The sequence below is a fragment of the Streptomyces sp. NPDC059398 genome (genome assembly GCF_042751845.1).
Lineage (GTDB): Bacteria > Actinomycetota > Actinomycetes > Streptomycetales > Streptomycetaceae > Streptomyces.
Window position 1 is genome coordinate 2,425 of sequence record NZ_JBHYWP010000023.1, and the last position, 53,534, is coordinate 55,958.

The window sequence follows — 53,534 nt, forward strand, 5'->3', positions numbered from 1 at the left end:
CGCCACCGCGGGCCCACAGCGACCGCTCCGGGCGCGCACAGCCGGACGGCGGGTCAGGCGGCCGGTGGTTCGGAGCCCACCAGCCACATGGAGAAGAACTGGGAGCCGCCGCCGTAGGCGTGCCCGAGCGCCTTGCGGGCGCCGTCCACCTGGTGCTCCCCTGCCGCGCCGCGCACCTGGAGCGCGGCCTCCGCGAACCGGATCATGCCGGATGCGCCGATGGGGTTGGTGGAGAGCACCCCGCCCGACGGGTTCACCGGCAGGTCGCCGTCCAGCTCGGTGACGCCGGACTCGGTGAGCTTCCAGCCCTCGCCCTCGGCCGCGAAGCCCAGGTTCTCCAGCCACATCGGCTCGTACCAGGAGAACGGGACGTACATCTCGACGGCGTCGATCTCCCGGCGCGGGTCGGTGATCCCCGCCTGCCGGTAGACGTCGGCGGCGCAGTCCTTGCCGGCCTGCGGGGAGACGAAGTCCTTGCCGGCGAAGAGGGTGGGCTCGCTGCGCATCGCCCCGCCGTGCATCCAGGCGGGCGGCCGGGGCGAACGGGCCGCCCCCGCACGGTCGGTGAGGATCATCGCGCACGCCCCGTCCGACGAGGGACAGGTCTCGGAGTAGCGGACGGGGTCCCACAGCATGGGGGACGACTGCACCTTCTCCAGGGTGATGTCCTTCTCGTGGAGATGGGCGTAGGGGTTCTTCAGCGCGTTGCGGCGGTCCTTGTACGCGACGAGCGAGCCGACCGTGTCGGGCGCCCCGGACCTGCGCATATAGGCACGCACATGCGGGGCGAAGAACCCGCCGGCCCCGGCGAGCAGGGGCTGCTGGAACGGCACGGGCAGGGAGAGGCCCCACATCGCGTTGGACTCGGACTGTTTCTCGAAGGCGAGTGTGAGGACCGTCCTGTGCACCCGGGAAGCGACCAGGTTGGATGCCACCAGCGCGGTCGATCCGCCGACCGAGCCCGCGGTGTGCACGCGCATCATGGGTTTGCCCACGGCTCCCAGCGCGTCGGCCAGGTAGAGCTCGGGCATCATCACGCCCTCGAAGAAGTCCGGGGCCTTGCCGATGACGACGGCGTCGATGTCCGCCCAGGTCAGTTCGGCGTCGCTCAGGGCGCGACCGGCCGCCTCGCGGACGAGTCCGGCGATGGAGAGGTCGTGCCGGGCGGCGACATGGTGGGTCTGGCCGATCCCGACGACGGCCACCGGTTCCTTGTGGGTCGCGCGCCGGGTGTTCGCTGGCTGGTTACTCACTGGGCCTCTCCTTCGAGGACGGCGACCAGATTCTGTTGCAGGCACGGGCCGGAGGTCGCATGGGCGAGCGCGCGGTCGGACTCGCCGCGCTGGATCCGGGCGGCGGCCTCGCCGAGCCTGATGAGCCCGGCCGCCATGACGGGGTTGGCGGCGAGCGCACCGCCGGACGGGTTGACCCGTACGCCGTCGCCGAGCCGCAGGGCCTTGCGCAGGACGACCTCCTGGGAGGTGAAGGGCGCGTGCAGTTCGGCGGTGTCGACGGGGCGCTCGAAGGCCCCGGCCCGTTCGGCGGCGAGCCGGGCGGACGGCGAGTCGGTGAGGTCGCGGACGCCCAGGCTGTGGGCCTCGATGCGGTGGTCCATGCCCCGGATCCAGGCGGGGCGCTCGCACAGCTCACGCGCCCGGTCGCCCGCGGCGAGCACGACGGCCGCCGCGCCGTCCCCGATGGGCGGGCAGTCGCCGGTGCGCAGGGGCCGCACCAGATAGCCGCCCTGCGGCCTGGCACCGGGCAGTTGGGCGTGCGGGTTGTCTGCCGCGTCCCCGCGGCTGCGGGCGGCGACTCCGGCGAGGGCGGGCTCGTCGGTCTCGCCCGCGTCGATCAGGGCCTGCGCCTGGAGCGCGGCGAGTGCGACGGAGTCGGGCCAGAGCGGGGCCACGTAGTAGGGGTCGAGCTGCCGGGTCAGCACGTCCCGTACGGAACCGGGCGAGGACTTGCCGTAGGAGTAGACGAGCGCGGTGTCCGCCTCGCCGGTCAGCAGCTTCACCCATGCCTCGTACAGGGCCCAGGCCCCGTCCATCTCCACATGGGACTCGGAGATCGGGGGCCAGGCCCCGACCCCGTCGAGGGTCATGGTGAAGGAGAAGGCCCGGCCGGCGAGGTAGTCGCTCGACCCGGAGCAGGTGAAGCCGATGTCGCTGGTCTTCAGCCCGGTCTGTTCGAGCACCCGGTGCAGGACCGGCATCACCATCTCGACCTCGGAGCGCTCGTCGGTGCGCCGCCGGTGGTCGCTCTGCGCGAAGGCAACGATCGCGACGTCCCGCATCAGATCAGCTCCTTGTAGGTGTCGTAGTCGGCGTCGGGCTCACCGGTGGGCCGGTAGTGGTCGGGGAAGCGGGCGCCCTCGGTCCAGACCGGTTCGACGCGCAGTCCCATCCGCACCTGGTCGTACGGGATGCCGCCGATCCGGCCGTGCAGAGCGAGGCCCGCGCCGTCCAGAGCGATATGTCCGTAGACGTAGGGCACTTCGATGTCCAGGCCGCGGGCCTTGATGTTGACGATGCAGTACGTGGTGAGGGTGCCGGCCGGGCCCACCTCGACCCGGTCGGTCGTCGCGACGCCGCAGGTGGGGCAGGCGCCGCGCGGCGGTACGTAGACCTTGGCGCAGGAGGGGCAGCGCTCGCCGACGGTCTTCCGGTCGGCGAGCGCGTTGATGTAGTCGCTCTGCGCGCGGCCGGGGCTGTAGGTGTAGTCGAGGCGTGCGGGGGCGGTGATGCCGGTGACCTGGTCGTCGAACAGTCCGCTGTGCGCGGCCGGCGCGGCACCGGTGGTTCCGTCCCCGTTCTCGTACGGTTCGAAGCAGGCGATGTCCGTGATGGCCCCGGTGCGTTCGGCGGCCCAGCGGATGCGTACGCGCTGTCCGGAGTGGACGGCGTCGGGTCCCGGGGCGTCGAGGGCGTGCAGCAGGGCGGTGTCGGCGCCGTCGAGTTTCACCAGTACCCAGGCGAACGGGGTGGTGAGCGGCTGGCCGCGGCGCGGGGACTCGTTCCAGGCCCAGGTGGTGACCGTTCCGGTGGGGGCGACCTCGACCAGGTCGCGTATCTCGTCGGCGGTGACGGGGTCGTACTCGACCGGGGGGACGAGGACCTTGCCGTCGCCGGTCCGCACCCCCAGTACGGTGCGCTCGCGCAGCCCGGTGAGGAAGGCGCTCTGTACGGGCCCGAGGGAGCGGGTGAAGGGGAACTCGACGACGAGGGGGGCGCGGAGCACCTCCGGTGAGGGAGCGGCTGTCATGGGTGGGCTCCAAATTCTCCGCTGCGCGCGGGGCTCGGGGTGCTCGTCCGGCGGGTGCCGGAGCGACGGAAGGGGAACCGGTGGAGGAGGGCGCGGGGTGCGGGGCGCGGTCAGGCCCTGCGGTAGACCGGCGGGCGCTTCTCCGCGAAGGCGCGTGAGCCCTCCTTGGCGTCCGCGGTGTCGAAGACGGGCCAGCCGCGGGCCAGTTCGGCCTTCAGCCCCTCGGTCTCGGTCAGTTCGGCCGTCTCGTAGACCGATGCCTTGACGGCTTCGACGGCGAGCGGTCCGCACTCGTTGATCCGCCCGGCGATCTCCAGGGCTTTCTCCAGCGCGGTCCCGTCGGGCACGACGTGGCCGACAAGCCCGATGGACGCTGCTTCGGCCGCGGTGTACGGGCGGCCGGTGAGCAGCATCTCCAGGGCGTGGGTGCGGGGGATCTGGCGCTGCAGGCGCACGGTGGAGCCGCCGATCGGGAACAGGCCGCGCCTGACTTCGAAGAGGCCGAAGGTGGCGCTCTCGGCGGCGACCCGGATGTCGGTGCCCTGGAGGATCTCGGTGCCTCCTGCGACGCAGTACCCCTCGACGGCCGCGATCACCGGTTTGCGGGGCCGGTGGTGGCGCAGCATCGCCTTCCAGTGCAGATCGGGGTCGGCCTTGAGCCGGTCGCGGTACTGCTCGCCCTCCATCCCCGCGCCCGCCAGGGCTTTCAGATCCATGCCCGCGCAGAACGCGCCGCCGGCTCCGGTGAGTACCACCGAGCGGATCCCGTCGTCCTCGTCGGCCGCCAGCCAGCCGTCGTGGAGCCCGACCAGCATCGGCAGCGAGAGCGCGTTCTTCGCCTCCGGCCTGTTCAGAGTGAGTACCAGTGTGGCGCCCTCACGCCGCACGGTGAGGTGTTCCGTACCACCCATGACCGTCCTCCCGTCTCAAGCGTCCCAAGACCTGGGCGCGGCTCCGCGGATCTGTGCCGGACCGGTGAGCGGCGCGTAGACAGGTTGCAGGAGGCGGGGTCGCAGTTCAATAGTTTTCTGACACTCAGTCAGATTTTCTCGCGGGGGGCCTTCCCACTTTCCGCGCGCGGCGCTGTAATGACGCCGGGTCACTGGACGCCGGCGTCAGGAGATGTGGTGGAGTACAACCTTGCCGACCTGTTCGAGTCCGTCGTCGACGCGGTCCCGGACCGCGAGGCGCTCGTGTTCATCGACCATCCCGGTACGGGCGCGGAGCGCAGGCTCACCTATGCGGCACTGGACGCCGCGGCCAACCGCATCGCGCACCATCTGACCGACAGCGGCATCCGCCCCGGCGAGCATCTGGGGCTGCACCTCTACAACGGGGTGGAGTATCTGCAGACCGTACTGGCCTGCCTCAAGGCCCGCGTCGTGCCGGTCAATGTCAACTACCGTTATGTGGAAGAGGAGTTGGTCTATCTCTACCGGGACGCCGATCTGGCAGCGCTGGTCTTCGACGGTGAGTTCACGGAGCGGGTCGCGGCTGCGCTGCCGAAGACGGAGAAGCTGCGCCATCTGATACGGGTCGGCGAGCCGCCCGAGGGCGCGCCGGAGCCCGGTGTGCGGCCGGTCCGCTACGCCGACGCGGAGGCGGCGGGTTCACCGGAGCGCGGCTTCGGACCCCGGTCGGCCGATGACCAGTTCATCATCTACACCGGGGGCACCACCGGCATGCCCAAGGGTGTGATGTGGCGTGCGGAGGACCTGTTCTTCTCGGGTCTCGGCGGCGGTGCGCCGACCGGCGACCCGGTCGGCGCACCCGAGGAGCTGGCCGAGCGGGTGGCCGCGGGAGGCGACGGGATCACCTTCTTCCCCACTCCCCCGCTGATGCACGGCACGTCCACGCTGACCGCCTTCATCGCCTTCAACTTCGGCCAGCGGGTGGTGATCCACCGGAAGTTCGTCCCCGATGAGGTACTGCGCACCATCGAGAAGGAGAAGGTCACCAGTGTCTCGCTGGTCGGCGACGCCATGCTGCGTCCGCTGATCGACGCGCTCGGCGGTCCGCTCAGCGGCACCGACTGCTCCTCGCTGTTCAGCGTCTCCAGCTCGGGGGCCATCATGTCGGAGACGGTGCGCGCGCAGTTCCAGGAGCTGGTGCCGACGGCGATGCTGCTGAACAACTTCGGCTCGTCGGAGTCCGGGTTCAACGGCACGGCGACCCCCGACTCGGGCCCCGACAAGGGCTTCAGGCTGCGGATGAACTCCCGTACCGCCGTGGTCGATCCGGCCACCCACCGGCCGGTGGCCGTCGGCGAGGTGGGCCGGATCGCGCAGCGCGGGCATGTCCCGCTCGGCTACTACAACGACCCGGAGAAGACGGCCGAGACCTTCTTCCTGGCCGGGGGCGAGCGGTGGGTGCTGCTCGGTGACATGGCGACCGTCGACGAGGAGGGCATCGTCACCGTACTGGGACGCGGCTCGCAGTGCATCAACACCGGGGGCGAGAAGGTGTATCCGGAGGAGGTCGAGCAGGCGCTCAAGTCCCACCCCGATGTGTACGACGCTCTCGTCGCCGGGGTGCCTGACGCCCGCTGGGGCAACCATGTGGCGGCGGTGGTGCAGGTCCGCGCGGGTGCGGACGAGCCCAGCCTCGACGACATCCAGGCGCACTGCCGCAGCAGGATCGCCGGTTACAAGGTGCCCAGGCAACTGGTGATAGCACCGCGGATACAGCGCTCGCCGAGCGGCAAGGCGGACTACCGCTGGGCGCGCGGGGTGGCGGCCGCCGCCGACTGAACCGCGGGGTCCGGCCGGCCGGGCCCCCGGGGGCCCCCCGGGGGGGCGGGGCCGCCCCGCGCCCCGAGTGCCGGCGCGCGACGGGCGCCCAGCGGGGGGGGGGGGGGGGGGCGCCCCCCCGCCGCCTGCCCCGGGGGGGCCGGCGGGCGGGCCCCGGGGGCCCGGCGGGGGGGGGGGGCCCGGCGGGCCCCGCGGAACGTCGCACGGTAGGCGCTCGGCGAGACTCCGAGCGCCTCGTGCAGATGGTTGCGGAAGGAGGCCGCGGTCCCGAACCCGGCGTCCGCCGCCACCCGGTCGACCGGCAGGTCGGTCTCCTCCAGGAGCTGTCTGGCCAGGTCGACCCGGCGCTGGATGAGCCACTGCACGGGGGTGAGTCCTGCCTCTTCGCAGAAGCGGCGGGAGAAGGTGCGGGTGCTCATCGCCGCGCGGGCCGCCAGCTCCTCCAGGGTGATGCGCTCCCCCAGATGTTCCAGCGCCCAGGCGCGCGCCGCCCCGGTCGAGAGCGGTGCGGGGGCCGGGACCGGGCTGGGGACGAACTGCGCCTGGCCGCCCTCGCGGTGCGGCGGGACCACCGTGGCGCGGGCCACCGCGTTGGCGACGGCGGCGCCGTGGTCGCTGCGGATCATGTGCAGGCAGAGGTCGATCCCCGAGGCCACTCCGGCCGAGGTGAGGACGCCCCGGTCGTCGGTGTAGAGCACACCGGGGTCGACGTCCACCGCCGGATGGAGCCGCTTGAGGTCGGCGGCCGACCGCCAGTGCGTGGTGGCGCGTCTGCCGTCCAGGAATCCGGCCGCCGCCAGCACGAAGGAGCCGGTGCAGATCGAGGCGAGACGGGTCCCCGGGCGGATCCGCGCGAAGGCGTCGGCGAGCGCGGGCGGCAGACACGGGGCCGCACGCGGTACGTAGTCCTCGTCCGACGCGGGGACGACCACGGTGTCCGCCTCGGTGAGCAGTTCGGGGCCGAGGGTGACGTTGACGGTCACATCGGCCTCGGTCCGGATTTCGCCCGGCTCGACCGTGCAGGTCAGGACGGTGTACAGCGGCTCGCCCGACGCCGACCTGGCGTCCCTGAACAGCCGGTGGACGATGCCGAGTTCCATGGGCAGCAGCCCGTGGCGCACCAGGACGGCCACCCGGTGGCGCCCGCCGGGGCCTGCTCCGTCGCCGAAGAGAGTCATGGCGAGATCCTTGCACATCATGTCCGTCTCGCCACTCGTCCGGTTCCTGGCAGGGGCGCAGGCTCGGTGCATGGCTGACGACACAACGACGTACACGGGCGGCCCGACGAGGCGCAGGCGGGTCCATCCCTCCTGGCCGGTCGCGGCCGTCGCGGCGCTGGCGATCATCGCCGCTGGCGCGTTCACGACCATGGCGGGCCTGTTCACGGAGCCGCTGCACCGGGAGTTCGGCTGGTCGCACGGGTCGATCGGACTCACGGCCTCGGTCAACATGGTGGTGTACGGGGTCGTCGCGCCGTTCTCGGCCGCCCTGATGGACCGGTTCGGGATGCGCCGGGTGGTGGGTGGGGCGCTGGCCGCCGTCGCTGTGGGCGCCCTGCTCAGTACGGCGATGAGCGCGCCCTGGCAGTACGTGACGACCTGGGGCGTGCTGATCGGGCTCGGTTCCGGCGCGATGGCGCTGACCTTCGCGGCGACCGTCACCCAGCGCTGGTTCCTCCGGCGGCGCGGGCTGGCCAGCGGGGTGCTCACGGCCGCCGGGGTCTTCGGGCAGTTCGCCTTCCTGCCGGTCCTCTCGTGGATCGTCGCGCGGCACGGGTGGCGGTCGGCCGCGGTGCTGCTGGCGCTGGTCGCGTGCGCCGCGCTGCCCCTGGCGCTGGTGCTGCTGCGCGACCACCCCGCCGACATGGGCGTACGGGCCTACGGGGCACGGCGGTTCGCCCCGAAGCCGGCGCCCCCGCCGGACGCGGCCGTCCGGACCGTGCGGGTCCTGGGATCGGTGGCGCGGGGCGGCGCGTTCTGGCTGCTCGCGGCCACCTTCGCGATCTGCGGGGCCTCCACGAACGGCGTGATGTGGACGCACTTCACCCCGGCCGCCCACGACCACGGGATGCCGGCGACCACCGCCTCCTCGCTGCTGGCGCTCGTCGGGGTCTTCAATGTCGGGGGCACGGTCCTCTCCGGCTGGCTGACGGACCGTCTGGACCCGCGCAGACTCCTCGCGGTGTACTACGCGCTGCGCGGGGTGTCGCTGCTCTGCCTGCCGGTGCTGATGTCCGCCACCGTACGGCCGCCGATGGTCGCCTTCGTGGTGGTCTTCGGACTGCTCGACGTGGCCACCGTGCCGCCGACTCTGGCGCTCTGCCGTGAGTTGTACGGAGCGGACAGCGCGATCGTGTTCGGCTGGGTGGCCGCCGCACACCAACTGGGCGCCGGGCTGGCCGCGTTCCTCGGCGGGGTGGCGCGCGACACCTTCGGCTCGTACGACCCGCTGTGGATGGCGATCGGCGCGGTCTGCGCCGTCGGCGCGCTCCTGGCGCTGGTCATCGCTCCCCCGGCCGGCCGGTGCGGGAGCGTGACGGGCCGGGAGCACGGGTGAAGGGAGAAGTCGGCCCGGCACCCCGCCGAGGCGAGGCCGGCCTCGCGTCTGCCGCCGGGGGCGATGTGCCACCCCCGGCAGCGGATATCAGACGGCCCCGGCGCCCTGTGCGACCAGCGCCTCCGCCCATGGTGTACGGGCCGCGACCAGGGGCCGCAGGGCTCGCAGCGGACGGACCATGTTCACACCGACCGCACCGCAGACCTGTCCGCCGCGGGCAAGCAGCGCGGTGAACTTCCGTTCGGCGAGGCTGCCTTCGACGATGTGCACCAGATCCGCGCTCCGGGTCCTGCCGTACATCTGGATCTTGAGACCGTACTGGTCGGACCAGACATACGGCACGGTGGTGAAGGCGGTGGCCGCCTCCCCGGCGAGGATGTTGCGGGCGACAGCGAGGCCCTGTTCGGAGGCGTTGGTGCGGTGCTCGATCCGCAGCCGCTCACCGGTCACCAGGTCGGGCCAGGACGCCACGTCCCCGGCCGCCCAGATGTGGTCGGCGGCGCGCAGGGTGGCGTCGCACTCGACACCGTTGCCGAGCCGCAGCCCGCTTCCGGCGAGCCATTCGGTGTTGGGCCGCGCACCTATGCCGACGAGTACGGCGTCCGCCGCGAGGGTGCGGCCGTCGGAGAGGCGTACGCCCGTCGCCCGGCCGCCCTCGGTGACGACGCTCTCGACGAGGGCGCCTGTCACGGTCCGCACGCCGTTCTCCTGGTGCAGTTCGGTCAGCATGCTCCCGATGGCGTGGCCGACCGCGTCGGCGAGCGGCACCGCCCCATCGGTCACCAGCGTGACCTCGCAACCGGCCTCCCGCGCGACGGCGGCGGCCTCGGCGCCGATGAAACCACCACCGACGATCACCAGATGCGGACGGCCGGAGAGCGACTCACGCAGCGCGGTCGCGTCGTCCAGTGTGCGCAGCACATGGACGCCCGCGACGCCTTCCGTGCCCGGCAGCACCCGGGGCCGCACTCCGGTCGCGATGACGAGCGCGTCATAGCCGATGGTCCCGCCGTCGGTGCCTATCTCACGGGCGGCCGGGTCGAGGGCCAGCGCCCGGGTGCCGGAGCGCAGCCCGATGTCCAGCTCGGCCAGCGCCTCCTCGGTGCGGAGCCGCACCCGCTCGGCACCCCACTCACCGGCGAGCAACTGCTTGGAGAGCGGCGGCCTGTCGTACGGAAGGTGCCCCTCCTCGCCCACGAGGACGAGCCCGCCCTCGTATCCGGAGCGGCGCAGCCCCTCCGCCGCGGCGAGACCCGCCGCGGACGCGCCGACGACCACGACCCGGCGCGGAACGCTCATACGAGGGCCCCGTGCCGTACGGCGCCGAGGCGCCCGCCCTCTTCTTCGGTGGTGACACGCATGGCCGCTCCGATGGTCACGGTGGGCGGCGCAGCGCCGCACACCACGGTGAAGTGAACTTCCGGAAATTTACACCTGTTTACCTACCCGGCCAATCCCACCCCGCACACCAGCAGGGAAGTTGCCACTCGGGCGACCGCCTACGTGCCCAGGGTTGGCGCTCCGGCAACCACCTACGTGCCCCGGGCCGGCGCTCGGGCGACCGCTTACGTGCCCTGGGCCGGCGCTCCGGCGACCACTGACATGGCCTGTGTCAGGCTTGGCAGATGCCCAGACACTCCGAGCCGCGGCCGGTGGCCGCGCCACCGAGTCCCGTACAGCGGCCGCGCAACGCACGCGGCGAGGGCGAGAGGCTGCGCACGGAGATCATCGAGGCGATGCTGCGGCTCATCGCCGACGAGCAGCGGATGCGTCCGGTTCCGCTGTCGCTGCGGGAGGTGGCGCGCGAGGCGGGTATCACCGCGCCCGCGATCTACCGGCACTTCACGGGCAAGGACGAACTCGTCCGTGCCGCACTCGGCCGGCTCTTCGGCGAGCTGCGGGCGGAGCTGGACCGGGCGGACGGAGCGGCTGCCGCACACTCCCCGGCCGCGCGGCTGGCGGCCCTGGCGCACGCGTACGCCCGGTTCGCCGAGGAGAACCCGATGAGCTTCCGGGTGATGTTCAACGGTTCCGGCCCCGAGGACGAAGGGCCGGCCGGCATCGCGTCCCGCTGGCGCACGGCGGTCGGCCGGCTGGCGGACGCCGGGGTGCGGCTCGCCCAGACCCCGGAGGCGGCTGCCGTATCGATCTGGTCGTCGGTGCACGGCAGGCTGCTCCTGGACCGTCCGGCGGGCGGCCTCTGGCAGCTGGGCGACGTCCACGCCTTCATCGACGATCTCACCAGGTCACTGGCTGCGTCGGCATCGACGGCGGAGCATACAGACCGGTGACAGCGGATCGGTGGCATGCCCGACACGCCCCGGATCGGTACGCGACACGTCACCGCCACCGGGTTCCTCCGCCGCGTCGCAGCCCTCCCGGCTCACGGGTCTTGACGGTCCGGCCCGCTCCTGAATTACTGATCAGACACAGGTCGACCGAATGATCGGTCGGCAGGTTGCCGGTCGGGACGGGAGTGACCACATGACAGCCCTGCTGGACGCCGCGGAACGCCTCAGCCGTGACGAGCTCGTAGCCCTGCAGACCGATCGGCTGCGCGCGACGCTCCGGCACGCGTACGAGAACGTGCCGTTCTACCGCAAGTCCTTCGACAAAGCCGGGCTGCGCCCCGAGAACTGCCGCACCCTCGCCGACCTGGCCCGATTCCCGTTCACGGTCAAGGCCGATCTCCGCGACCAGTACCCGTTCGGGATGTTCGCGGTCCCGCAGTCCGACGTACGGCGCATCCACGCGTCCAGCGGTACGACGGGACGCCCGACCGTCGTCGGCTACACCGAGCGCGACCTCTCCACCTGGGCGGACGTGGTGGCCAGATCCATCCGCGCCGCGGGCGGCAGGCCCGGCGACAAGGTCCATGTCGCTTACGGATACGGCCTGTTCACCGGCGGCCTCGGAGCCCACTACGGCGCCGAACGCCTCGGCTGCACAGTGATCCCCGCGTCCGGCGGGATGACGGCCAGGCAGGTCCAGCTGATCCAGGACTTCCACCCCGAGATCATCATGGTGACACCGACCTACATGCTCACGCTGCTGGACGAGTTCGAACGCCAGGGCATCGACCCCCGGACCACATCCCTGCGGGCCGGCATCTTCGGAGCCGAACCGTGGACCGAGGAGATGCGGCACGAGATCGAGGAGCGGTTCGCGATCGACGCCGTCGACATCTACGGGCTCTCCGAGGTCATGGGGCCCGGGGTGGCCCAGGAGTGCGTGGAGACCAAGGACGGCCTCACGGTATGGGAGGACCACTTCTACCCAGAAGTGGTCGATCCGCTCGCCGGGGAGGTTCTGCCGGACGGTGAGGAAGGGGAGTTGGTCTTCACCTCGCTCACCAAGGAGGCCATGCCGGTGATCCGCTACCGGACCAGGGATCTGACCCGGCTGCTGCCCGGCACCGCCAGGGTGTTCCGGCGGATGGAGCGGATCACCGGGCGCAGCGACGACCTGGTCATCGTGCGCGGCGTGAACCTCTTCCCCACCCAGGTGGAGGAGATCGTCCTGCGCACCCCCGGCCTCGCCCCGCACTTCCAGCTGCACCTCACCCGGGAGGGCCGGATGGACGCCCTGACCGTACGGGTCGAGGCCAGGCCGGACTGCGCGCCCGGGGTGCGGGAGGCGGCGGCCCGCTCGGTCGCCGCGGGCATCAAGGACTCCATCGGAGTGTCGGCCGGGGTAGAGGTGGTCGATCCGGAGACGCTGGAACGCTCGGTCGGCAAGTTCAGGCGAATCGTGGACCTGCGAAACAATCCCGCTGGTCGCGCGAACCTCTCAGACACCAGCCGCCCGGTGCCGTGACGCCACGCAGTTCCTCGGCTGCGCGGCGGCGAGCCCCAACATGGAACTGACAGTTCAGCAGGGCGCAGGCCGCCTCCCCGGGGGAGTCGTCACGCAGGATGTGAAGGTCAGAGGGTGGCGCGCCAGGCTCCTCGGGCGAGCCGTGTCCGCCCGTCTGGCGTGATCAGCACATGGGCCCCGCGTACGGGCAGTTCGCCGTGCTGGAGCCAGTACGAGCGGATCTCGTCCAGGACGTCCCACAGGTGGCGCGGACCACTCTGGTGAACGACCGGATAGCTCCCCTCCTCGCTGGTGGCACGGGCCCATGACCCGTCCGGGTGGGCGAGCCACGTTGTGCACTGCCGCCCGGTCTCCTCGTATCCGTAGACGATGCCGGGCACCTCGATGCCGAGCATGGACGACAGGTCCCATGCCTGCTCCACGTCGACCACTGGATACCTACCGGCTGTGACGAACTCCCCTTCCCCGGTGCGGGCAGCTTCTACCGGACCATTGGGCAGAGGCGGGTAGTCGGCACTGCGGCGGGCGTGCATGAACCCGGCCCGGTCCCATTCGACTCGCCCCAGGGCGGTGCCGTCCGGTTGTTTGTCCGCGGTGACGATGAGTGTGGTCCCGGCGATGGTGGTCACCAGCCGCCCGCCGGGCCTGAGTGCCGTCAGCCAGCTGGCGGGGACGGGCCGGATCCCGACCGTGGCCACGATGCGGTCGTAGCGCCCTGGCAGTTCACCGCTCGCGTCGAGGGTGTGGAGCTGGGGGCCCAGTCCGACCTGGGTGAGCCGCTGGGCGGCTGCTTCGGTCAGGTAGGGGTCCACGTCGATGCTGGTGACCCGGTGCTCCCCCAGACGCACGCAGGCCAGCGCGGTGCCGTACCCCGACCCGGTGCCGACATCCAGCAGGGTGTGTCCGTCGCCGAGCCGGGTGTGCTGGAACATCCGCACCAGCAGACTCGGCAGCGTCGCTGACGACGTCGGTCTGCCTGCCGGCCGGTCCCTGCGCTTCGCGTGGTCCGCGTGCGCGCTGCCCACTCGGGTGACGAGTGAGTTGTCGGCGTACGCGGCGGCCAGCCAGGCTTCTTCATCGTCCGCCCCGGTGCGCAGCGACCAGCCGTCCCCGCCTGCCCACCAGCGGGGGACGAACAGGTGGCGCGGGAGCAGCGCAACCGGAGCGCGCCACCGTGACCCTGTGGGGGTGGAGCCGGCCGCGAGGGCTTCGGCGTGGGGCTGCCAGTTCACCGGCGTCTCCTAGTACTTGGGGTTGCAGGCCGGGGTGCTGGCGGGGCTGCAATCCCCGCCGTCGTTGGGCGGGCACGCATTCGTCGTCACGTACGGGACAGCTGACCGGGCCTCGGCCCAGCGCGGGCCGGACAGGATCTCAGCGAGGCGGGTGGTGCGTACGCTTCCGGTGTGCAGGTGCCGGGACAGGATGCAGCCGTACACGTCACCGTCCGGAGAGACGGCGACGCGTTCGTGGAAGCACCGCCCGCACAGTTCGCTCACGTTGGGCATGGTGGCGGAGTCTGATGCCGCGCGTCCAACGGCGCGGACCTGGTCCACCCTGATGTTCTGGACTCCGAGCGACCGCAGTTGGGCTTCGGCTTCGGTGACGCGCTGCCCGTCGCCGAGGTCGACCAGGCCGACGCGTAGCGGGATGCCACGGCGCAGTACCTCGGTGATGTTGGCCAGGGTGCGGGCGTGGCTGCCCCGGCCGCCGGTGATCGCGTCGTGCTGCCCGGGGTCGTCGCTGTAGTAGCTGGTCGCGACGCGCACGCCATCCTGGTCCAGCGCAGCCCAGAGGGCGGGGCGTACGTGTGTGAGGTCCGAGTACACCTCCACGGCCAGGTCCTGGCCGAGCGCATGGGTGATCAGCGGAACCAGGGCCGGGGACAGGGTGGATTCACCGCCGATGAACTGCACAGGAGGGATGCCCACCGCGGCGATGTCTTCTACAACGTTCTCCCAGTCGGCGCGGGTCATCGTGCCGTGGGAGACCTTCGGTCCGGACAGAGTGCAGCAGTGCGAGCACTCCAGCTGGCAGCGGCCCGTCAGCTCGCACTCGACGGACTGGATACCGTCCACAGCAGATGACAGGGGCTTGGCGTGGCGGATGGCGGTTGTCACGACGAGGTCTCCTTCTCGGTCACTTTGATGCGGTCATGTGCGGTTGGAAGTTGGAGGACTGTGACCAGGCGCGTGTCGGTCTCCAGCGGGTTACTTTTTGTCTTTTTTGAGGTCGTCCATGGCCTTCTCGGCGACGTCGCGCGCGAGCGCCCGTAGCTCGGGGGCAAGGGACTGGTCCCGCGCGGCCTTCGATGCCTCCCCGAGGTTCCTGATCTGCTCAAAAAGCCTGTCGTCGCTCTTCGCCATGTCTGGGTATCTCTCTCGTGGGAGACCCGCCCCGGCCAGGTCTTCCGGACTCCGGTCGGGGCGGGCGTTCTGGGGTGCGACCCTGACCCGAATCGGTCGCCATGGGTGGTGTGCGGGTGAGGTCAGATCGCGTCGGCGACCTTGTGCAACAGAGCCGCGCTGGCCGGGATGTCGTGGCTGAGCCGGACCGCGCGGTGTGGCAGTTCGGCGAGCCGGGAAGCCACCTCGGCGCGGGCGCTCTCCCGGCCGCCGCCGTCGATGCCCTGGGCCAGGCCGAAGATGTCCGGGTACCGGTCCTCGGTCGCCCCGGACATGAAGTCGGCCGCTCCCAGGCTGCGGGTGCCATCGATGACGTCGGGCGCTGCGTCGGCGTCGACCTGGGGGAAGAGCAGCCCGGCGGCATGCCCGCGGGTGGCCAGGGGGACGTTGAACAGGTCCGGGAACTGGTCCGGGAACACCTGCACCTTCCGCTCCCGATTCTTGGCGTCCCAGAGCGGGGTGTGGTTCCCAGCGAGCAGCGCATCGGTCACGGACTGGTGCTGGGTCGGGTGGAAGGTGCCCCCGCTGCGCAGGTGCTCCCGCGCGGCGGCCTCCCAGCCGAGCGCGTGCAGCAGGCCCAGGCCGAGGGCGGCAGCGGACGGCCACGGCAGGACGACCACGTCCCGCTCCCCCGTGGGCCGGACCATGACCCGGTCGTTGGCGAGGAGTTGCCAGCCGTGCGAGGCGAGCAGCAGGGCCGTGGTGGTCTTCCCGGCTCCCTTGTCGCCGAAGGTGAGCAGTGTTTCGCCGTCGTCCGGCCGTACAACGGCGGAGGCGTGCAGGACGGCCCATCCGTCCCGCAGGAGCTGGCCGCGGATCGACTCGCGGCGAGGCGCGCGGCGGCCAGGGCGAGCGGCTGCGCGTCGGTCCCGGCCAGGACGAGACGGCCTGAGTCCGGTGTGCTGCGGTACGCGATCCTCTCCCCAGGTGACGTGGCGATGATGTCCTCGCCGTCGCGCGCCACCAGCAGGGCATGCTTCGCGTACTCCACGGCCTCCGTGGGCCGGCCGTCGTGGACCAGACGGGTGATCTCCTCGTGGGCGGCCAGATTGACGTCGGCGAGCACGACAGAGTCGGCGCATACCTCGGTGACGTCCGTCGAAGTGGCGTTCCACCAGGGGCCGAAGTAGCGCAGGGCCCAGTCGGTGACTTCGGTTCGGTTGCTCAGTACGGTGACGGCGGCCGTGGCGGCGCCGAGCCGGGTGGCACTGATCATGGGGCGGTCCTCTCGGTAGGGGGAAGGGCAGGGAGGGAGGTGTAGGCGTCGCGGAGGCTGCTGGCCGCGGAGTCCAGGCGTCGGCGCTCGGTGCCGGTGAGCGGGGGCAGGCACGGTATGGCCTGGCCGCCGGTGAAGTGCACGGGGATTCCGAGCCAGACGTCCCCGTACGGCACGGACAGCTCCTCGATGCCGTCGACCAGGCCGAGGGCCATGCGGAGTCGTAAGGGTCACCGACGCCTCCTCGTGGGATTGCGTTGTCTGATGGTGTTGATCGGTGAATCAGGGCGCGCCGAGCTGCCTCATATGGCGAGGTCGTGCCAGGCGCAGATCAGGAGCCAGAGGCTGACGAACAGGAGGAACCCGAAGCAGGAGGGCGACGCCAGCGTCGCCGAGCACCCCCGCCCCTCACCGAGAGCCCTCTCCGCCGGGGTCGGCCCCTGCTCGTGGCCGGTCGGTGCGCTCGACCACGAGCGGGACGTCATACCGGGTACCGGCGCACATACACGCGTCGGACCGGGCACTGGACATGGAAGGTCACCGCGGCGACCGCCCCCGTGCCACTGTGGATCTCGTACTCCTGCCATGGCTCACCGGGCAGGATCGGGCGGTCGCAGCTCGCACAGATCACGGGCGCGGCCCGTAGGCGTAAGCGATCTCCGCTTCGAGCGCGGTGTGCAGCAGATCAGTGTCGGTGAGGTAGCACAGCGGCGTCAGCGCGACGCCCCAGTGCAGGCCGGACCCGCTGGTGCGTCCCACCGGAGGCACTGCCACGTACGCGCTGGAGCCGAGGACACCGACCATGTGCGACGGCAGGGTCCACGCATCGGCGGAGCCCGGCTTGATGAGCCAGTAGAGGACCTGCCCGTATCCGTCCGCGATCACGGCACCGCACTGGTCACCGAGGCGATCGATGACAGCCCGGCCGAACCGGGTCGAAACGCGTACCGCGTCCCAGCAGGTGCCCGTAGCGACCAGGTCGACGGTGTTGCCCTGCGGGGGCGACCAAGGAGCGATGGCCTCACGCATGAGCCACCACCCCCAGGTTGGCCAGGTGAGCGCACAGGGCCAGCACAGACCGGGAGAGCCGCTGAGCCTCAGCGAGCAGCACGGGCACCGTGTGCCCGGTGGTGTGGGCCAGACGACGCCGCGCCTCGCCAAGCCCGCCCTGCGCGCCAGCCCGCCGTACGTCGTCCACCGGCCGCACGGCGGCCAGCTCACCGACCGCCGGGATGAGCAGCTGGAGGAACCCTCGCAGCATCATGATCTCGGTGAGGAGGTCGTCCGCCGTACGCGTCGATTCCTGTGCGAGCAGCCGGTCCGCGATGGTCTTCATCGTCTCGACATCGACGGGCCGGGGGTCGTCTACCGGTGGTCGGCGGGTGCCAGTAGCGTGGTTCATGTCAGCCTGTCTCCTTCAGGATGGCCGTGCCCCGGGGCCGTGGCTGCGGTGGCCGGGGTCTGCGTATGCCGCGCAGCAGTCATGGGAGGTGCGTGCATCCCGCAACTGACGATCGGCCACACGCGATCCCCGCCAGGCAGGGTGATGTGCCCAGCCGCACGGAGTGCGGGGGCGACGGCTCCGCAGTAGAAGCAGGCCATCCCATGCAGCCGCGCAATGCTGACTGGTCGCTCGATGAGCGTCGGCTGGCCCGGTGAGTGTTCCGCCATCACGGCATCTCTCATCTGTCCGATCGCGTGTGGTCAGACAGATGATGAGCGTCAGCAAGGGATACAGGGGCTACAACTTGTAGCCCCTGTATCCCGGCATGGAGGAGCCGTCAGATGGCGCCGATCCATTCGGCGAAGTTAGTGAGGCTGTCTGCGTCGGCACGCTTGAGGCGCCGCAGTGTGGCGGCATCTTCCTTGGCCCAGGGATGCTCGCGTGTGTGCTGCGGTGCCACAGACCGGGCCACTTTCAGAGACTCGAACGCGTCGTCGGCGAGACCAGACCACAGTTGGGCGCGCGCAAGTTCGATATAGAAGCCGGAGCGGCGCTCGGCAGGGATTGCTAGGGATGGCTTCCATTCACGGGCGACGTCGAGCGCCCGTGAAACGAACTCACCACCCAAGCTGACCGCGACGGAAACCTCGTGGATGCGTACCGAATCCGGCCCGAACGCCGTGCCCTGGTAGATGTCCTCCCGAACCTCATCACCGAGAGCACGGGCATGAGACAGATGCGTGTCCGCCGCAGATGCTTCTCCAGCCCGGCCGGCGATGACCGCGGCCCGCATGTGCAGCGCACCGCGGGCTGCGCCGCTGCGCGCGCAAACGGGCGGCGGGGCTATGTCGACGGCGGCCTCCAGGACGCGCAGCCCGGCCCGGTGAGCTCGGGCGACGAAAAACGTCTCGGTGCGTACGTAGGCGACGGACACACCGAGGAGGGCATCGTCGGACTGTGCAACGGCCCATCGCATCAAGTCGACGAGCCGTGCCGACAGGTCGTGGGCCCCGTATTTGTAGGCGACAGCATCGGCGGTGCGCGCGGCGGCCACCACGAGGCGCGCTGCATCCGGTGTTGGGCTGCTGTGCAGATGGCACAGGCTGTCCCGGAGCAGAGGGGCAATGTGTTGGGCGACGCGGGCGTACTGGGCCGCAAGGCGCCAGCTCACCGCTTCGGCGACTGCGGCCCGCAGTTCCTCAGCTGACCGGCTTGGCGGATCCAACGGGACATCGTAGGCGGCCAGTATCGCTGAGAGTTCAGGCAGCACAGCGTGGACGCGGCGCTCCGTTCCGGTGTACCCGGTGGCGAGCTGTGTCGGGTCAACGGTGAGAGCTGCTGCGATTGAGTCAAGGGTGGCATCGCTCGGGGCGCGGGCTCCGCGCTCGATCGCCTTGACCGTGGCCAGTGAGACGAATGCCGCGCGGGCCAGGTCAGCCTGTGTCATGCGTCTGGAGTGGCGGGTGGCCGCGATACGCCGGCCTACCTGAAGAGGGGTGTCGGAGGGCATACTTGCTCCGTTCAGGGCGTCACTCTGAACGGTACCGCCACCGTGAGGTGCCGGATACAGAAACGGCTCTGCCTGGCACGTCGCAAGTAGAGCCGTTTCACTCCCTACCCGCCGAACCCGCCCACCAGCGCAGCGAGTTCGGAAAGGCTGCTGATACTCCAATCCGCGGTTTCCATCACCCCGGGGTCGTCGGCCCACAGATGACCCCATGGGCCACGCCGCAGATGCGCAACTCGCAGACCTGCCCGCTTCGCCGGGAAGACATCGTTCACGGGGTGATCTCCCACGTACAGGATCCGCTCTGGTGCCGTCTGCGCCGCGTCGACCACGTGGGCGAAGAATTCCGGAGCCGGCTTGGCCACATTCCACTCCCCAGACGTCGCCACCACATCCGCCGGCAGATCCAGAGCACGAAGCAACAGCCCGGCCTTCACCGTCTGATTTCCAGCCACGATGACGCGGACACCGAGTTCACGTAGCGCCGACAACGCGGACCGTACGTCTTCGTACAGGTCCTCCTCGCTCAGCTGCTCACCAAGGCCAGCAGCCTCACGGGCCGCGTACTCCTGAGCGATGTCGATGCCGGGCCGCAGGAGACGCAGCGCATCGGCGTTGTCGCGGCCCTGGACAGTTACGGCTCCAACGAGCGCACTGACGGTGTGACGCGGCACGCCAAGCCAATCCGCCCATGACCCCCAGTACCGGTCATCACGGGTCAGCGTCTCGCCGATGTCAAAGGCAATGGTCTCAATCACGTAAGCAGCCTAGGCATCAGAGCCTCGCCCCAGAACGCAGCTCCGCCCCGCTCCTGCATCACGGGAGCGGGGCGGCCAAGCAACCCCCGACTGTGTGAGTTGGGATTGTCCGGCCACCGTAGCTCCGGGCACTGACAGCCGATGCCCGCTCGGGCTGCTTGCCGGGGTACGGCGCGGCGCTGCCACTGGCTGATCTTCGGACGGGCCGTGGCCGTGGACGGGCGCCGCCTCAGGTGGTGGAGCCGGTCGCTGCGGCGCCGCACCGGAAGGGCGTGCTGCGAAAGACGGTGTCAGGCACGGAGGGTGCGGAAGAAGGCGCGGATGTCGTCGACGAACAGATCGGGGACTTCGAATGCGGGGAAGTGCCCGCCTTCGGTGTGCTCCCGGAAGAAGACGGGACTGCCGTCTCCGGGGCCGAGGACCTTGCGGACCAGCGGGTCACTGAAGAACAGCGAGGACGCCATGGGGACACCGTTGGTACTGCCCCAGCCGGGGTTGTCGGCGTGCGCGAGTTCCCAGTAGAAGTCGCCGGCCGCTGGCCCGGTTCGCGTGAACCACTACAGGCTGGCGGTGATCAGGACGTTCTCGCGGCTGATCGGCGTGGCGGGATTCGCCCACTGCACGAACTTCTCCGCGATCCACGCCAGCTGGAAGACCGGCGAGTCCGCGAGACCTGCCGAGAGGGCGTTGGGTGCGGTGGAGTGCAGCACCTTGTAGCCCTTCATCTGCGACCAGCGGTGCTGCGCCGCTTCGAGCCCGGCCTGTTCTTCCGGGGTCAGGCCGTCGGGGACCGGGAGGTCCTCGCCCGCCATGCCGAGCTGGAGACGGTCGCCGTGGGTGTGCGCGCCGAGCACCCGGTCGGGCATGAGCGTCGCCACCCGACCGGTCACTCCGGCCCCGAGGTCGCCGCCTTCCACGCCGAAGCGCTCGTAGCCGAGGCGGGTCATCAGCTCCCCGAAGGCCAGGGCCGTCCGTTCCAGGTTCCATCCGCGCGCCGAGAGGGGGCTGGAGAAGACGAAGCCGGGGAGGGAGGGAATGACGATGTGGAAGGCGTCGGCCGGGTCCCCGCCGTGCGCGCGCGGGTCGGTCAGCGGGCCGCTGGCTTCGAGGAACTCTACGAACGAGGTCGGGTAGCTGTGGTTCAGCAGCAGTGGAGTGGCGCCCGGCTCCGGGGAGCGCAGGTGCAGGAAGTGGATGGTCTGCCCGTCGATCTCGCTGATGAACTGCGGGAAAGCGTTCAGCCGAGCCTCGTGCGCACGCCAGTCGAACCCGTCCGCCCAGTAGCCGGCCAGCTCCTGCAGGTAGTGCGGCGGGATGCCATGATCCCACTCCGGGCCGGCACCGGGCACCGGGAACGGCGACCGGGTGCGGGCCAGTCGGTCGTGCAGGTCGTCGAGATCGGCCTGCGGGATCTCGATCCGGAACGGGCTGATGTCAGCACACATGGCAGGCAATATATGGCCGTTCCAGTTGGAATGGCGCGAAAGATCTGCGCGGGCGTGCCGAGTCGATCAGGCATGCCGACACGGTGGACGCCGTGGTCGTGGGCTACACGGGCACTCCGTTGCGGCCCACGCATCTCGCCGTACGCCTGCCGGACGGCCAGGTCACGCTGACCCGGCGGCTCACGACGGCGCTGCGCGTACAGGTCTCTCCGGCCCTGCGCGACTCGGGCCCCGGCAGGGCCGCGCGCACGCCGGATGGCGAGCAGTACACGACCTGCGAGCACCTGACCGTGGAGGTCGAGGCGGGCACCACCAGGCACGGCGCCGTCACCGCGACACGCGTACGGGAGTGAGCACGGCAGTGCAAGAAAATTCGAACTTGTGCTCTACTCGGTGAATGAGGTGCCACTTCCCCCACGATCTCCTGCGGGCCCAGGCCGACTGGTACGCCACCTACCGGCAGCTCGCGGACCGCAGCACCCAGCAGGCGGGGACGGCCGCGCACCGGCGGCGACTCCAGCAGCTGTCCGCGCACATCGCCGCCCACCCGTACTGGCGGACGGCACCCGGGGGCGCCCCGGCCGCGCGGATGGCGCTCCGGGAAGCCGCCCGGGACCTGACCGGGGCACGGCCGTGAAGGACATCACCGACCGGCAGGCGCGCATCCTGCGCCGCCTACGCAACTCGGTCGCTGAGCACGGGCGCTACCCGACGATGCGCGAGATCGGCGACACCGTGGACCTGTCCAGCACGTCGTCCGTCCACTACCAGCTCCAGCGCCTGGCAGTCCCTCGGGTTCGTCTCGCGTACTACCCAGGGCCGGCAGCCGCGCTGAACCGCTCCGGACACTCGAAAGCGCGCCCCCGCCGCCGGAGCGGAAGGGGCACAGTCATGTCAGACGGTGCGGGTTCCGATCTTCCTGTACTTCGCGGTCATCGCGAGAGTGCCCACACGCCGCGAATGCTTTGACTGTCCGGTGACCTGGGTCCATAGGCGAGCATTCGGCGGCGGACGAGCGCGTCCGGGGTGTCGATCGGCGGTGCGGAAGTTTCGCGAAGTCATTACCCGGGCGGGGAAAACGTCGTACCGGAGAAACGGGGGCGGAACTCCCCTCAACCTGTTGAGATCAGAGGAGAGCGAGATGCCCCAAGAGGGCGACCACGAATGCGCGGAAAACTCATCTTTATTCAGCACAAAACAAATAACCCCAGCTCACGGCACTGCATCCGCCACCCGCCCACTAGCACACCAACAAACACCCCTTCCAGCATCACGAACCGATACCTTGCTCACAGAAAGTGCCTTCCACTTGGAGCGATAGAATCCTTAGATAAGGTTCATCATTCCAGAGTAGAAGACACTTTCGCGCTCGCGGCCAGAAATCGGTCTCACGCCAACAGAAACGACATGTGGGCAGACCTGTCTGGGCCGAGCTAGCCGTCTTGTCGAGCCGCGTCTACACCGGGGTCAGAAGGATCGTGATCGACCCGTTCAGACTTGTCAGTCCCGACGGGGACAGACACTCCAGTTCGTTTGGCGCGCTGTAGATGTGGTCGACGGTGGCGGTGTCGCCCGTGAACTCGCCCGAGGTGATTGTCCCGACAGCAGCCTCAACGAATTCACCGGCGACGACGTTGTTGGTGACAGTGAAGTAGCCGGTGCTGGATTTCCCGTTGTTCCACGGGATCGTGAAGTAACCAGCGTTGTCGGACAGTGGGTCCAAACAGGAGGCGGTGTACGAACCTGACGTGGGGGTGGTGTAGCTGCCACCAGTGATCGTCGGGTCGCCGAGCGAAAGACAGCTGTAGGAAGCACCCCCATGGGATTGGGTTGGCGCGTCGAACAAGTGTAGCCCGGGGCTGAAAGTGACCGTGTCGGAAGTGCCAAGCGGACCGCAGGCAACATCAACGACGCTCGCTTGGGCACTGGCCGGTGCCGCAAATACCAGCCCCCCAACCAGGGCAGCCCCTGCGATCAAGGTTAAAACACGACGATTGATCACTGCATTGATCACAACCTATGCTCCGATCGGACGAATTGGGCCCATGTGGGTTCGGTTCAAATTAGGCGCGCCCAGATCGGGAAAGTCAATAGAGTGGCTCCGGAAATCACCGGACCATGACAGAGCAGATAAATGGCGAATTTTTGTTCGAGGTCTTTTAGGCTCCTCTTCACGACAAAGCTCGGCGACAGAAGCAAAGAGTCTTTTCCTGAGACACTGACACCCTGACTCGACCTGCCCGCCCGCGCGGGAGCCCCGCTGTGACAGCTGGAGCAGGTCTACCGTCTGGGCCCGGCGGCCCTGCGAGCCCAGACGGGCCCACCACTCCCTTACCCAGCTCACCGCGGCTGCCGGGCGGCCCAGCCAGCGGCGTACCGCCCAGATGCTCTACCTGCGCCGAGAGCTGGTCACGCGCCCGGTTGGCTTGCCGGAGGTCCGAGGACAGACCGATCACCTGGACGGCCATCATGGCGATGCCCGCGAGGATCAGCAGCCGGGTTGCGGCGATCACCAGCTCGACACGGGGAAGCCGAAGTCGGCGCAGCTGGGCGCGCGGCGGTGGCGGGGCCTTGTGTTCGCTCCCTGTACGACCACCGCCCAGATAGCGACCGCCGACGACACGACTGCGATGAGGACAGGGGTGCTGAGGCACTCGCCCCCGGCGGGACGCGGGAGATAGTCTCGCCGTCCGTGTAGTCGCCCGGACGATTTGTAGCGTACGGCGATATGCCGTTTCCCGATGAGCGCGGCCCAGTTCCCGTGGTGGAGTACCGTCCGCAGTGGCCGTTGGCGTTCGAACCTCTTGCTGAGGCGCTGCGAGATGCGCTGGGTGATCTCGCACTCGGGGCCGACCACGTCGGATCCGCTTCGGTGCGCAGTTGCCGGCCAAGGACTGCATTGATGTGCGGGTACGGATGAGCTCGATCGACGAGGCCCGGGATGGACCGCTGCTTGCGGTGTTCGGCTATCAGTGCCGCCCGGAACCGTGGAACCGCATCGACGAATCCGGCGGGCCCGGCCCCAGCATCGTTCCACGGATGGCTTCGGGCTGGTCACACGACGGTGATGTTGGCGGCCTGGGGGACCTTGGTCCCTGGGTGGTCTCGAAACTCACCTTGGAGCTCTCATTCAGAGCTCTCAACCTGTCGGAGTCGATGGCCGAACAGTGGGCGAAGACGTCCGCGCTGCCGTCATCGGGGGTGATGAAGCCGAAGCCCTTCTCGGCACAGGTGGTCCATGACCGGTCCGATTCGGGGTAGTCCGGGATCTCCGCAAGCTTGATGAGAAACGGGGTGTGCACTGATGTCGCCCACTGAACACCAGGCTTTCCTAAGCGACTTGGGGTCCGCTCTTGCGCTAGGCCACCAGGGCGGTGAACACGCGCTCCCAGGTGCCGTCGACGGCCCACATCCACAGTAGGTCGGCAGACGCCCCGTCAGTTGCCGTACTGCTCCGACAGGTGAACCCACTGCGTGCCGGTGGTGTGGAAGACAAGGAGTTGGGCAGGACGCTGATTCTGCTCTTGATCACAGTCGGAGCAGCGGGGGCCGGTAGCCACTACCGCCCTTGGACGAGAGTACGGAGGCGTGAGCAATGAGTATGCCCGGCGGCACCGGCGGCACCAGTGGTCGCTACCTCATCCGGGGTGACTACTACGACAAACACCTCACGGAACGGCAGCTGACCGACACCGTCACGATCGTGTGGGGCTCAGTGGGCCTGGTCTTCGGCGTGTTCATCGGAATTGGGTTGTCGTCGCTCTTCGGGCTGTCGACCGTCTTCCGCGTCGTGCTGGTCACTGCGGTAGTTCTCGTCGTCGGTGGGGGCACCGCATGGATCGCGCGCCGGATAGCGCGGCGCGGAACGGAGGACAAGCGGGTTGCAGAGTTCCTCGCGGAGCACGGAAGCGCGGAGAGCGACAGCGCCGACAGCGCCGACAGTGATACGCAACGGGAAGCTGAGCGATGAGTATCAAACGGTGCGGGTACCGATCTTCTGGTACTTCGCGGTCATGGCCAGCGCGCCAACCACGAGCACGCTCTGGCCGGCCGGTGATGCGGGTTCGTCGGCCGGTGCGCGGCGGCAGATGAGTGCGTCCGGGTTGCCGGCCGGCGCCTGGAGGGTGTAGCCGTCCGGGCAGGTCGCTTCCGGCCCGTGGCCCATCGGGCGGCCACAGGAGCGTAGCGGACGCTCCAGCGCCGACACACTCGACTCCCTCTGCACGCACAGATCCTGACGCCCCCAGATCTTCAGATGCGGCCGTCGTGCCTGCTGAGCTTGGTAGCTTCTGGGACATGCCGAAACAGGTGGGAATGCCGGTAGGCAGTCGTTACCGGTTGGCTGAACCGGTCGGTCAGGGCGGTATGGGCCGGGTGTGGCGGGCGCACGATGAGCTCCTCGATCGCGAGGTCGCGGTGAAGGAGGTTCTGCTCCCGGCGGAGCTCACCGACTCCGCGCGTCAGACGCTGATCCGGCGGTCCATGAGTGAGGCGCGGGCAGCGGCCCGGCTGCGGCACGCGGGCATCGTCACCGTGCACGACGTGGTCGAGGACGGAGAAGTGCCCTGGATCGTGATGGAGTTCCTGCCAGGGAAGTCGCTGGGCACGATGCTCCGCCGTGCGGGGCGCCTGGAGTGGCAGGCCGCACTCGCGATCTGCGTGCAGGTGGCCGAGGCACTGGCCCATGCGCACGCCACCGGGGTCATCCACCGGGACCTGAAACCCGAGAAGATCCTGCTCGTGGGGGACCGAGCGGTCGTCACCGACTTCGGTATCGCCCGGATCGTGGACGCGACGACGCAACTAACGGCTACGGACGGCGTGGTGGGCACGCCGCAGTACATGTCGCCGGAACAACTGAACAAGGCGTAACGGTGCTGTTCAAGGCCGACGCTGAGCGGATGGCAGAGAGGGGCAGTCCTTGGAGCTTCGTCGCCAGTGGAGCTCCGTTGCGCGAGGACGTCCTCGTGCGAACCGATGCCGCGTCTGTGGAGCAATGCCTCGCAGTGTGCTTGCCCCGCCTGCGTGAGCTGGGCTTTTGGTTCCCTGAGTGAGAGAGCGGGTGCGACCGAACCGCCGCCCCGGTTGTCAGTGCCGGCCGCTTATATGAGCCCATGGACACCGTGCACACGACCGCCGCCCTCCTCCCGGACCCCGCTGAGCTCCGCACGTACCTGCGCGCGCTGGCCGTGCTGGACCAGGCGATCTGCCGCGACCCGCGGTTCTCCCGCTACTCCTTCTCCACCGCCTGGGGACCTGGGACGGAGGCGGCCCTGATGGACAACGGCTCGGGTGACGACTACTCCGTCCTCTTCACCCCGGCCGGTGTGCTCGTCCGCGGCTTCGACCACGAGTCGGAGATGAGCCCGTACGCCACGGACGACGAACAGGTCTGGCCCGGTGTCATCGGCGAGGTGCCCGCCGCGCTGCGCCCGCTCCTGGACGACCCGGCCTTCGTCGACGAGGGCCTCGGCGCCCCGCGGATCACCGCCTGCCTGTGGTGGGAGACCGGCGGCAGCGCCTGGCGCACCGGCTCGGGCATCGAGTTCCCCTCGGGCAGCCCGGACCCGGACGGCTCCGGGCACCTCTTCCGCCTCCTCACCGACCGCTCCCCCGATGCCGTCCAGGCGCACTTCGAGGAGGACTACGGGCGGCCCGTCCCCCTCGCCACCGTCCGCCACGTCCTCGCGGGCCACCCCCTGACCCCCGAAGCCGCCCGCGGCCTCAACCCGGCTGCCCTCTCCGACGAGGCCCTGCTCCGCCGGATCGGCGCCGACCCCGAGGTCGAGGCGTACCTCGCCTGCGACGGTGAGTTCGACCTCACGCGGACCGACCCCATCGAGTCAATCGCCCTGCCGGCCGGTCTCCCGGTGGAGCCCGTGGCCGGCTGCAACGCGGGAGGCACCCACTACCTTTGCGGCCCGGCCGGCTCCGACCGCGTCCGCCCCGTCCTCTACACCGATTCCGAGGGCCAGGCTTCCCTCATCGCGGAGTCCCTCGCCGAGGCCCTGACCCTGGCCATCGTCCTCCCCTCCTGGCACGACGCCCTGGCCGGCTTCCGTCCCCCCGCGCTCAACGCCGACTACCTTGAGGACAACCCGGACCACCCCGAGGTCCGCGACCGCCTCCTCGCCGCCCTCCGCCTCCCCCCGGCCACCGAGCCCGAGGTCCTGGCCCGCCTCCTCACCACGGCCGCCCGCACCGTCCCGGACGGTTTCCTCCCTTCGGTCGAGGGCGAGGAGGACACGGCCTTCGAACCGATGCTCCGTCTGCCGGCCGAGTAGGACAGCCCCGCCGCGCGCCGCCCTCCGGACCCGACGCACCGCTACGGCGAAGCCATGACCGCACTGCCCGACTGGATGCGCCCTCCCCGCGCGGAGGGCTGTTCGCGGAGGATGTGACCGCCTCCCCGAGGTTCGGCCCGGTGCATGCCGGATCCACGGGCCAAAGTTCCGACAACTTTGGACCCGACAGTCGACTTGCCTAATGAAGGAGCTGGAAGTCCCCATGGATGAGGGTGTCCGGCTGGGTACGGCCCAGCTCCCGAACAGTCGCCACTGCGGCATTCAGCGCCTGTCGCGGCAGGACATGTGTCAGCTCCCCGGCGTCCTCGCGCAGCCGCTCCTCCCAGGCATCGGCCTGCTCACGCAGTCGCGGCAGGCAGCGCGGGCGGGGACGGCCAGGCGGCGGTTGAGCCGCCCGGCGACCGCCACTGCCTCGTCGCCGTCCTCGACCTCCGCCACAGGGTCGAGGGCTGAACCCGCTCCAGCAGCATCGCGAACTGCTCGTCGTCACGCTTGTGCAGCAGGACGGCACCGCACCCGCCCCACACGACGAAGGCATCCGGCTCATGGACGCTGCCGGGATGCGGGAACGACACCTTCAGCACCGCGCTCTCCCCATCCCGCCGCCGTACCGGAACGATGACGCCGACGCCCCCATGCATGACCTCGCCGTCCGGCACGCACCCCCAGCGCCCCAGCAGCTCCTCCACGATCCCGGGCAGATCGGCGAGCCACGCCGCCCCCGCCTCTCCCTCGCGGTCGACGGTGCTCTGCGCGAACTCCTCTGGCGTCGCGATCATCCCGGCACCCTACTCGCCGGCTTCTGGCTCATTCCCCCGCAGCCCGCGCCGTCCGCGTCCGTAGATACTGCCGGTCATGAACAGACCAAAATCGAGACGGATCCTCGCCGCACTCGCCGCATGTGCGGCCGGGGCCTCCTTGCTGGTGGGCCTCCAGGCGGCCCCCGCGGCCGCGGAAACCTTCTGCGGCTCCCACTCGGTCGATGGCGCCATCTGGACCGAGTACACCCAGACACCCGGTGCGCAGCAGTCCCTCGGCTGTCCCACCAGCGATGAACTCGGCCTTCCCGACGGGGTCGGGCGCCGTCAGGTCTTCGAGAACGGATCGATCTACTGGAGCCCGGACACCGGGGCGCACGCCGTGTGGGGGCTCATCGGGCAGGAGTGGGGTCAGCACGGCTGGGAGAGCGGCTACATGGGGTACCCCCTCACCGACGAGCTCAAGAACCCCGACGGGATCGGCCTCCGCCAGCAGTTCCAGAACGCCACGGTCTACTGGTCCCCCAGCAGCGGAGCGCACGCGGTGCACGGCAACATCGGATGGTGGTGGGGGCAGTACGGGTACGAAGCGGGGGTGTACGGCTACCCCACGAGCGACGAGTACAACGCCGGGCAGGTGGGCGGCAACCTCGATGACAACACCGGCGTACGCCAGGACTTCCAGTCCGGCAAGTACCTCCTGTGGAGCGGTGGTCAGGCCGACGCCTTCGAGACCTGTCAGTCCGCGTGTATCGGCTATGGCGGCATCACCAACACGAAGTGGGTGCAGAAGACCGAGGTCTACGTCAATTGGACCGACAGCCGGCTGACTTCCGTGCACGTCACTCCGACGGCCGCCGCGTTCAAGACCGTCACCGGTACCGATGACGCCGCCAGTGACCTCAATGACGACTGGAAGCAGGTGTGGTCCAACACCCGCATGTTCCCCGGCGCCACGCAGACCGAGGAGAACTCGACCTTCCAACAGCTGATGTGCCACGCGGAGTTCTCGTACCCCAACACCAGCGGTGGGCGCCTCGGCGGTCCCACGTGGGATCTGGAAACCTGGCACCCCGAACTCACCGGGGACAACGAAACCAAGCTCAAGAAGATGCTCGCCTCCAAGTGCAACTGGGAAACGGACTCGTAGCGCCTGCCTCCCAAGGCCCCTCGTCAGCCTCGGGGCCGGCGGAGGGCTTCTTGCTTCTTGTACTCCCGGACAGGGAATCCCTGGATCGCGGCGTGCCGGGACGCGAAGTGGCGCGAGTGCACCACCGCCGTGCTGCCCGCGTTCGCACACCACGTCACTGGGTGGCCGCTGACCGCGCGCCCCGCTCCACCAGGGCGGAACACTCCGGGCAGTCGGAGATGACCGGGTGTACGCAGTGCACCAGGTGGGCCAGGAACCGGTCGGCCAGTTCGAGATGCGCGATGTGTTCGGCGATCCGGGTGCGCTTCGCGTTGACCAGGCCGATGCGGTCGGCCCGTTCCCCGGCCGCCAGTTGACCGATTTCGGCGAGTGACAGCCCGGCCCGCCGGCCGATCTGGACGAGGCGGGCCCGGCCGATGGTCCGGCCGTCATAGACACGGTGCCCGGAGGGCAGCCGACGCGGGGTGAGCAGTCCGATGTCCTCCCAGTGCCGGAGGACATGGGTGGCCACCCCGAGCAGGGCAGCCGCACCGCCGATCTTCAACTCCACTGCGGACACCACACTCCTTTACTTCAGGTCGGCCTGAAGTTATACCGTCCGGTCATCGAAGGCACCACCGGATCGCGAGAAGGACGACGTTCGCTGTGTCTGACGCTGTGAGATCACCGACGCCGGCCGCATGCTGCGGCGCGGTCGCAAGCCTGGCAACGGGCCTACTCCGCCCCCGCCGCCCCGACCAGCGGTTTCTGCGTGGTCTGACCGACGCGGGACTGCCGGAGACGGCGGTGTCGGTCACCGTGTCCGCGCTGCGACAGGTGCCGCGGCCCGTGCCCACCGCATTCGTCGTGGAGGGGTTACGGCAGCCGCGGCGCATCGCGAACGCGCTGCTGTCGTTCGTGATCACCCACCCGGAAGCGACGTTCATCGTGGATCCGGGTGTGTGCCTGGATGTCGGCAGTCGCGCCGTCGCCGAGTTGCCGGTGGTCCTGCGGGTCGCGGTGCGTCCCCCGGCCGACACCGTCGCCACCGTTGCCGCACTGCGTGAGCGGCCGCATTCCTCCCTGGATTTCGCACTGCCGACGCACACGCACTGGGACCATGTGTGCGGGCTCCTCGACCTTCCGGAACTGCCGGTGCACCTGCACCGCCGCGAACACGACTGGGTCATGCAGGGCCCGATCGCGCCCGTGGGCGGTGTCCGTGAGGCCCTGCGCGGCCGCGGCATGGTCCCGTACGAACTGGACGGCCCGCCGGTCCTCACGTTTGCCGCCAGCCACGACCTCTTCGGCGACGGTTCCGTCGTACTCGTCGACCTCGCGGGACACACCCCTGGCAGCGTCGGAGTGCTGGCGCATACGGCGACAGGCTGGGTGCTGCTCGCGGGTGATGCCGCCTGGCACACCCACCAGATCGATCTCATCCGGCAGAAGGCCGGCTACCCCGGTGAGCTCGTCGACGAAGACCGGCACGAGACCTTCCGGACGCTGCACCGCCTGCACGCCGTCAAGGACCGAGTCGTGATCATCCCGACGCACGACCACCACGCGGCCCAGCAGCTGCCGACTTGAACTTGATCCCTCCGTGCCGTCCTTACTTACCCTGCCGTCCTTCCGTGCCGCCCTTCCCGGCCCTCCTTCCGTGCCGTGCCGAGGAGTCAGCGGTTCTTGAACTCCTCGATGGCGCCCCGGACCACCTCCCCCGCCGCGTCGCTTCCGGCGTGCCCGGCGTCCTCGATGACATGCAGCCGCGCGCCCGGCCACGCCTTCGCCAGCTCCCACGCCGTCTGCACCGGACAGCCCATGTCGTGCCGGCCCTGCACGATCACCCCCGGGATCCCGGCCAGCCTGTGCGCGTTCCGGATCAGCTGGTCCTCCTCCAGCCAGGCGCCGTTGCTGAAGATGTGGGCGCAGATACGGACGAAGGCGATCTGCGCGTCGATGTCGCGGTTGCTGTACATGCCGGGAACGCCGTTGGGTTCGCCGGTGATGACCGCGTCCTCCCAGGCGAGCCAGTCGGCGGCGGCCTTCTCGCGTACGGCACGGTCGGGCTTCTCCATCAGCCGTGCGTAGGCCGCGAGCAGGTCACCGTCCCGCTCGTCCTCGGGGACGCCCTCGCGGAACCGGTCCCACGCCTCGGGGCGGAACCGCCCGGCGCCACGGTAGAGCCAGTCGATCTCCGAGCGGCGGCACGTCATCACCGCCTGGATGACGATCTCGGTGACCCGCTCGGGGTACTGCTCCGCGTAGGCCAGGACGAGCGTCGGGCCCCAGGAGGCCCCGTTGAGCAGCCACTTCTCGATACCGAGGTGTTTGCGCAGCCGCTCCATGTCCTCTGTCAGATGCCTCGTGGTGTTGAGGCTCATGTCGGCGGCCGGGTCGCTCGCGTGCGGGGTGCTGCGGCCGCAGTTGCGCTGGTCGTAGCGGATGATCCGGTACGCCTCGGGGTCCCAGGCCCGCGTCGGGCGCCGCATGGCGCCGCCCCCTGGGCCGCCGTGGACGGTCAGGGCGGGTTTGCCCTCGGGGTTGCCGAGTTGCTCGTAGTAGAGACGGTTGCCGTCGCCGGTGTCAACGAAGCCGGAATCGTAGGGACTTGTGGGCGGGTAGAGATCGACCATGACCGTCGATCCTAGAGGCAGGCAGATCACGGGCGGGCAGTCCGGATTCCGCCGGACGCGGTGTCCGGCGGCGGCACACCCCTGTAGGCAGGCTCAGGCGGACTGTGGATCCGCGAAGCGGTCCCGCAGCTCGCGCTTGAGGATCTTCCCGCTTGCGTTGCGCGGCAGTGCGTCCACGAACAGGACCCGTTTGGGGGCCTTGAAGTGCGGAAGGGACTCCCGTGCGTGGGCGAGCAGTTCGGCCTCGGTGACCGCGCCCGACGCCTCGTCGGACACCACGACGACGGCCGTGACCGCCTCGATCCAGCGGTCGTCGGGCAGCCCGACGACCGCCGCCTCGGCGACCCGGGGGTGGGTGTAGAGCGCGTCCTCGACCTGGCGTGAGGCGACCAGCACACCGCCGGAGTTGATGACGTCCTTCACGCGGTCGACCACGGTGAAGTACCCCTCGGCGTCCCGCACGGCGAGGTCGCCGGAGTGGAACCAGCCGTCGCGGAAGGCTTCCGCGGTCTCCTCCGGCTTGCCCCAGTAGCCTTCGCACAACTGCGGTGAGCGGTAGACGACTTCGCCGGCCGTACCGTCGGGGACCTCGTTGCCGTTCTCGTCGATCACCGCGGCCTCCACGAAGAGGACGGGCCTGCCGCAGGAGTCCATCCGTCCCTCGTGCTCGTCCGGCCCGAGGACCATGGCGAGCGGGCCGATCTCGCTCTGCCCGAAACAGTTGTAGAAGGCAAGTCCGGGCAGCCGTTCGCGGAGCCGCTCCAGCACGGGCACCGGCATGATCGACGCACCGTAGAAGGCCTTACGGAGTCCGCTCAGATCGCGGGTCGCGAAGCCGGGGTGGCGGGCGAAGCCGATCCATACGGTGGGCGGCGCGAAAAGGGTGTCCGCCAGACCCGCCTCGACCAGCCGGAACACCTCGGAGGCGTCGGGTGTGTCCAGGATGGTGTTCTCGGCGCCCACCGCCAGATACGGCAGCAGAAAGACATGCAGCTGGGCCGAGTGGTACAGCGGCAGCGAGTGCAGCGGCCGGTCCGTCTCCCGGAGGCCGAGGGCCGTGATGGCGCTGACGTACTCATGGACGAGCGCCCGGTGCGTCATCATCGCGCCCTTGGCGAGCGCCGTGGTGCCCGAGGTGTACAGCAGCTGCACCAGGTCGTCGGAGCCGGGCGGGCGCTCGGGGGTGAAGGGAAGCGGGGTGCCGAGTGCGGCCAGCAGCGAGCCGTCGTCCCCGCGCAGCGGGAGCACCGGGAACCCGTCGGGGACCGCGTCGGCGAGGCCCGGGTCCGCGAGCACCAGCGCACTGCCCGACTGGCCGAGGATGTACGCCAGTTCGTCACCGGTGAGGTTCTGGTTCACCGGGACGTGGATCAGCCCGGCCCGTGCGCAGGCCAGGAAGCCGATGAGGTAGACGTCCGAGTTGTGCCCGTAGGACGCCACCCGGTCGCCGGTCCGCAGTCCGCGCCCGGTCAGTACGGCGGCGGCCGTACTGACCGCTTCATCGAGGGCGGCATAGCTCCATGCCCGCTCCCCGTACCGGACCGCGGTGCGTACCGGCACCCGGCGTGCGCTGCGGCGCAGGACGGCGTCGACCGTACCGGCGCGTGCGCCCGGCGTGGGCTGGTCCCGTGTCATGACGTGGTCCTGCTGCGTCCTGGCCTGGTCCTGCGGTTCGCCCGGGGCTTGTGTCATGGCGTGATCCTGCGGTTCGGCGGTGGTCGGGTCAAGGGAGGCGTACGGGGGAACCGGGGGATGGAGCGGCTGCCCGGCGAGCCCCGGCCGGCCGTACGCCCCGGTGGCGGCGCCCGGCTCAGGGGCTGACGGCCAGGAAGACGAAGGCGGCGAAGATCGCCAGATGGATACCGCCCTGCATCAGAGTCGCCCGGCCGGGGACGATGGTCAGGGCGCCGACCACCAGGGTCAGCGCGAGCAGCACCATATGGGTGGCTCCGAGCCCGAGCAGGAGTGGGCCGGTGAGCCAGACGGAGGCCAGGGCGATGGCCGGGATGGTGAGGCCGATGCTCGCCATGGCCGAGCCCAGCCCCAGGTTGAGGCTGGTCTGGACCCGGTCGCGGCGCGCCGCCCGTACCGCGGCGAGCGTCTCGGGCAGCAGCACGAGCAGCGCGATCACCACCCCGACGACCGCGTGCGGCAGCCCCGCCGCCTCCACGCCGGACTCCAGGGTCGGTGAGATGGCCTTGGCGTTGCCCACCACGGCGATCAGTGCGACCAGCAGGAGTCCGAGGCTCAGCAGGGCGGCCCGGCGGCGGGGTGGCGGGGCGTGGCCCTCCTCGTCCTGGATTTCGCCCTCCTGGGTCACGGGCAGGAAGTAGTCCCGGTGACGCACCGTCTGGACAGCGACGAAGAGGCCGTAGAGACAGAGTGAGGCGATGGCGGCGAAGGCCAGCTGCGGTCCGCTGAACTCCGGCCCCGGCTTCTTGGTGAACCTCGGCAGGACCAGGGTGAGGGTCGACAGCGCCGCCACCGCGGACAGGGCGGTGCCCGACCCCTCGGCGTTGAAGACGGCGACCCCACGGCGTACCGCACCGACCAGCAGGGAGAGCCCCACGATGCCGTTGCAGGTGATCATCACGGCGGCGAAGACGGTGTCCCGGGCCAGTGAGGAGTACTTGGAGCCTCCGTCGGCCATCAGGGTGACGATGAGCGCCACCTCGATGACGGTGACGGCGACCGCAAGCACCAGCGAGCCGAAGGGCTCCCCCACCCGGTGGGCGATCACCTCGGCGTGGTGCACGGCGGCCAGCACCGCTCCGGCCAGGCAGAGCGCCACCAGAACCACGGCGAACACCGGCAGATGGCGGCCCCAGCTGAGAATCAGGGCCACCACGGCGATCAGGGGGACCGCGGTGGTCCACTGTGCCGCCAGGGCCCGGCTCGGCGCTCTCATGGGCCCACGCTGACAGAGATGATCAGTGGCTGCCCGGTGAGTGCGTCCGGGACGGGTACCTGCCGCGTGGACCGTACGGTGGCCGCGGACACGCCGGCGGCCCACGCCGTGGCCACCGTCGCACACCGCACCGCACCGCACCGTAGCTGTGCACCCCGTGGCGAGCCCCTGCCGCGCATCCCGCCACGGTCCCCGCCGTGGATCACGCTACGGACCGCGCCGCGCATCCCGCTATGGATTCGCCGTGGATCCCGGGCGGCCGGGTCAGAGGGCGCGCTCGTGGCCCTCCCAGTACGGTTCGCGCAGCCGCCGCTTGTAGAGCTTGCCGTTGGGGTCGCGGGGCATCGTCTCGATGAAGTCGACGCTCCTGGGGCGTTTGTATCCGGCGAGCCGGGACTCGCAGTGGGCCAGGATCTCGGCGGCGAGCGCGTCGCCGGGCACAGCGCCGTCGGACGGTTCGATGACGGCCTTGACCGCCTCGCCCCACTCCGCGTGCGGGATGCCGAAGGCCGCGGCGTCGGCGACCGCCGGGTGGCTGAGCAGCGCGGACTCGATCTCGGCCGGGTAGATGTTGACCCCGCCCGAAATGATCATGTCGATCTTGCGGTCCCGGAGGAAGAGGTAACCGTCCTCGTCGAGCAGGCCGAGGTCGCCGACGGTGAAGAAGTCCCCGATGCGGTTCTTCGCCGTCTTGGCCTCGTCCTTGTGGTAGCTGAAACCGCCGGTGGCCATCTTCATGTAGACGGTGCCGAGTTCGCCGGGGGGCAGCCGGTTGCCGTCGTCGTCGTGGATGGCGAGTTCGCTGATGGGCCAGGCACGGCCGACGGTGCCCGGCTTCTTCAGCCAGTCATCGGCCGTGGCGAAGGCGCCGCCGCCCTCACTGGCCGCGTAGTACTCCTCGACGCAGCGGCCCCACCACTCGATCATCGCCCGCTTGACGTGGTCGGGGCAGGGCGCGGCGCCGTGGATGGCATGGCGCATGGACGTCACGTCGTACCGCTCCTTCACCTCGTCGGGCAGGGCGAGGAGGCGGTGGAACTGGGTGGGGACCATATGGGTGTGGGTGCACTTGTGCGCGTCGATGCGGCGCAGCATCTCCTCGGGCGTCCACTTGTCCATCAGCACCAGGGGGTGGCCGATGTGCAGGGCCGCGCCGGCGAACTGGAGCACCGCGGTGTGGTAGAGCGGCGAGCAGACGAGGTGGACGTTGCCGTCGAAGGGCTTGATCCCGAAGATGGCGAGGAACCCGCCGAGGTAGGTCTCCTCCGGCGGTTTGCCGGGCAGCGGGCGGCGGATGCCGCGGGGCCTGCCGGTGGTGCCCGAGGTGTAGTTCATCACCCAGCCGAGGGTGCGGTCCACGGGTACGGAACCGGGCTGCCCGCCGGGGAGTTCGGCGTAGGGGCGGAAGCCCGGTATGTCGCCGACCGCGTACCGGTGGGTGGCGGGGAGTCCTGCCTCGTCGGCTGCCGCCGTGGCCGCTTCGGCGAAGCGTTCGTGGGCGATGAGGACCTTGGCACCGGAGTCGGAGACGATCCAGGCGATCTCCGGCCCGACGAAGTGGTGGTTGACCGGGACCAGATAGAGGCCCGCCTGCGATGCGGCGAGATAGGCGGTGAGGAACTCGACGCCGTTCGGCAGAACGACCGCGAAGGCGTCACCGCGCTTCAGCCCCGCGGCGCGCAGTCCGTGCACCAGCTGGTTGACGGCGGTGTGCAGCCGTCCCGCTGTCCACTCCTCGCCGTCCGGCGCGATCAGGACCGTACGGCCGGGGTCGGCGGTGGCCTGGGCCCAGAAGCCGTTGGGGGTTCCGCTCTCCGTGGCTGCCATCAGTGACTCCGTCCTGCGATGCGGTTGATGCGGTCGACGGCCCGCTCGAAGCCGCGGGTCAGCTCGTCGAAGACCTCCTGCACACCGCGTTCGGAGTTCATCCGGCCGACGATCTGGCCGACCGGGGTGCCGAGCAGCGGGGCGACCTCATACTTCTGGATCCGGGAGACCGCGTCGGCGACGAGCAGGCCCTGGAGCGGCATGGGAAGCGTGCCGGGTCCCGCGGGGTCGTCCCAGGCGTCGGTCCATTCGGTACGGAGCTGACGCGCGGGCTTGCCGGTGAGCGCACGGGAACGCACGGTGTCGCCCGACTCCGCTTCGATGAGCTTGTGGGTGAGCGCGCGGGAATGCATCTCGGCCTCGGTGGTGGTGAGCCAGAGCGAGCCGAGCCAGACGCCCTGGGCGCCGAGCGCGATACCGGCGGCGATCTGCTCGCCGCTGCCGATCCCCCCGGCGGCCAGCACCGGCAGCGGGGAGACCGCGTCGACCACGTCGGGCGTGAGCACCATGGACGCGATGTCCCCGGTGTGGCCGCCGGCCTCGTACCCCTGGGCGACGACGATGTCGATGCCCGCCTCGGCGTGGCGCCTGGCGTGCTTGGCGCTGCCGGCCAGCGCCGCGACCAGCACATCGTGGCGGTGGGCGCGTTCGATGACGTCCGCGGGGGGCGAGCCGAGGGCGTTGGCGAGCAGTCTGATCGGATAGTCGAAGGCGACATCGAGCTGGTTGCGGGCGACCTGTTCCATCCAGCCGGTGATCCGCCAGCCGGAGGCTTCGCCCTCGGGGTACTCGGGCACCCCGTGTTTGGCGAGGGTCTCCTCGACGAACCGGCGGTGCCCCTCCGGGATCATTGCCTCGACCTCGGCCTCCGTCACCCCCTCGACCTTCTTCGCGGGCATGACGACATCGAGCCCGTACGGCAGTCCGCCGGTGTGCTCCTGCATCCAGTCGAGATCACGCGCCAGTTCGTCGGGGGCGGTGTAGCGGACCGCTCCGAGTACCCCGAATCCGCCGGCCCGGGTGATGGCGGCGGCCACGGCGGGAAAGGGCGTGAAGCCGAAGATTGCGTGCTCGATCCCGAGTTTCTTGCTCAGCTCCGTCTCCATGGGGCGCAGGATGCCCCAGCGGAGCATCCGAGGGAAGAGATTTTCTGATGCTGTGTCAGATTCTTTGGAGCGCTGGAGACACGCGGTGCGAGGGTTGACACCCCCGCACCGATGGCAGAAAGTTTCCGCAATTGTCCAAGGGGTCGAAAGATACTTTCAAGGAGCGCGGGGATGAGCGGCAACGCTGCGGGCGGACACATCAGCAGGCGCCGACTGGGCGGCGGAATGCTGGCTCTCGGCGGGGCCTTCGCCCTGGCCTCCCTCCCCCTGGGCCCCGCGGCCGCGGCGGGACCGGCCGCGCACCGCGGCCCGGGGCGGGGCAGGGATTCGGGCGCCCCGGCACCCGGGCGCGGAACCGGCCCGGCTTCCGGCTCCCGTCGTACGACCCTCCGGCACGGCACCGCCGAGCAGGCCGGGCTGCTCCCCGGCCCCCTGGGCCAACTGGTCCGCGACGCACGGACGTTCCTCGATCCCTCGCCCACCCACCCCTGGTACGCGGGTGCCGTCCTGCTCGCCGGACGCGGCGGCACGGTGGCCCTGCACGAGCCGATCGGGCAGGCGGTGCGCTACTCGGCGTACGACGAAAAGTCCGACACCGGTGTGGAGTTCCCGCCGGACCAGCAGATCGCCGCGGACCGGGACACCCTCTACGACCTGGCGTCCCTCTCCAAACTCTTCACGTCCCTCGTCGCGGTGCAGCAGATCGAACGGGGCACGCTGCGGCTGACGGCGAAAGTCGCCTCCTACCTCCCCGAGTTCGGAGCGGCCGGCAAGTCCGAGGTGACCGTACGCCAACTCCTCACCCATACCTCGGGGTTCCGCGCGACGCTGGCGCTGTACAAGGAGCCGACGCGGGAAGGGAGACTGCGGATGCTGTGGAACGAAGCACCCATCAGCACTCCCGGCACCGCCTATCTCTACTCGGACCTCAACCTCATCTCGCTCCAGCTGGTCCTGGAGAAGATCACCGGCCGCCCGCTCGACGTACTGGCCCATGAGGGGATCACCGCTCCGCTCGGGATGGACCGCACCTGCTACAACCCGCCAGCCGACCGGAAACCGGAGATCGCGGCCACCGAGGACGCCAGGCCGCCCTGGTCGGGCCTGGACCGCGGGCTGGTCTGGGGCGAGGTGCACGACGAGAATGCCTACAGTTTCGGCGGCGTCGCCGGTCACGCCGGAGTCTTCTCCTGCGCCTGGGACCTGGCCGTCCTGGCCCGCACCCTGCTGAACGGCGGCGCGTACGGACGGGCCCGCATCCTGCGTCCCGACTCCGTCGACCTGCTCTTCACGGACTTCAACACCGCGTTCCCCGGGGACAATCACGGACTCGGGTTCGAGCTCTACCAGCACTGGTACATGGGCGCGATGGCCACCCCGCACACCGCGGGCCACACCGGCTTCACCGGGACCAGCCTGGTGCTCGACCCGTCCACCGACACCTTTCTGATCATGCTGGGCAACTCGGTCCACCCGGTGCGCGACTGGCGCACGGGAAGCGCGCCCCGGGTCCGCGCGGGCGACAGTCTGGCGCGGGCGGTGCCGGTGCGGCCCGCGCACGGACGTACGGCCTGGTTCTCCGGTATGGCGAGCTCGGCGACGGCCACCCTGACCCTGCCCGCCCTCAATCCGGTGCCCGAACGGGCCCGTCTCAGCGCCTCGTTGTGGTGGGACACCGAGCCGCACGCCGACTTCCTCCTCCTGGAAGTATCCGCGGACGCCGGGACGACCTGGCAGCCGGTGCCCTTCTCCACCACCGCCGAAGGGCAGGGTCCGGAGACCCACCCGACGGGCTCGGTGGACGGCTGGTCAGGACGTGTCTGGCACCGGCTGGACGCGGATCTGACGCCCTGGCACGGCAGGGAGGTCCGGCTGCGCTGGCGCTGTACGACCGATCAGCTGTACGTGGGCCGCGGGGCGTACGTCACCGGCATCGCGGTCGGGGACGGCCGCCGTACGGTCTTCGACGAGACCAGGGCGGCCGACGCGGCCCGGATCGAGGCGTCCGGCTGGGTGCGTTCCGCGGACTGACCCGGCCGGTGACGGGCCGCCAGGAAGGGCCCGGCGCACGGTCGGCCGTGGTCCGCCCGGCCCCGGAGATCCCAGTCACATCTCGGCGATTCCCCTCTCCGTGCAACCGCACGGAAGGCCGGAGCGTGGTAAACGGACGTAGATCCTTATCCACGATGCCAGGGGCTCCACACTCATGACCACACAGCTGAACCGACTCCCCCGCCGGATGGCCGCGCTTCTGGCGGTCACCGCCCTCAGCCTCGGCGCAGCGGCCTGTTCCTCCTCGTCGGACGAGAAGGGCTCCTCCTCCGCGGACTCCTCTGCGGCCTCCTCGTCCGACGGCGCCACCTCCGGCAAGGGCGCGGCCGCCGGCAGCTCGGACAGCTCGACGTCCAACGGTTCGGGCGCCGACGGCGGTACGAAGACGGCGAACGGCTCCTCCACCACCGACGGGAAGGGCACGGCAGCCGGTGGCTCCGCTTCGTCCCGCTGCCACACCGCCGGTCTGAAGGCGGCCTTCGCCACGGGCGGCGACGCCGTACCGGACATGCAGGGCGACGAACAGACCCAGGCGTCGGTGGCGTTCACCAACACCGGCAAGGCCACCTGCACCCTGTCGGGTTTTCCCGGCGTCGACCTGATCCGCGATCAGGGCTCCCCGAGCACCTGGTCACTGGAGCGTTCCTCGAAGCCGGTCACCACCATCTCCCTCGCGCCGGGGGAAACCACCGACTTCAGCATCACGCTCGGCGCGACCACGGAGAAGGGGGCGGGCGCCTTCGTGCCCAGTCTGGTGCGGATCACTCCGCCCGACGAGAGGACGCAGTTCTCGCTGAAGTGGCCGTTCGGTGGGGCCGTCACCAAGCAGGACGGCGCCACCCACCCGGCGACATACGTCAACCCGATCGGGTCCTGACACCCGGCTCCTCTGCGGTCGCCGGGACCTTCCCGAGCCGGACAGGGCCCCGGCTTCCCCACCCCGGCCGGTACGCACGCGGCGGCTCACAGCCCCGGCGCGCTCCGCTGCCGGCGACGCTCGGCGACCTGGCGGTACAACTCGGCGGCCTCGTCGCCGCGGCCCAGCTGCTCCAGGCAGTGGGCCTCGTCGTTGCGGCTGGCCAGCGCATCGGGGTGGTCGATGCCGAGCACCCGCTCGCGGGCCTCCGCGACCGCCCGGTAGACGGTGAGGGCGTCCGCCCAGCGCCCGAGCCAGCCGAGGCCGACCGCGATCTCGCGTCGGCTGGCCAGGGTGTCCGGGTGGTCGGCACCCAGCGCCTCCTCCCGCAGGGCGCCGACCTCGCGCGCCTCGGTGAGCGCCTCATCCCACCGGCCCAGGCGGCCGAGGTTCACCCCCAGGCCGTGGCGGGCCCGCAGGGTCTCCGGGTCGGCCGGCCCCTGGGCCCGGGTGCGGTCGGCGACGAGCGCGCCGAGCCGTTCGAGCGCCTCCGCACTGCGGCCCAGCCGGCCCAGGCTGATGGCCACCTCGTAACGGGTGCCGAGGGTGTCGGGGTGGTCGGCGCCCAGCGCCTGTTCACGGCCGGCCGCCACCTCGCGGTAGATCTCCAGCGCCTCCGGCCAGCGCCCCAACTGCCCGAGTGTGTAAGCGACTTCGTACCGCGTCAGCAGGGTGTCCGGGTGTGCGGCGCCCAGCACGGCGGCCCGCGCGTCCGCGACCTCGCACGCCATCCGGTACGAGTCCTCCAGCCGCCCGAGCCTGCTCAGGTTGAAGGCGAGGTTGTGCCGGCAGCGCAGTGTGTCCGGGTGGTCGGGGCCGACGGAACGCTCCCGGGCCGCGAGCACCGACGCGTACACCTGGTGCGCTTCGAAGTGCCGTCCGAGCTGCCCCAGGACGTACGCCGCCTCCTGCTGGGCGGCGAGAGTGTCCGGGTGGTCGGCGCCCAGGGCCCGCTCGCGGCCCTCTGCGACCCGGGTGAACTCGTGCAGCGCGTCGGCCGCCCGTCCGGTGCGGCTCAGCGTGAAGCCCACTTCGTAACGGCTGGCCAGAGTGTCGGGATGGCCTGGGCCGAGTACGTACTCCCGCTCGGCCGCCACGGCCCGGTGCACCTCGCCCGCCTCCGACCAGCGGCCCAGCCTGCTCAGACTGAGCCCCGCGTTGTGGCGCCCGGTCAGCGCGGCCACCAGGTCGGGCGGGGGTGTGGGCCGCTGCCCGGTGGAGAGCACGGGGACCGCCACGGCGTCGCGCGGCGGCCCGGCGGTCGTCCACTCCCCGGTGAGCGCTGTCGCCCGGTCGGTCGGGGTGGAGGTGACCGTCCAGGTACCGGTGGCCTTGTGACCGGTCGTCATGGACCGGGTCCAGGGCGGCAACGGGGGCAGAGGCGGGGGCAGTTGCACGGTGGGGCCCGGCACACCGGGCACGGTCAGCCCGGCCGACGGCGTCTCGGGGCCGAGCAGCAGACCGAACTCCCTGGCATCGGCCGGGCGCCCCTCGGGGGTCTTGGCGAGCAGATCGAGGACGGCCCGGTCGAGGAAGTCCGGCAGCTCCGGGCGGTGGCTGCGCGGCGGCTCGGGCTCGGTGTCCCGGTGGCCGACGAGGACCGCCCACGCGTCGTCCAGGTCGAACGGCGGCGCCCCGGTGGCGATTTCGTACAGCACACAGCCCAGCGAGTACAGATCGCTGCGGTGGTCGATCTCCCCGCCGCCGATCTGCTCGGGCGACATGTAGTGCGGGGTCCCCATGGCGATGCCGGTGCCGGTGAGCCGGGAGGTGAAGCCGATGTCGTGGCCGAGCCGTGCGATGCCGAAGTCGCAGATCTTCACGGTGCCGTCGGTCAGCCGCATGATGTTGGCGGGCTTCAGGTCCCGGTGGACGATGCCCTGCTCATGGGTGTAGGCGAGGGCGGACGCGACCTGCCGGGCGATGTCCACGACATCGGGGACCGCCAGCGGCCGCTGCCCGTTCGCGCCCAGGAGCTGACTGAGGTTCTGGCCGTCGAGCAGTTCCATGACGAGGTACAGGACACCCTCGTACTCGCCGAAGTCGTGGACGACGGTGACCCCGCGGTGCTGGAGCGAGGCCGCGACCCGCGCCTCGCGGCGGAAGCGCTCGCGCAGCACCCGGGTGAAGGACTGGTCGTGCTGGGGCCCCAGCGGCTTGAGGCATTTGACGGCGACATGGCGGCCCAGCGACTCGTCACGCGCCCGCCACACCTCGCCCATGCCCCCGCGCCCGATCGGTTCGAGCAGCCGGTACCGGCCGTGGATCAGCCTGGTGTCCGCCATCTCGTACTGTCGCCCCCGTCGCGTCGCTGCGCCGTCCCCGGCCCGTCCAGTATGGCGTCCGGTGTCCGGAGTTTGTACGGTGCCGGACGGCTGCCGGGGCCCAGGCGCGCCATGGCCTTCAGAATATGGCCAGGTGGCAGCTGCCAGCGCAGCCGGTCCGGGATGCAGCGCAGGGCGTTGCCGGTGGCCGTGAGCCGCCGGGTCACGGTCTCAGGACCCGGCGCCGGCCTCCCGTAGAGCTCATGGGCGTACGGAGGCAGTGCGGCGTACGCGAGCCCGGCCACGTGCCGCCAGAACACCTCGCGCGCCGGAGTGAGAACGGCGGGCACGGGGGGCCTGCGCAGGAACGCGTCCACCTCACCGGACTCCGGGGTCGCGGCGAGTTCGGGGCGTACGGACTCGAAGTAGGCGGCGAGTCCGGCCCGGTCCGCGGGCACCTCCGCCGGGTCGAGCCCGACCAGCCGGGCGCTCTGCCGGTTCTCGTCGATGTAGCGGTCGGCCTGTGCGTCGCTGACGGGGACACCGGAGCGGCGCAGGACGGTGAGATACGAGTCGATCTCGGCGCAGTGCACCCAGAGCAGCAGCGCGGGCTCCCCGACGCCGTACCGCTCCCCGGTCGCGGGGTCGGTGGCGCCGAGGAAGCCGTGGATCCGCCGGACCCGGGCGCCGGCCTGCTCGGCGGCGGCGGTCGTGCCGTAGGTGAGGGTGCCGACGAAGCTCGCGGTGCGCAGCAGCCGGCCCCAGGCGTCCTGGCGGAAGTCCGAGTTCTGGATGACGCCGCGGACCGCGCGGGGGTGCAGCGCCTGGAGGTAGAGGGCGCGGATCCCGGCGATCCACATCACCGGGTCCGCGTGCACCTGCCAGGTCACCGACCCGGGACCGAACAGGCCGGGGTCGGGTCCGCCTGCCGTCCGCGGTCCTTCGCTCATGCCGTCACTCCGCTCCGCCTGGCCGCTCGCTGTCCCGGCCGGCCGCCGGTCACCCGGTTTTGGGTGCCGTCGGCCGGTCGCCCTCGGCCGGCCGCCTCCGTTCCCGGACCGGCTTCCGGCCCGGACCTCCTGGGTCACATGTCCCCCACGTACGGCATGCCCGGGTTCGCGGCGCACCACTCCCCGCGGCGCGCACGGCCTCGCGGTGAGGGATGAGGCGACGGGCGGCGCGGGACGGTGGAGAGGAGTGTTGGCGGTCGCGGCGGCAGTGGCGGTCGCTCAGGAGGCCGTCGCGGGAACGAGCCGGTCGAGCCCCTGTGCGCTGCCCGTCGCGGCTTCGGCCGAGCGCGGCAGCATGATGCTCTCGTAGGCGCGGACGGCGTCATCGACACGGGACTCCCGTACGAGGGCGTGGGCGAGGTCGGAGCCGTCGAGCATGGCGAGATTGGCGCCCAGACCGACCGGGGGCATCAGATGCGCGGCGTCGCGGAGCAGCGTCATGCCGGGTATGTGCGCCCAGGTGTGCGGGGCGGGCAGGACGGACAGCGACCGGTTGACGAATCCGCTGTCGCCGCCGCGCAGGACGTAGCGCAGGCTCTCGTCCCATCCGTCGAACATCTCCAGCAGTGCCGCCCGCACGGCCCGCCGGTCGCCGAGGTCGACACGGGCGGTCACATGCCAGTCCTGCGGCACGCGGAGCGCGATGTAGGCGCGGATGTGGCCGTTGCTGTTGCGCTGGGCGACCAGGGTCCTGCCGGGCCCCTTGGCGAGCATCGATCCGTTGCCGACCAGCCGCGCGAGTCCGGGGTGGCGGGTCTCGCCGTCGTCGAACCCGGTCTCGACGTAGGTGACCCCGGTGTAGCTCGGTACGGCGGGCGACAGGGCAGGGCGGACGCGGGACCAGGCGCCGTCGGCACCGACCACCAGATCGAAGTCCTCGGTTGCGCCGTCACCGAAGAGCAGGCGGCAGGTGCCGTCCGCCTGTGGGGTGACTCCGCTGACGTCGCGGTCCCACCGCACCGTGCCCTCGGCGATCGAGTCGAGCAGCAGACCGCGCAGTTGGCCCCGGTCGATCTCGGGCCGCCCTCCCCCGGCAGCGGAAGGACCCTGCTGCGCCAGGAGCGCGGCGGTGGCGAAGTCGAGCACGCGCCACTCCTCCCCTTCGGGACGGGCGAGAGCGTGGAACCGGTCGAGGAGCCCCGCCGAATCCAGCGCGGCCTGGCCGGTGCCTGCGTGCAGGTCGAGGCTGCCGCCCTGTGGTCGGGCGTCGGCGGACGCCTCTCGTTCGAAGACGGTGACAGAGCGGCCGTGCCGCTGGAGGACCCGGGCGCAGACGAGGCCGCCGAGGCCGGCGCCGACAATCGCGATACGGGGGTCACGAGCGGAGTTCATGGGAGCGTCCCTCGGAAGGTGGATGAGCCGCCGGGAGGCCCGGCAGGCATCACCAAGAAAGCACACTCGCTACATATGTGCAATGACTACACTTTCGTAGTGGATACACGTGGGGCTAGGGTGTGTGCGTGACCGAACCGACCGGGCGCCGCGAGCGCAAGAAGGCCCAGACCCGCCAGTCCCTGGCTGACGCCGCCCTTGAACTCTTCCTTGAGCGGGGCTACGACCAGGTCGGCGTCAAAGACGTCGCCGACTGCGCCGATGTCTCGGTGACCACCCTGTTCAAGCACTTCTCCAGCAAGGAGGCCCTGGTCTTCGATCAGGACGACGACCTGGAGGAAGCACTCGTGGCCGCGGTGCGTGAGCGCCCCGAGGGCCAGTCGGTCCCCCAGGCGCTGCGCGAACACCTCCTGCTGGCCCAGACCCGGTTCGCCCTCCATGCCGCGGATCCCAGGTTCGCCGACTTCACGCGCCTGTTGCAGGAGACCCCCGCGCTGCGGGAGTACGCCCACCGCATGTGGACGCGCCACGAAGCGGCCCTGGCGGGAGCCATCGCCGAGGCCGCGGGTGCGCCCGATGACGACATCGGCTGCGCCGCCCTGGCCCGTTTCGCCCTGGAGGCCCGCGGCCTCATCCTCGGGCACGCCGAACCGCGCCGAGCCGCCGAGGAGATCTTCGCGCTGCTCGAACACGGCTGGGCGGCCGTCCAGCCGGGCGACTGACCCCGGCCCGGGAGAGTCACGACGATGGGAAGGCCTCGTACGTCAGCCGTTCGTGAATTCAGGCGGACGCTTGTCGACGAAGGCGGCCATCCCCTCCTTCTGATCCGCCGTCGCTGCGACGACCTCGTTCATCACCTGGAGGTTGAGCGCGTTGAGGGCCTCGGGCCGGTCGAGCGTCAGGAGCGCGGTCCGCCCCTTGCGCTCGACGCGGATCGTCTCGTACGGCTCTGTGGTCATCTCGTACGGCTCCGTGGTCATACGGTTTCTCCGTCCTGCGCCGAGTGCGCCACCGACCGCTCCCTGATGGTTCTGACGATCCCGGAGAAGTCCTCGTCCGCCCCGGCCCCTTCGGCGTAGGCGGCGTACAACTCAGCGGCTCTCGTACCGAGTTCCGCGTGAACACCACCGGCCCTGGCCGCTCCGGCCGCAAGCCCCAGGTCCTTGGCCATCAGCGGAGCGGCGAAGCCCGGACGGTAGTCGCGGTTGGCAGGGCTGTCCGGCACGGGTCCCGGCACCGGGCAGTTGACGGTCAGGGCCCAGCACTGTCCCGACGCGGTGGAGGCCACGTCGAACAGGGCCTGCGGGGAGAGGCCCAGGCTCTCGCCGAGGACGAACGCCTCACTCACCGCGATCATCGAGATCCCGAGGATCATGTTGTTGCAGATCTTCGCGGCCTGCCCGGCGCCTGGCCCGCCGCAGTGGACCGCCTTCCTGCCCATGACCGCCAAAAGTGGTTCGGCCTCCGCGAATTCGGCTGCGCCGCCTCCCGCCATGAAGGTCAGCGTCCCGGCCCCGGCGCCGACGACTCCCCCGGAGACCGGCGCGTCCAGAGCCCGCATTCCGGCGGCGGACGCGGCCTCGTGGGCGCCGCGCGCGTCGGCGACATCGATGGTCGAGCAGTCGATGAACAGGGTGCCGGGCCGGGCTGCCGCCAGCAGCCGCTCCGCCCGGTAGAGGCCGAGGACATGGCGTCCCGCGGGCAGCATGGTGATCACCACGTCCGCCACCGCGGCGGCCTCCGCCGACGACCCGGCGGCCTCCACCCCGGCCTTGACGGCCGTGGCGAGCAGCTCGGGCATCAGGTCGTGGCCGAGGACCCGGTGCCCCGCCCCGACGAGGTTCGCGGCCATCGGACCGCCCATGTGGCCGAGTCCGATGAAGCCGATCGTGCGCCCGCTGTTCACCACGGCACCTCCTGTGCGGTTACGGTCAGGCGGAGTTCGCCTGCGGCAGGCGGTGCGAAGTAGCGCGCCACCTCGGTGTCAGTGACTTCGGCCAGGGTGGCCGGGGCCCAGTGGGGGTTGCGGTCCTTGTCGATGACCTGGGCGCGGATCCCCTCGGTCAGGTCGTGCGAGGCGAGTGCGGCACAGGAGATCCGGTACTCCTGCTCAAGCACACGCTCCAGCGGACCGAGCCGCCGTGCGCTGCGCAGCGCGGCGAGGGTGACCTTCAGGGCCGTGGGCGACCTGGCCGCCAGGGTGTCGGCCGTCGCCTCGGCGGCGCCCGTACCGCTGCCGCGCAGCCGCGCGACGACCCCCTCGACGGTGCCGGCCCCGTAGCAGGCGTCGATCCAGGCCCGCTGGTCCGCCAGCTCGCCGGGCGGTGGGTCGCCCACGTACAGCTGGAGCGCGTCCCACACCGGCTGTGTGGCGAGATCGGCCAGCAGCCGGGGCAGGTCGTCAGAGGGTACGAAGTGGTCGGCGAGTCCGCACAACAGGGCGTCACCGGCGCCGATCTGGGTGCCCGTCATGGCGAGGTGGGTGCCGAGTTCACCGGGGGCGAGGGCGAGCAGATGAGTGCCGCCCACGTCGGGCACGAAACCGATCCCGGTCTCGGGCATCGCGATCCGCGAGCGCTCGGTGACGATACGGACGCTGCCATGGGCGGAGACCCCGACGCCGCCGCCCATCACGATGCCGTCCATGACGGCGACGTACGGCTTGGGGTAGCGGGCGATCCGGGCGTTCAGCCGGTACTCGTCCCGCCAGAACGCGGCGGACGCGGTTCCTCCGGTGCGTGCGTCCTCGTAGATGGACCGGATGTCGCCGCCCGCGCACAGGGCGCGCCCGCCGGCGCCGGTGATGATCACGGTCTGCACGGCCGGATCGGTCTCCCAGTGGGTCAGCGCCTCGTCGATACGGCGGACCATGGCGTGGGTGAGGGCGTTGAGCGCCTGTGGCCGGTTGAGCGTGAGGTGCGCCGCGCGGCCCTCGGTGCGGAGAAGTACGTGTCCCTCGTCGGCGGTCACCGGAACGCCTCCGTCAGTCCGCGGGCCACGATGACGCGCATGATCTCGTTGGTTCCTTCCAGGATCTGGTGGACACGGAGGTCCCGGACGATCTTCTCGATGCCGTACTCGTGCAGATACCCGTAGCCTCCGTGCAGTTGGAGAGCGCGGTCGGCGACGGAGTAACCGGTGTCGGTGGCGAAGCACTTGGCCATCGCGCACAGCTGCGGTGCCCCGGCGTCGCCACGGTCCAGGGCCTCGGCCGCCTGGTGGACCAGGGCGCGGGCGGCGGCGAGTTCGGTGGCCATGTCGGCGAGGCGGAACCGCAGGGCCTGCGCGTCGAGCAGCCGGGTCCCGAACGCCTCCCGGTCGGCGAGATGGGACAGGCTCTGGCTGAGGGCGCTGCGGGCGCCGCCGAGGGAGCAGGCGGCGATGCCGAGCCGGCCGCCGTTGAGGCCGCTCATGGCGATCCGGAAGCCGTCGCCCGCCCGCCCGAGCATCCGGTCGGCTTGTACCCGGACTCCGTCCAGGATCACCTGGCGGGTGGGCTGGGCGTTCCAGCCCATCTTCTTCTCGTTCGGTCCGAAGGAGAGGCCGGGATCGTCCCGGTCCACGACGAACGCGGAGATGCCGTCGGGGCCTTCTCCACCCGTACGTGCCATGACGACGTACACCTGTGAGGCACCCGCACCGGAGATGAACTGTTTCACTCCGGTGAGGACGTAGTGGTCGCCGTCCGCCACCGCGCCGGTGCGGATCGCCCCGGCGTCGGACCCCGCACCGGGTTCGGTGAGGCAGTAACTGCCGAGGTCATCCATGGCGCAGAGGCGGGGCAGCCACCGTGCGCGCTGGTCGTCGTCGCCGTAGCGGTCGATCATCCAGGCGACCATGTTGTGGATGGAGAGGTAGCCGGCGATGGACGGGCAGCCGGAGGCGAGAGCCTCGAAGACGAGGACACCGTCGGCGCGGGAGAGTCCGCTGCCGCCCGCCTCATCCCGTACGTACACGCCGCCGAGACCGAGCCCGGCAGCCTTGCGCAGCTCCTCGACCGGAAAGTACTTGTCCTGGTCCCACCGGAGGGCGTGGGGCGCCAGATGATCCTGCGCGAAGTCCAATGTGGTCTCGACCAGGGCCTGTTGGACTTCGGTGAGCGATGTGGTGGTCATGGCGCTCATCCCATGGTGGGAAGGGTGAAGCTCGCGCCTTCCCTGGCACCCGATGGCCAGCGCGAGGTGACGGTCTTGGTGCGGGTGTAGAAGCGGATGGCGTCCGGGCCGTGCTGGTTGAGGTCGCCGAAACCGGACTGCTTCCAGCCGCCGAAGGTGTGGTAGGCGACGGGGACCGGGATGGGGACGTTGACGCCGACCATGCCGGTGTCCACCCGGCGGGTGAAGTCGCGGGCGGTGTCGCCGTCCCTGGTGAAGATCGCGACGCCGTTTCCGTAGGGGTGCTCGCTGGGCAGCCGCAGTGCCTCCTCGTAGGAGGCGGCCCGTACGACGCACAGCACGGGCCCGAAGATCTCCTCCTGGTAGATCCGCATCCGCGGGGTGACCCGGTCGAAGAGGGACGCCCCCGCGAAGAAGCCGCCTTCGTGGCCGGGCAGGGAGAACTGCCGCCCGTCGACGACGAGTTCGGCGCCCTCGGCCACTCCGGTGTCCACATACCGGCGGACCCGGTCGAGGGCGTCCTGGCACACGAGGGGGCCGAAGTCGGCTTCCGGGTCGTCGGAGCGGCCGATACGGAGGGTGGCGATCCGCTCCTTGAGTGCGGCGACGAGCCGGTCGGCGGTCTCCTCCCCGACCGGCACGGCCACCGAGATCGCCATGCAGCGTTCACCCGCGGACCCGTATCCGGCTCCGATGAGGGCGTCGACGGCCTGGTCGAGGTCGGCGTCCGGCATGACGATCATGTGGTTCTTGGCGCCGCCGAAGCACTGGGCGCGCTTCCCGTGAGCGGCGGCGGTCGCGTAGATATGTGCGGCAATGGGAGTGGAGCCGACGAAGCCGAGCGCGCCGACCCGGGGGTCATCGAGCAGCGTGTCGACGGCCTCCTTGGCACCGTTGACGACGTTCAGCACACCGGGCGGCAGACCTGCTTCCAGGAACAGTTCGGCCAGGCGCAGCGGCACGGACGGATCGCGCTCGGACGGTTTGAGGATGAACGCGTTTCCGCAGGCGAGAGCGGGCGCCGCCTTCCACAGCGGGATCATCGCCGGGAAGTTGAACGGCGTGATGCCGGCGACCACTCCGATCGGGGAGCGCAGCGAGTGCACATCGATGCCGGTGCCCGCGTTGTCGGTGAACTCGCCCTTCAGCAGGTGCGGAATACCAGCGGCGAACTCCACCACCTCCAGGCCGCGCTGAATATCACCGTGGGCGTCGGCGACGGTCTTTCCGTGCTCGGCGGACAGCAGCCGGGCCAGGGAGTCACGTTCCCCATCGACGAGTTGGAGGAAGCGCAGCAGGATCCGGGCACGGCGCTGCGGATTCCACTCCCCCCATTCCGGCTGCGCCGTGACCGCGTCGGCGATGGCCGCCTCGGTGTCGGCGCGGCCCGCGAGCGGGACCCGGGCCTGGACGGTGCCGGTGTTGGGGTCGTACACGTCGCCGAAGAGACCGGATGTACCGGCGGTGTGTTTACCGCCGATGAAATGGGTGAGTTCACGGACCATGGTTGCCTGCTCTCGTCAGGTTGGGATCCGGGGACGGCACGGCAGATCGCCGGGAGCACGCGGACGGGCGTGCTGCCGGGAGGGCTGCCGTGGGACAGCGAACAGCGGCTCGCGGCCGCGGAGTTCTACGAGCGCGCGTCGAGTCGGGTGCGCTCCGCCGGATCACCAGGGTCGTGGGTGTGCGTACGGACCGGTGCCATGCGTGTCTGCTCCATCCTCGTGGAAAACACGGAACATTCCGCGGCCGGTATCCTGACTCCCGGATCCCCGCGTGCCGCCCGCCTTCCCGGCTGAAATCGCCAGTGGCGTGTGGATGGCAGCACACTCCCCGGTCACAGTGGCGGGACCGTGCCGGATTCACACCGGCTTCCCTGCACCGCGGACCTTGTGCCACGAAGATATAGTTGGACGTCCTAGTAAGTCCACCCCCCGCCCCGGCTGTGTCGCTCCAGGCGTCGGTTTCCGGCTGCTTCCCGGTCAGCGGGTACGGGGCACCTCGCGGCCGGGACCGCCGCAGCGTGCTGAGGCGTTGGCTGACCCTTTCGTACCCGAGGCCGTAGTGGGCAGTCAGCGGGTCATAGCCGTGTGGCCGTGCGGATCAGTCCGGCAAGGGCGAGGGAGCGGCTGTGCGCGGGCCAGGCGATGTGGGTGACGACGGGGGGTGCGTCGGTCAGGGGCACGGCCGTGTGCTCGGCCCATAGCCAGGCGCTGGCCGACTCGGGGAAGACGGCCACGGTGCGTCCGAGGGCGATCAGCTGGGCCAGCTGCGTCTGGTCGTGGATCTCGGGGCCCGGGCCGGGTGGGTACGTGCCGCGGCGGGACCAGCGGGCGAGCGGAAGACCGGGGATGTCGCTGACGTCCGCCAGGGACAGCGTCCTCTGCGCGGCGAGGGGATGTGAGGCGGGCAGGATCGCGATCTGTCCCTCGGCCATCAGTTCCTCGCTGTCGAACCCGGCGAGGGAATTGAACGGCGCGTGCATGAGCGCCACATCAGCGCGGCCGTCGCGCAGCATTTCTCCCTGCTCACATGTGCCGCTCGGCAGTACCTCGATCTCAGCGGCGTCGGGCTCGGCCGCGTAGGCGTCTAGGAGCTTGCGCATCAGCTCGTGGGACGCGCCGGCCTTCACTGCCAGTACCAGGCGGTTGCGGGGGCCGCCCGGACTGCCGGCGCCGCCGGCGCGACGGGTGCGGCGGGCGGCAGCGGTGGTCGCGTCGAGTGCTGCGCGGCCCTCGTGCAGCAGCGTCTCTCCGGCGCCGGTCAGGGAGACGCCGCGGCGGTTGCGTTCCAGCAGGGAGACGCCGAGGCGCCGTTCGAGCTGCTGGATCGCCCGGGACAGCGGTGGCTGGGCCATGCCGAGGCGCTCGGCGGCGCGGCCGAAGTGCAGTTCCTCTGCGACGGCCACGAAGTACCTCAGCTCACGGGTCTCCAGGGTGTCCATGGCCACAGCGTATCTCTGTGATACCTACCGGGTATGACAGGGCGCTGTGTCGGTATTGGATGCGCCGCCTGTCCGCGAGCGAACATCGACGGCATGAGCGAAACCATGAACAGACCTTCCGCGTCCCTGCCCGGTGGCACCTGGACCCTCGGCGATCTGACCGTCACCCGCTTCGGCTACGGCGCCATGCAGCTCGCCGGCCCCGGGGTCATGGGCCCTCCTGCCGACCGTGACGGCGCGCTCGCCGTCCTGCGCGAGGCCGCCGCCCTCGGGATCACCCATATCGACACCGCCGGCGCATACGGACCGCGCGTCACCAACCAGCTGATCCGTGAAGCGCTGCACCCCTGCCCCGAGTCACTGCACGTCGTGACCAAGGTCGGCGCGGTCCGCGATCAGCAGGGCGGCTGGATCCCTGCCCGGCAGCCCGAGGAGCTGCGCCGCGCCGTACGCGAGAACCTTGAGGACCTCGGCCTCGACTCGCTCGACGTGGTCAATCTCCGGCTCGGCGACGCCACGGGTCCCCGGCCCGGCTCGCTCGCCGAGCCCTTCGCGGCCCTCGTCGAACTCCAGCAGCAGGGCCTGATCCGGCACCTCGGAGTGAGCAACGCGACGGCGGAACAGGTCGCCGAGGCGCAGACGATCGCGCCGATCGTGTGCGTACAGAACATGTACAACCTCGCCTACCGTCAGGACGACGAGCTGATCGGCGAACTCGCCGCCAAGGGCATCGCCTACGTGCCTTTCTTCCCGCTCGGCGGCTTCACCCCACTGCAGTCCACGGCACTTTCCGCCGTGGCCACCCGGCTGGACGCGACACCGATGTCGGTCGCCCTGGCCTGGCTGCTGCGGCGGTCGCCGAACATCCTGCTCATTCCCGGCACCTCGTCGGTGGCGCACCTGCGCGAGAACGCAGCCGGTGCGGGACTCTCGCTCTCCGACGAGGAACTCGTGGAGTTGGACAAGATCGGCCACTAGGGCGCGTTTCGAAAGTAGCGCCGTCCGCCCCCCCGGGGGGGGGGGGGCGGGGCGCGGGGGGCGGGCCCCGCGGCGCGGGGGGGGGGGGGGAGGTGC

General features: G+C 70.6%; 52 protein-coding genes, 4 pseudogenes and 1 riboswitch. Of the genes and pseudogenes, 19 read left to right on the top strand and 37 right to left on the bottom strand.

The window, feature by feature from the left end; all coding sequences use genetic code 11:
* Positions 1 to 53: 53 nt before the first annotated feature.
* From ACFXBC_RS11275 to ACFXBC_RS11290, 4 genes are all read right to left on the bottom strand, one after another.
* On the bottom strand, positions 54 to 1,253 hold the full coding sequence (locus ACFXBC_RS11275) for a thiolase domain-containing protein (protein WP_385021782.1): 1,200 nt from the start codon (positions 1,251 to 1,253) through the stop codon (positions 54 to 56).
* Positions 1,250 to 2,296, bottom strand: a complete 1,047-nt coding sequence (locus ACFXBC_RS11280; protein ID WP_385021785.1) for a thiolase domain-containing protein — start codon at positions 2,294 to 2,296, stop codon at positions 1,250 to 1,252. Before ACFXBC_RS11280 ends, ACFXBC_RS11275 begins: the two co-directional genes overlap by 4 nt.
* Positions 2,296 to 3,264: a Zn-ribbon domain-containing OB-fold protein gene (locus ACFXBC_RS11285; RefSeq protein ID WP_385021788.1), complete on the bottom strand. Its 969-nt coding sequence runs from the start codon at positions 3,262 to 3,264 to the stop codon at positions 2,296 to 2,298. Before ACFXBC_RS11285 ends, ACFXBC_RS11280 begins: the two co-directional genes overlap by 1 nt.
* A gap of 110 nt (positions 3,265 to 3,374) precedes the next feature.
* Positions 3,375 to 4,175 (bottom strand): crotonase/enoyl-CoA hydratase family protein, encoded by an 801-nt coding sequence (locus ACFXBC_RS11290; RefSeq protein WP_385021791.1) that lies wholly within the window; start codon positions 4,173 to 4,175, stop codon positions 3,375 to 3,377.
* A 216-nt stretch (positions 4,176 to 4,391) separates the two neighbouring features.
* Between ACFXBC_RS11290 and ACFXBC_RS11295 the strand changes: the two genes are divergently transcribed.
* Positions 4,392 to 6,014 (top strand): acyl-CoA synthetase, encoded by a 1,623-nt coding sequence (locus tag ACFXBC_RS11295; protein ID WP_385021794.1) that lies wholly within the window; start codon positions 4,392 to 4,394, stop codon positions 6,012 to 6,014.
* Between the two features lie 185 nt (positions 6,015 to 6,199).
* On the opposite strand, the pseudogene ACFXBC_RS11300 reads toward ACFXBC_RS11295, so the two are convergent.
* Positions 6,200 to 7,210: pseudogene (locus ACFXBC_RS11300) on the bottom strand (GlxA family transcriptional regulator); the annotation flags it as partial.
* Between the two features lie 52 nt (positions 7,211 to 7,262).
* Between ACFXBC_RS11300 and ACFXBC_RS11305 the strand changes: the two are divergent.
* Positions 7,263 to 8,570 carry an MFS transporter gene (locus ACFXBC_RS11305; protein WP_385021797.1) on the top strand — a complete coding sequence of 436 codons (1,308 nt, stop codon included), beginning with the start codon at positions 7,263 to 7,265 and terminating at the stop codon, positions 8,568 to 8,570.
* Positions 8,571 to 8,657: 87 nt separating this feature from the next.
* Here the strand turns inward: ACFXBC_RS11305 and ACFXBC_RS11310 are convergent, their stop codons facing one another.
* Positions 8,658 to 9,869: an NAD(P)/FAD-dependent oxidoreductase gene (locus tag ACFXBC_RS11310; RefSeq protein WP_385021800.1), complete on the bottom strand. Its 1,212-nt coding sequence runs from the start codon at positions 9,867 to 9,869 to the stop codon at positions 8,658 to 8,660.
* A 326-nt stretch (positions 9,870 to 10,195) separates the two neighbouring features.
* Between ACFXBC_RS11310 and ACFXBC_RS11315 the strand changes: the two genes are divergently transcribed.
* Positions 10,196 to 10,861: a TetR/AcrR family transcriptional regulator gene (locus tag ACFXBC_RS11315; RefSeq protein WP_385021803.1), complete on the top strand. Its 666-nt coding sequence runs from the start codon at positions 10,196 to 10,198 to the stop codon at positions 10,859 to 10,861.
* 193 nt (positions 10,862 to 11,054) lie between these two features.
* A complete protein-coding gene (gene paaK / locus ACFXBC_RS11320; RefSeq protein ID WP_385021806.1) occupies positions 11,055 to 12,386 on the top strand; it encodes a phenylacetate--CoA ligase PaaK in 1,332 nt (443 codons plus the stop codon).
* Between the two features lie 107 nt (positions 12,387 to 12,493).
* On the opposite strand, the gene ACFXBC_RS11325 is transcribed toward paaK, so the two are convergent.
* From ACFXBC_RS11325 to ACFXBC_RS11340, 4 genes are all read right to left on the bottom strand, one after another.
* Positions 12,494 to 13,618 carry a 50S ribosomal protein L11 methyltransferase gene (locus ACFXBC_RS11325; RefSeq protein WP_385021809.1) on the bottom strand — a complete coding sequence of 375 codons (1,125 nt, stop codon included), beginning with the start codon at positions 13,616 to 13,618 and terminating at the stop codon, positions 12,494 to 12,496.
* A 9-nt stretch (positions 13,619 to 13,627) separates the two neighbouring features.
* Positions 13,628 to 14,503: a radical SAM protein gene (locus ACFXBC_RS11330; RefSeq protein WP_385021812.1), complete on the bottom strand. Its 876-nt coding sequence runs from the start codon at positions 14,501 to 14,503 to the stop codon at positions 13,628 to 13,630.
* Between the two features lie 90 nt (positions 14,504 to 14,593).
* On the bottom strand, positions 14,594 to 14,749 hold the full coding sequence (locus ACFXBC_RS11335; protein ID WP_385021815.1) for a hypothetical protein: 156 nt from the start codon (positions 14,747 to 14,749) through the stop codon (positions 14,594 to 14,596).
* Between the two features lie 122 nt (positions 14,750 to 14,871).
* Complete coding sequence (locus ACFXBC_RS11340; RefSeq protein ID WP_385021818.1) at positions 14,872 to 15,435, bottom strand: hypothetical protein; 564 nt, start codon at positions 15,433 to 15,435, stop codon at positions 14,872 to 14,874.
* Between the two features lie 30 nt (positions 15,436 to 15,465).
* Here ACFXBC_RS11340 and ACFXBC_RS11345 point away from each other — a divergent pair, with 30 nt between their 5' ends.
* A complete protein-coding gene (locus ACFXBC_RS11345) occupies positions 15,466 to 15,918 on the top strand; it encodes a hypothetical protein (RefSeq protein WP_385021821.1) in 453 nt (150 codons plus the stop codon).
* Between the two features lie 82 nt (positions 15,919 to 16,000).
* On the opposite strand, the gene ACFXBC_RS11350 is transcribed toward ACFXBC_RS11345, so the two are convergent.
* From ACFXBC_RS11350 to ACFXBC_RS11385, 8 genes are all read right to left on the bottom strand, one after another.
* The gene (locus tag ACFXBC_RS11350) at positions 16,001 to 16,219 is read right to left on the bottom strand and encodes a hypothetical protein (RefSeq protein WP_385021824.1); all 219 of its coding nucleotides are present in this window, start codon (positions 16,217 to 16,219) and stop codon (positions 16,001 to 16,003) included.
* An 87-nt stretch (positions 16,220 to 16,306) separates the two neighbouring features.
* Positions 16,307 to 16,489 carry a hypothetical protein gene (locus ACFXBC_RS11355; protein WP_385021826.1) on the bottom strand — a complete coding sequence of 61 codons (183 nt, stop codon included), beginning with the start codon at positions 16,487 to 16,489 and terminating at the stop codon, positions 16,307 to 16,309.
* A gap of 142 nt (positions 16,490 to 16,631) precedes the next feature.
* Positions 16,632 to 17,033 carry a hypothetical protein gene (locus ACFXBC_RS11360; protein ID WP_385021829.1) on the bottom strand — a complete coding sequence of 134 codons (402 nt, stop codon included), beginning with the start codon at positions 17,031 to 17,033 and terminating at the stop codon, positions 16,632 to 16,634.
* Complete coding sequence (locus tag ACFXBC_RS11365) at positions 17,026 to 17,406, bottom strand: DUF6415 family natural product biosynthesis protein (RefSeq protein WP_385021832.1); 381 nt, start codon at positions 17,404 to 17,406, stop codon at positions 17,026 to 17,028. The genes ACFXBC_RS11360 and ACFXBC_RS11365 overlap by 8 nt, the downstream gene beginning before the upstream one ends.
* A gap of 379 nt (positions 17,407 to 17,785) precedes the next feature.
* Positions 17,786 to 18,958 (bottom strand): helix-turn-helix domain-containing protein, encoded by a 1,173-nt coding sequence (locus ACFXBC_RS11370; RefSeq protein ID WP_385021835.1) that lies wholly within the window; start codon positions 18,956 to 18,958, stop codon positions 17,786 to 17,788.
* A gap of 104 nt (positions 18,959 to 19,062) precedes the next feature.
* The gene (locus ACFXBC_RS11375) at positions 19,063 to 19,710 is read right to left on the bottom strand and encodes an HAD family hydrolase (protein ID WP_385021987.1); all 648 of its coding nucleotides are present in this window, start codon (positions 19,708 to 19,710) and stop codon (positions 19,063 to 19,065) included.
* A gap of 293 nt (positions 19,711 to 20,003) precedes the next feature.
* The gene (locus ACFXBC_RS11380) at positions 20,004 to 20,177 is read right to left on the bottom strand and encodes a hypothetical protein (protein ID WP_385021838.1); all 174 of its coding nucleotides are present in this window, start codon (positions 20,175 to 20,177) and stop codon (positions 20,004 to 20,006) included.
* A gap of 93 nt (positions 20,178 to 20,270) precedes the next feature.
* On the bottom strand, positions 20,271 to 21,158 hold the full coding sequence (locus ACFXBC_RS11385; RefSeq protein ID WP_385021841.1) for an epoxide hydrolase family protein: 888 nt from the start codon (positions 21,156 to 21,158) through the stop codon (positions 20,271 to 20,273).
* A gap of 83 nt (positions 21,159 to 21,241) precedes the next feature.
* Here ACFXBC_RS11385 and ACFXBC_RS11390 point away from each other — a divergent pair, with 83 nt between their 5' ends.
* Genes ACFXBC_RS11390 through ACFXBC_RS11400 form a run of 3 tightly spaced genes read left to right on the top strand, consistent with a single transcriptional unit; the run spans position 21,242 to position 22,127 of the window.
* On the top strand, positions 21,242 to 21,511 hold the full coding sequence (locus tag ACFXBC_RS11390; protein WP_385021844.1) for a hypothetical protein: 270 nt from the start codon (positions 21,242 to 21,244) through the stop codon (positions 21,509 to 21,511).
* Positions 21,512 to 21,555: 44 nt separating this feature from the next.
* On the top strand, positions 21,556 to 21,795 hold the full coding sequence (locus tag ACFXBC_RS11395; RefSeq protein ID WP_385021846.1) for a hypothetical protein: 240 nt from the start codon (positions 21,556 to 21,558) through the stop codon (positions 21,793 to 21,795).
* On the top strand, positions 21,792 to 22,127 hold the full coding sequence (locus tag ACFXBC_RS11400) for a LexA family protein (RefSeq protein WP_385021849.1): 336 nt from the start codon (positions 21,792 to 21,794) through the stop codon (positions 22,125 to 22,127). The genes ACFXBC_RS11395 and ACFXBC_RS11400 overlap by 4 nt, the downstream gene beginning before the upstream one ends.
* A gap of 487 nt (positions 22,128 to 22,614) precedes the next feature.
* Here ACFXBC_RS11400 and ACFXBC_RS11405 read toward each other — a convergent pair whose 3' ends face one another.
* A complete protein-coding gene (locus ACFXBC_RS11405; RefSeq protein WP_385021852.1) occupies positions 22,615 to 23,172 on the bottom strand; it encodes a hypothetical protein in 558 nt (185 codons plus the stop codon).
* A 714-nt stretch (positions 23,173 to 23,886) separates the two neighbouring features.
* Here ACFXBC_RS11405 and ACFXBC_RS11410 point away from each other — a divergent pair.
* On the top strand, positions 23,887 to 24,078 hold the full coding sequence (locus ACFXBC_RS11410) for a GrpB family protein (RefSeq protein WP_385021854.1): 192 nt from the start codon (positions 23,887 to 23,889) through the stop codon (positions 24,076 to 24,078).
* Between the two features lie 49 nt (positions 24,079 to 24,127).
* On the opposite strand, the gene ACFXBC_RS11415 is transcribed toward ACFXBC_RS11410, so the two are convergent.
* Positions 24,128 to 24,574, bottom strand: a complete 447-nt coding sequence (locus ACFXBC_RS11415; protein ID WP_385021857.1) for a cold shock domain-containing protein — start codon at positions 24,572 to 24,574, stop codon at positions 24,128 to 24,130.
* 179 nt (positions 24,575 to 24,753) lie between these two features.
* Between ACFXBC_RS11415 and ACFXBC_RS11420 the strand changes: the two genes are divergently transcribed.
* Positions 24,754 to 25,128: a hypothetical protein gene (locus ACFXBC_RS11420; RefSeq protein WP_385021860.1), complete on the top strand. Its 375-nt coding sequence runs from the start codon at positions 24,754 to 24,756 to the stop codon at positions 25,126 to 25,128.
* A 3-nt stretch (positions 25,129 to 25,131) separates the two neighbouring features.
* Here ACFXBC_RS11420 and ACFXBC_RS11425 read toward each other — a convergent pair whose 3' ends face one another.
* Positions 25,132 to 25,365, bottom strand: coding sequence for a hypothetical protein (locus ACFXBC_RS11425; RefSeq protein WP_385021863.1), 234 nt, complete (start codon positions 25,363 to 25,365; stop codon positions 25,132 to 25,134).
* Positions 25,366 to 25,454: 89 nt separating this feature from the next.
* Here ACFXBC_RS11425 and ACFXBC_RS11430 point away from each other — a divergent pair, with 89 nt between their 5' ends.
* The 3 genes and pseudogenes from ACFXBC_RS11430 to ACFXBC_RS11440 form a co-directional block, all read left to right on the top strand.
* Positions 25,455 to 26,030: a serine/threonine-protein kinase gene (locus ACFXBC_RS11430; protein ID WP_385021867.1), complete on the top strand. Its 576-nt coding sequence runs from the start codon at positions 25,455 to 25,457 to the stop codon at positions 26,028 to 26,030.
* A 242-nt stretch (positions 26,031 to 26,272) separates the two neighbouring features.
* Positions 26,273 to 27,442, top strand: a complete 1,170-nt coding sequence (locus ACFXBC_RS11435) for a hypothetical protein (protein ID WP_385021870.1) — start codon at positions 26,273 to 26,275, stop codon at positions 27,440 to 27,442.
* A 54-nt stretch (positions 27,443 to 27,496) separates the two neighbouring features.
* Positions 27,497 to 27,570 (top strand): annotated as a pseudogene (locus tag ACFXBC_RS11440) (Uma2 family endonuclease); the annotation flags it as partial.
* 89 nt (positions 27,571 to 27,659) lie between these two features.
* On the opposite strand, the pseudogene ACFXBC_RS11445 reads toward ACFXBC_RS11440, so the two are convergent.
* Positions 27,660 to 28,242: pseudogene (locus tag ACFXBC_RS11445) on the bottom strand (aminoglycoside phosphotransferase family protein); the annotation flags it as partial.
* A gap of 76 nt (positions 28,243 to 28,318) precedes the next feature.
* Here ACFXBC_RS11445 and ACFXBC_RS11450 point away from each other — a divergent pair.
* A complete protein-coding gene (locus ACFXBC_RS11450; protein WP_385021873.1) occupies positions 28,319 to 29,371 on the top strand; it encodes a hypothetical protein in 1,053 nt (350 codons plus the stop codon).
* Positions 29,372 to 29,525: 154 nt separating this feature from the next.
* On the opposite strand, the gene ACFXBC_RS11455 is transcribed toward ACFXBC_RS11450, so the two are convergent.
* Complete coding sequence (locus ACFXBC_RS11455) at positions 29,526 to 29,930, bottom strand: MerR family transcriptional regulator (RefSeq protein WP_385021876.1); 405 nt, start codon at positions 29,928 to 29,930, stop codon at positions 29,526 to 29,528.
* A gap of 269 nt (positions 29,931 to 30,199) precedes the next feature.
* Between ACFXBC_RS11455 and ACFXBC_RS11460 the strand changes: the two genes are divergently transcribed.
* Positions 30,200 to 30,940 (top strand): MBL fold metallo-hydrolase, encoded by a 741-nt coding sequence (locus tag ACFXBC_RS11460; RefSeq protein WP_385021879.1) that lies wholly within the window; start codon positions 30,200 to 30,202, stop codon positions 30,938 to 30,940.
* Positions 30,941 to 31,026: 86 nt separating this feature from the next.
* Here the strand turns inward: ACFXBC_RS11460 and pip are convergent, their stop codons facing one another.
* The 5 genes from pip to ACFXBC_RS11485 all read right to left on the bottom strand — a co-directional run bounded on the left by pip (position 31,027) and on the right by ACFXBC_RS11485 (position 37,827).
* Complete coding sequence (pip, locus tag ACFXBC_RS11465; protein WP_385021882.1) at positions 31,027 to 31,986, bottom strand: prolyl aminopeptidase; 960 nt, start codon at positions 31,984 to 31,986, stop codon at positions 31,027 to 31,029.
* A gap of 93 nt (positions 31,987 to 32,079) precedes the next feature.
* A complete protein-coding gene (locus ACFXBC_RS11470) occupies positions 32,080 to 33,621 on the bottom strand; it encodes an acyl-CoA synthetase (protein ID WP_385021990.1) in 1,542 nt (513 codons plus the stop codon).
* Between the two features lie 175 nt (positions 33,622 to 33,796).
* Entirely contained in the window at positions 33,797 to 34,894 is a 1,098-nt protein-coding gene (locus tag ACFXBC_RS11475; protein WP_385021885.1) for a calcium:proton antiporter, read from the bottom strand.
* A gap of 264 nt (positions 34,895 to 35,158) precedes the next feature.
* On the bottom strand, positions 35,159 to 36,721 hold the full coding sequence (locus ACFXBC_RS11480; protein WP_385021888.1) for an acyl-CoA synthetase: 1,563 nt from the start codon (positions 36,719 to 36,721) through the stop codon (positions 35,159 to 35,161).
* Positions 36,721 to 37,827 carry an NAD(P)H-dependent flavin oxidoreductase gene (locus tag ACFXBC_RS11485; protein WP_385021891.1) on the bottom strand — a complete coding sequence of 369 codons (1,107 nt, stop codon included), beginning with the start codon at positions 37,825 to 37,827 and terminating at the stop codon, positions 36,721 to 36,723. The genes ACFXBC_RS11480 and ACFXBC_RS11485 overlap by 1 nt, the downstream gene beginning before the upstream one ends.
* A gap of 171 nt (positions 37,828 to 37,998) precedes the next feature.
* On the opposite strand from ACFXBC_RS11485, the gene ACFXBC_RS11490 reads away from it, so the two are divergent.
* Both ACFXBC_RS11490 and ACFXBC_RS11495 read left to right on the top strand, forming a co-directional pair.
* Positions 37,999 to 39,858: a serine hydrolase gene (locus ACFXBC_RS11490; protein WP_385021894.1), complete on the top strand. Its 1,860-nt coding sequence runs from the start codon at positions 37,999 to 38,001 to the stop codon at positions 39,856 to 39,858.
* 175 nt (positions 39,859 to 40,033) lie between these two features.
* The gene (locus tag ACFXBC_RS11495; protein WP_385021897.1) at positions 40,034 to 40,756 is read left to right on the top strand and encodes a DUF4232 domain-containing protein; all 723 of its coding nucleotides are present in this window, start codon (positions 40,034 to 40,036) and stop codon (positions 40,754 to 40,756) included.
* Between the two features lie 86 nt (positions 40,757 to 40,842).
* On the opposite strand, the gene ACFXBC_RS11500 is transcribed toward ACFXBC_RS11495, so the two are convergent.
* The 3 genes from ACFXBC_RS11500 to ACFXBC_RS11510 form a co-directional block, all read right to left on the bottom strand.
* Positions 40,843 to 43,080 carry a tetratricopeptide repeat protein gene (locus tag ACFXBC_RS11500; protein ID WP_385021900.1) on the bottom strand — a complete coding sequence of 746 codons (2,238 nt, stop codon included), beginning with the start codon at positions 43,078 to 43,080 and terminating at the stop codon, positions 40,843 to 40,845.
* Positions 43,062 to 44,009: an oxygenase MpaB family protein gene (locus ACFXBC_RS11505; protein WP_385021903.1), complete on the bottom strand. Its 948-nt coding sequence runs from the start codon at positions 44,007 to 44,009 to the stop codon at positions 43,062 to 43,064. Before ACFXBC_RS11505 ends, ACFXBC_RS11500 begins: the two co-directional genes overlap by 19 nt.
* 279 nt (positions 44,010 to 44,288) lie before the next feature.
* Positions 44,289 to 45,401: an FAD-dependent oxidoreductase gene (locus ACFXBC_RS11510; protein WP_385021906.1), complete on the bottom strand. Its 1,113-nt coding sequence runs from the start codon at positions 45,399 to 45,401 to the stop codon at positions 44,289 to 44,291.
* Between the two features lie 128 nt (positions 45,402 to 45,529).
* Between ACFXBC_RS11510 and ACFXBC_RS11515 the strand changes: the two genes are divergently transcribed.
* Positions 45,530 to 46,123 (top strand): TetR/AcrR family transcriptional regulator, encoded by a 594-nt coding sequence (locus ACFXBC_RS11515; protein ID WP_385021909.1) that lies wholly within the window; start codon positions 45,530 to 45,532, stop codon positions 46,121 to 46,123.
* Between the two features lie 108 nt (positions 46,124 to 46,231).
* Here the strand turns inward: ACFXBC_RS11515 and ACFXBC_RS11520 are convergent.
* The 6 genes and pseudogenes from ACFXBC_RS11520 to ACFXBC_RS11545 form a co-directional block, all read right to left on the bottom strand.
* A pseudogene (locus ACFXBC_RS11520) lies at positions 46,232 to 46,360 on the bottom strand (enoyl-CoA hydratase); the annotation flags it as partial.
* Between the two features lie 17 nt (positions 46,361 to 46,377).
* Positions 46,378 to 47,310, bottom strand: coding sequence for a 3-hydroxyisobutyrate dehydrogenase (gene mmsB, locus ACFXBC_RS11525; RefSeq protein ID WP_385021912.1), 933 nt, complete (start codon positions 47,308 to 47,310; stop codon positions 46,378 to 46,380).
* On the bottom strand, positions 47,304 to 48,371 hold the full coding sequence (locus tag ACFXBC_RS11530; RefSeq protein WP_385021915.1) for an enoyl-CoA hydratase/isomerase family protein: 1,068 nt from the start codon (positions 48,369 to 48,371) through the stop codon (positions 47,304 to 47,306). Before ACFXBC_RS11530 ends, mmsB begins: the two co-directional genes overlap by 7 nt.
* Positions 48,368 to 49,516 carry an acyl-CoA dehydrogenase family protein gene (locus ACFXBC_RS11535; RefSeq protein ID WP_385021918.1) on the bottom strand — a complete coding sequence of 383 codons (1,149 nt, stop codon included), beginning with the start codon at positions 49,514 to 49,516 and terminating at the stop codon, positions 48,368 to 48,370. Before ACFXBC_RS11535 ends, ACFXBC_RS11530 begins: the two co-directional genes overlap by 4 nt.
* A 5-nt stretch (positions 49,517 to 49,521) precedes the next feature.
* Positions 49,522 to 51,021, bottom strand: coding sequence for a CoA-acylating methylmalonate-semialdehyde dehydrogenase (locus ACFXBC_RS11540; protein ID WP_385021921.1), 1,500 nt, complete (start codon positions 51,019 to 51,021; stop codon positions 49,522 to 49,524).
* Positions 51,022 to 51,245: 224 nt separating this feature from the next.
* Positions 51,246 to 51,431: riboswitch (cobalamin riboswitch) on the bottom strand.
* A 165-nt stretch (positions 51,432 to 51,596) separates the two neighbouring features.
* Positions 51,597 to 52,460, bottom strand: coding sequence for a LysR family transcriptional regulator (locus ACFXBC_RS11545; RefSeq protein WP_385021924.1), 864 nt, complete (start codon positions 52,458 to 52,460; stop codon positions 51,597 to 51,599).
* Between the two features lie 105 nt (positions 52,461 to 52,565).
* Here ACFXBC_RS11545 and ACFXBC_RS11550 point away from each other — a divergent pair, with 105 nt between their 5' ends.
* A complete protein-coding gene (locus tag ACFXBC_RS11550) occupies positions 52,566 to 53,438 on the top strand; it encodes an aldo/keto reductase family oxidoreductase (protein ID WP_385021927.1) in 873 nt (290 codons plus the stop codon).
* The last annotated feature ends 96 nt before the right edge of the window (positions 53,439 to 53,534 follow it).

Coding starts and splice junctions, on each gene's coding strand:
- ACFXBC_RS11280 (WP_385021785.1), bottom strand. CDS start 2,296: ATGCGGGACGTCGCGATCGTTGCCTTCGCGCAGAGCGACCACCGGCGG.
- ACFXBC_RS11470 (WP_385021990.1), bottom strand. CDS start 33,621: ATGACACGGGACCAGCCCACGCCGGGCGCACGCGCCGGTACGGTCGAC.
- ACFXBC_RS11370 (WP_385021835.1), bottom strand. CDS start 18,958: ATGCCCTCCGACACCCCTCTTCAGGTAGGCCGGCGTATCGCGGCCACC.
- ACFXBC_RS11450 (WP_385021873.1), top strand. CDS start 28,319: ATGAACAGACCAAAATCGAGACGGATCCTCGCCGCACTCGCCGCATGT.
- ACFXBC_RS11535 (WP_385021918.1), bottom strand. CDS start 49,516: ATGACCACCACATCGCTCACCGAAGTCCAACAGGCCCTGGTCGAGACC.
- ACFXBC_RS11475 (WP_385021885.1), bottom strand. CDS start 34,894: ATGAGAGCGCCGAGCCGGGCCCTGGCGGCACAGTGGACCACCGCGGTC.
- ACFXBC_RS11435 (WP_385021870.1), top strand. CDS start 26,273: ATGGACACCGTGCACACGACCGCCGCCCTCCTCCCGGACCCCGCTGAG.
- pip (WP_385021882.1), bottom strand. CDS start 31,986: ATGGTCGATCTCTACCCGCCCACAAGTCCCTACGATTCCGGCTTCGTT.
- ACFXBC_RS11395 (WP_385021846.1), top strand. CDS start 21,556: ATGAGGTGCCACTTCCCCCACGATCTCCTGCGGGCCCAGGCCGACTGG.
- ACFXBC_RS11490 (WP_385021894.1), top strand. CDS start 37,999: ATGAGCGGCAACGCTGCGGGCGGACACATCAGCAGGCGCCGACTGGGC.
- ACFXBC_RS11485 (WP_385021891.1), bottom strand. CDS start 37,827: ATGGAGACGGAGCTGAGCAAGAAACTCGGGATCGAGCACGCAATCTTC.
- ACFXBC_RS11335 (WP_385021815.1), bottom strand. CDS start 14,749: ATGGCGAAGAGCGACGACAGGCTTTTTGAGCAGATCAGGAACCTCGGG.
- ACFXBC_RS11355 (WP_385021826.1), bottom strand. CDS start 16,489: ATGACGTCCCGCTCGTGGTCGAGCGCACCGACCGGCCACGAGCAGGGG.
- ACFXBC_RS11545 (WP_385021924.1), bottom strand. CDS start 52,460: ATGGACACCCTGGAGACCCGTGAGCTGAGGTACTTCGTGGCCGTCGCA.
- ACFXBC_RS11420 (WP_385021860.1), top strand. CDS start 24,754: ATGAGTATGCCCGGCGGCACCGGCGGCACCAGTGGTCGCTACCTCATC.
- ACFXBC_RS11350 (WP_385021824.1), bottom strand. CDS start 16,219: ATGGCCCTCGGCCTGGTCGACGGCATCGAGGAGCTGTCCGTGCCGTAC.
- ACFXBC_RS11510 (WP_385021906.1), bottom strand. CDS start 45,401: ATGAACTCCGCTCGTGACCCCCGTATCGCGATTGTCGGCGCCGGCCTC.
- ACFXBC_RS11290 (WP_385021791.1), bottom strand. CDS start 4,175: ATGGGTGGTACGGAACACCTCACCGTGCGGCGTGAGGGCGCCACACTG.
- ACFXBC_RS11315 (WP_385021803.1), top strand. CDS start 10,196: ATGCCCAGACACTCCGAGCCGCGGCCGGTGGCCGCGCCACCGAGTCCC.
- ACFXBC_RS11495 (WP_385021897.1), top strand. CDS start 40,034: ATGACCACACAGCTGAACCGACTCCCCCGCCGGATGGCCGCGCTTCTG.
- ACFXBC_RS11310 (WP_385021800.1), bottom strand. CDS start 9,869: ATGAGCGTTCCGCGCCGGGTCGTGGTCGTCGGCGCGTCCGCGGCGGGT.
- ACFXBC_RS11430 (WP_385021867.1), top strand. CDS start 25,455: ATGCCGAAACAGGTGGGAATGCCGGTAGGCAGTCGTTACCGGTTGGCT.
- paaK (WP_385021806.1), top strand. CDS start 11,055: ATGACAGCCCTGCTGGACGCCGCGGAACGCCTCAGCCGTGACGAGCTC.
- ACFXBC_RS11305 (WP_385021797.1), top strand. CDS start 7,263: ATGGCTGACGACACAACGACGTACACGGGCGGCCCGACGAGGCGCAGG.
- ACFXBC_RS11380 (WP_385021838.1), bottom strand. CDS start 20,177: ATGGCGTCCTCGCTGTTCTTCAGTGACCCGCTGGTCCGCAAGGTCCTC.
- ACFXBC_RS11505 (WP_385021903.1), bottom strand. CDS start 44,009: ATGAGCGAAGGACCGCGGACGGCAGGCGGACCCGACCCCGGCCTGTTC.
- ACFXBC_RS11550 (WP_385021927.1), top strand. CDS start 52,566: ATGAACAGACCTTCCGCGTCCCTGCCCGGTGGCACCTGGACCCTCGGC.
- ACFXBC_RS11540 (WP_385021921.1), bottom strand. CDS start 51,021: ATGGTCCGTGAACTCACCCATTTCATCGGCGGTAAACACACCGCCGGT.
- ACFXBC_RS11360 (WP_385021829.1), bottom strand. CDS start 17,033: ATGCGTGAGGCCATCGCTCCTTGGTCGCCCCCGCAGGGCAACACCGTC.
- ACFXBC_RS11340 (WP_385021818.1), bottom strand. CDS start 15,435: ATGGTCCGGCCCACGGGGGAGCGGGACGTGGTCGTCCTGCCGTGGCCG.
- ACFXBC_RS11365 (WP_385021832.1), bottom strand. CDS start 17,406: ATGAACCACGCTACTGGCACCCGCCGACCACCGGTAGACGACCCCCGG.
- ACFXBC_RS11500 (WP_385021900.1), bottom strand. CDS start 43,080: ATGGCGGACACCAGGCTGATCCACGGCCGGTACCGGCTGCTCGAACCG.
- ACFXBC_RS11480 (WP_385021888.1), bottom strand. CDS start 36,721: ATGGCAGCCACGGAGAGCGGAACCCCCAACGGCTTCTGGGCCCAGGCC.
- ACFXBC_RS11285 (WP_385021788.1), bottom strand. CDS start 3,264: ATGACAGCCGCTCCCTCACCGGAGGTGCTCCGCGCCCCCCTCGTCGTC.
- ACFXBC_RS11385 (WP_385021841.1), bottom strand. CDS start 21,158: ATGTGTGCTGACATCAGCCCGTTCCGGATCGAGATCCCGCAGGCCGAT.
- ACFXBC_RS11410 (WP_385021854.1), top strand. CDS start 23,887: ATGCCGTTTCCCGATGAGCGCGGCCCAGTTCCCGTGGTGGAGTACCGT.